This is a genomic window from Desulfobacter latus, from assembly GCF_013389365.1.
GTDB lineage: Bacteria > Desulfobacterota > Desulfobacteria > Desulfobacterales > Desulfobacteraceae > Desulfobacter > Desulfobacter latus.
In genome coordinates this window covers 1-52191 of the sequence record NZ_JACADJ010000024.1, presented here as the reverse complement: position 1 = coordinate 52191, position 52191 = coordinate 1, and the positions used below count along the sequence as shown (strand labels likewise).

Genomic DNA, 52191 nt, shown 5'->3' with positions numbered 1-52191 from the left:
GACAGCTTTCGGGAAGTGAATAAAATTATTTTTAATTTTACACTGTTGGTTAGTGAAAATAACTATCCCTAAGCCATCTTTTTTATCTTTATAGTTGGGCGGTTTTGGTCTGCCTGTGAAAACTTCAGGATTCTTTTTGAATTCTCGATTTGCGTTGAAAAAAGATTTCCAGTCCTTTTCAATTAATCTCAAAATCTGTTGAGTGGTCTGAGCAGGTAATGCCCTGTAAACATCTTCGTAATCTCTTTTGATAATTTTATCCATTTTGGGGTAGTTTATTATTTTACCATTGTGGATAAAGTTTTGCCGCATAATAAAAGTTGCACAGTTGTATAAGTTTTTAGATTTAAACGCTAAATCAGTTAAGTTAGAAGAATTGCGTATTATGAATCTTTCTACTCTATTCACAAATTAAATCCTTAGATTAGCTTTTTTTTCTACATAATCATATCTACCGGTTGGTAATTTAGTAGCTTTAATTTTTCCACTTTTAATATAATTTCTTAAAGTGGATTTCGACACTCTAAGTATTTTAAGTGCTTGATTTGACTTCATATTAATACTCATAAAGCTTTTTGAGATATAATTCTACTATTTTTTTAATTTTTTTGATATATTTTTCTTGACCATATTATTTCCGCTTTGCTGCAGGCCACCCACCCCACCTTGTCTTTGGCAAATCGAATTTTCATATAATTGTCTTTTTTTTCCAGCACCCGGACCCGTGTACCGGCATGCAGGTCAAACAGGAGAGTGGCATTATCCATGGTTCCGGAGCGTACACCGGCCTGTTCTGCAAGAATTACGGCGTTTATATCCGCGTTCATCCGGTTGTATTCAAGACCGGCAGCCAGGGTTGTACCGGTAAAAAGCAGAAAAAGAAAAATGCCGATGCCCGAAAAAATATGTCTGTTCCTGGCCTTTTGAACCGTTGCCCAGATAAAAAAACAAAAGGAGAGTGTAATCGAGGCATACTGAAGCCATTGCAAAGAAACCAGACCCTGCCAGAAATAAAGGATACCGGCAAAGGAAAATTTAGGTTCTTTTTTATCTTTTAAAAGGCTTTGGGCATAGGCCAAATTAAATTTTAAATCCGGATCTGACGGTGCAAGCTTTCTTGCCCGCTCATACCAGAGGATGGCCCGGCCTAAATCCTTGCTTTTTAAATAGGCATTACCGATATTGTAGAAAAGATCCGGATTATTCACGCGGGTTTTGACAATGGACTCAAACCGTGCCGCCGCCGCAGCGTAATCCCCGGCTTTATAGGCGCGCACCGCATCCACAAACACACCCGCCTTGTCTTTTACGGCGTGAATTTTTTGGGGAAGGCTGGGCTCAGCCGTATCCTGTGCCGCCATACCCGTACCCCGGAACATAAACAGGGATACTCCCACACAGGCCACAACCATAAGCGTACGGATCAGGGATGAAACCTGATCCAGGCAGCTTTGTGCAGTGTTTTTATCCATGGACTTTCCCCCGAAACGGGCCGCATCCATGGTATCCATCAACAGGGTGACCTTATCTACGGTCTCCTGATCCCGGCCGCTGTGGGACAGAATCTGCCGGGCCTCATCCCGGGTCAGGCTTTGGCCCCCCTTGCCGCCCCGGGCCAGGACGGCATAGGTAAGGGCTGAAGACAGACCCGGCAGAAATCCAGGGTCGTCAGGTGAGGTGTTACGCGCTTTTTTCAGATACGCCCATGCTTTCTGCCGGTATTGCTCTTTCAGGGATTTTTCCCTGGCGCCAAACCGCATGGCCGTGCTCACCGCCCCAAAGCCGAAAGCCGGCAGGAAAACCAGACAAGCAAACCAGAACATGGAAAGGCAGGGGCGTGAATGGATACTTGCAATATCTTCTTTAATATCCAGAATATCCCTGTTTTGCAGTTTAACCTCGAATTGTTTGATTTTGGATGCCGACGGCATTCCTGCTCCTGTATTGGCGGCCGGGGTGCCATCCACAACGGTCACAGGACCGCCCGGCTGTACCTCAAGGGTTAACGGCGTTGTGCGAATGGTTTTATACGTCTTGGCATCCGTATCAAAAAAAACCAGACAAAGGCCGGGAATAACAGCCTTTCCGGGTACCGAGGCGACCAGGGCCTGCTTGAACACTTTGTGTCCCTCAAATCCCTGCTCGGTAACCTGTACTTCCTGGGCCGGAGTGTCTTCATATACCTTGAATTTGGCCGTATCCAGGTTCAGGGCAGGCAGGGCCGCATCCATAATATTTCCCGTTCCTTTGATAATCACGGTCAATGTGGCGGATTCGCCTGCTTTCACCGTGTTTTTGTCCAGTGTGCTTGATATGGAAAATTTGCCCACAAGGCCTGAAAAGGGTTGATCGCCTTTATATTCCGGCAAGGCAGAGACCGTCAGATCCACCGCATTGGACACCACGCGCACCGGCTTTGCCGGTGTGGTATCAAAAAAAGAGTCCCGGAAAAACGAATCGTTAAATACGGAATTGAGCGGATCACGTTGTCTGGTCCGCTGCATCGGCACCTGGGCCACAAAAACAGCCGGTGAAATGGTAAACTGCCCGGGGACGTCCGCCTGGATCAGATATTTTGTCTCATTTACCATGAACGCCCGGCCGTTGATGGTCCGGGTGTACTTGGACCACTCCGTCAACTGCTTGGCTGTCAGGCCCTCAAACCGGGGGGAATCAAAGGTAGCGCCCTTGATCCGTTTTGCCGCGCACAGTTTCAGGGTATACACCGCCTGCTGTCCCGGTACGATACCGTCGCTGCTCAGGGATGCTTCGGCAAAAAAATCACCTTTGTCATCACCGGCCTGGGCTGAAGATTCTTTCACCAGGATTTTGATCTCCCGGGTTAATACGGATTCGCCGTCCCGGACGCAGGTGATGGGCGGAATCGTCAGCACCCCGCGCTTTAAAGGAATCAGCATGAACCGGTATATGACCTTATGGCGCCATGTGCCGTTGATATAGCTTCTGTTGGACTGGGTACCGGCGGAATTGACCTGGAACCCGGTGATGGAAGATGTATCCACGTCGGCCTCACCGCCGTCCACAATCACCTGCAATGACACAACATCCCGGGGTGTGATCCGGGTCTGGTCCACCTGGGCTGTTGCGGTAAAGGCCAGGGCTGTGCAGGGCAGACAAAAAAGCAGAACGGCCATTGCCCAGCCTGCCATATGTATTCGATTTATAATCGTAATATTACCAATCCTTATCATTGTTCCGTGCTCCGGTTTGGGGAATCAGGGCCATGCCGGGTTTATCTTCCAGGCGGTTGAGACGGTTTTCAAGCATTTTTGACTGTGCCTGCTGCATGTTATCCTCTCGTTTTTGTCCTTTCCCGGCATTTCCGGCCTGGGCAGTCTGGGCCTGTGACGCCTGTGGCAACATATCCTGATGCTGAGCCGTCCGGGCCTGGTCCGGCTGCCGGTTATTTTCTTCAGGTTTATTTTGCTGATTTTTATCCCCCTGGTTTTTCCGACCCTGTTTATGATCATCCTGCCCCTGCCCCTGCCCCTGCCCCTGGTCCTGGTTCTGCCTGTCCTGCCGGTTCTGATCTTTTTGCTTTTGATCCCCCTGATCCTTATTTGACTTGTCTTTATTTTGATTGTCCTGATCTTTATTCTGTTGATTCTGCTGATTTTGCTGCTGTTGATCTTGCTGCTGTTGATCTTGCTGTTCTTGTTTTTTCTCCTCAAGCTTTTTCTTTACAAACGCAAGGTTTTCTCTGGCCTGGGTATCATCGGGAAACTCCTTGAGCAGGTTCTGATAATCCTCAATGGCCTTGTCCAGATGGTTTTGACGATAGCGGGTGTTCGCCAGGTTGTACAGGGCATTATGTTTAAGCACCCTGTCCGTTGTATTCACAGCCTGGGCAAAATTGGATTCAGCCAGGTCATATTCACCGGCTGCATAGGCAGCCGCCCCAATATTATAATAAAGACGGGGATCATCCGGGTTTTCAAGCTGGGCATCAATAAAATGTTTTTTGGCCTGCTGGAACTGCTGGTTGTTCCAGGCCTGCATGCCTTGCTTAACCGGAGACGTCCAAAATTCTGCCCGGGCAGGCCCCGGTGCCATAAGCCCCATGACAATGGCCAGACCAATCAGGGAACCTCCCCTTTGAACACCGTGTCTCCGGCCGGGTCTCTCGGGTAAAAAAGTTTCAGCAAGCAGCAGCAGGACACAGGGCAGCAAGGCCCACTGAAACCGTTTTTCCCAGACCTTTTTACGGCCCTGGGTCAGCTCCTTTCGCTCCATGGTGCCCAGAATGTCCCCGGAATAGATCTGTTCAAGGTCCATGTCCCCGGCCACGGATCGCACATACCGGCCCTGGGTCATGGCCGTAATTTTTTTAAGCATGGTTTCGTCCACTTTTGACAAAATGATATTGCCTGCACTATCTTTTTTGAATCCTCCGCCCTTGTCCGGAATCGGGGCACCGGCCGGGTCCCCTACCCCGATGGCAAAAATACGGATTTTTTCCTTGGCAAATTTTTCCACCACGTTGGTCAAGGCCCTGTCATCACCGGCTGTATCCTCACCATCGGTGATGAGAATAATAGCTTTTTCCGCAGTGGATGACGCATCAAATCCGTTGTAACAGGTCTCCAGGGCTGTGGTCAAATCCGTGCCCCCCACAGGCAGATAATCCGGGTCCAGGGCATCAAGGAAAATCCCGAATGCGTTATAATCAAGGGTTAACGGGCATTGCAGCACGGCAGCCCCGGAAAAGGCCACAAGTCCGGCCCGGTCCGAGTGCATTAACCGGGTCAAGTCAATGATTTCACGCTTGGCCCGGGTCAGCCGTGTGGGGGAGACATCCTGGGCCAGCATGCTGCGCGAACAGTCCAGAGCAATCATGATATCCACCCCTTTCCGGGTGGTTTTCTCCCAGCGGTACCCGGCCAGAGGACCTGCCAGGGCCACCACGGCAAATCCCGTGGCAAGTACGGCCAAAACCGCTTTTACCCATTTGGGGCCATAGGAAAACCCCGGCAGAATATGATCAAACATGGACGCGGTTGCATACCGGGCAAGGATCTTTTTGTGTCGCAAAATGCCGTACGCCAGCAATCCTGCCAGGGGCACAAGGCCCCACAAAAAAAACAGAATATGTGGATGGTCAAATTTCATATTTACATCCTTTTACTCACTTAAGGCAACTCCATAAGCCTTGTGCTGCCAAGACCCAAACATGCAAGATAAAGCAGCAGTCCCGGGATCAGAAACAGGGTATAAAGCTCCTTGTAATCCACCCATTTGTCCACCTTGACCGTTGTCTTTTCCATTGAATCAATCATCTTATAAATGGATGCAAGGCTGTCAGTGTCCTTGGCTTTAAAAAAGGTACCGCCGGTCTGTTCGGCAATTGAATCCAGGGCATCCCAGTCCATATCCACCTGGCGATACACATACTGCTTACCAAAAAGCCCGTCCACAAGAAAAGGGGCCCTGCCCCTGGAACCCACGCCAATGGTGTAAATTTTAATCTTTCTTTGGGCGGCGATCTTGGCGGCTTCCTGCCAGGAGAGTTCTCCGGCATTGCTCTTACCGTCGGTGAGCAGAATAATGATATTTGATTTGGCCGGTATATCTTCCAGGCGCTTTAACGAAATACCCAGGGCATCGCCAATGGCGGTATTGGGTCCGGCCGCCCCGATCTTTAAATGATCCAGCATGAATGCAATGGTGTTGTAGTCCCGGGTCAACGGTACCTGGGTAAAGGCATGGGTACCGAACACCACAAGGCCGATGCGATCCCCTTCCCGCTTCATGATAAAATCGGAAACCACCCCCTTGACCGCGTCAAGGCGGGTGACAATTTTGTCGTCGCGCTTAAAGTCAAGGGCTTTCATGGACCCGGACAAATCAAGGGATAGAACAATATTCACCCCTTCGGTCTCCACATTGATCTTGCGCTCTCCGGCCTGGGGCCGGGCAAGGGCTATAATCATCAGGCTTAAGGCCAGCACTTTTACCAGGGGCATGAGGTGAGCCACGAAAACAGCGAGACTGAACGGTACCCGGGACGTACCGGTCAGACTTGACACCCGGATACTGTGACCCGAAAACGTGGGAAGCCATTTGACTGAAAAGCGTCTGCTATTTTTGGCCGTGTGAACCAGTAGCCACATCCAGGGCAGGATAAGCAGCAGCATAAACCAGGGGGAGGCAAATCGAAACATCAGGCATCCTCCGTATCTTCTTTGGCCGGCGCATCCGCAATCGTCTGTTCAATCCGGGCCACAAGGCTGCCGGCAAGGGCCAGATCCTGCTCCATACGCCCGGCATCCAGCTTCCCCTGGGTATCCAAAGGCATATAGCGGATGGGATCACACTGATCCTGGAACTGAACCAATTCCGTTTTAAGCCCGGTATCCAGAGAGTTAAGGTTTTTTACGGCCCTGGCCATCTCCTGGGAGGTCATCTCGGAACAATTGATTTGAAACCGACCTGAAATATAGGCTTTTACAATACGGCCCAGTTCAAAATAAAAAATTTTAGCATCATGGCCGAAATCAGCCATGCACTGTTCCAGATCCCGGGCTGCTGTCTCATATGGGGAGAGCTGCGGAAGGGCCTGGGCCTCATGGGTTTTATTCTTTCTTTTTTTAAGCCGATACCGGATGATCAGGGCCATCAGCGCACAAAGCACCAGTGCCCCTGCACCCCAAAGAAGCCCTTGGATCAGTCCCGGGTCCATGCCGGTCATCACCGGCGGCCTTATATCATGAATATCTTCAAGCATCAGCGTCTGCGCTCCCTGAGCATGAAATAGCGGGTCAACACGTCGGACACACTGTCAGCCGTGGTGACATCCACAAGATCCACCCGAGCTTTGCTGAACACCGATTCCGTCAGGGTATGGATTTTCTGCCGTTGATCCGTATACCATTGCCGCATTTTTTTGCTGCCCGCATCCATGCGCGTTTCTTCCCCGGTTTCAAAATCCGTTATCCGCACAATACCGGCAGAGGGCAGGTGAAAGGCCCCGTCATCAAACACACGCATACCCACCACCTCATGCCGCCGGTTTAAGAGGCGCAGGCTTTTTTCGTACGCAGGGGAGAGATAGTCGGAAATCACAAAGGCAAAACTGCGCTTTTTGCTGATTTTTGCCATGAAATCCAGCGCACAGGCGATATCCGTGCCTACGCCCTGGGGCGCAAAGGTAAAAATCTCCTTGATCACCCGCCAGATATGGGCAGAGCCCTTTTTGGGCGGGATATACTTTTCCACCTGGTCCGTAAAAAAAATCACCCCCACCTTATCATTATTTTTAATGGCGTTGAATGCCAGAACCGAGGCCAGTTCCGCCACCTTTTCAAGTTTGCTGCCCGCATGGGTCCCGAAATTTAAAGAGGCGCTCATGTCAATGAGCAGCATGACAATGGATTCGCGCTCTTCCCTGAACAGTTTGACAAACACCTTTCCGGTGCGCGCCGAAACATTCCAGTCAATGGCCTTGACATCGTCACCCGGCGCGTACTCGCGCACCTCTTCAAATTCAATGCCCGAGCCTTTGAACACAGACCGGTACTGTCCTGCCATCAGGGTGTTGACGGTTTTGCGGGACGTTATATGAATCTGCTTGATTTTTTTGATGATATGGGCAGGAATCATTTCAGGTCACCTGTAACTTGTTTTTATGGCACTTCCACGGAATCAAACAAGTCCGTCACCACTTGCTCGGTTGAAATCTCTTCAGCCTCGGCCTCAAAGGAGAGCAATATTCTGTGGCGCAGTACATCCGGTCCGGCAAGTTTTATGTCCTGGGGCGTAACATAGGCCCGGCCTGCAAGAAATGCAGTGACCCTTGCCGCCTTGGCCAGGAAAATGGTTGCCCTGGGTGATGCCCCGAATTCAATATAATGGCCGGTCTGCATTTTGCAGGATTCCGGATTCCGTGTGGCAAAAATCAGGCTGACGATATATTCTTTGAGTTTTTCATCCACATAGACCTGATCCACCAGGCGCTTTAATCCGGCAAGGTCCTCACATGAAATAACAGGCGAAATCTCTTCTACTGCGGCAAAGCTTGTCTTTTTAAGAATCTCAAGCTCCTGGGCCCGGCTGGGGTATGCCACCAGCACTTTAAGCATGAAGCGGTCCACCTGGGCCTCGGGCAAGGGATAGGTGCCCTCCTGCTCAATGGGGTTCTGGGTGGCCAGCACCAGAAAAGGGGAAGGCAACGTATAGGTGCTGTCGCCGATGGTCACCTGCGTTTCCTCCATGGCTTCCAGAAGTGCGGACTGCACCTTGGAAGGGGCCCGGTTGATTTCGTCGGCCAGAATAATATTGTTGAACAGCGGGCCTTTACGGGTGACAAAATCCATGGTTTTAGGCCGGTAAATCTCGGTACCGGTCAGATCCGCCGGCAAAAGGTCCGGGGTGAACTGAATGCGTTTGAAATCGGCCTGGACAGCAGCGGCCAACGCCTTGACCGCCGAGGTTTTTGCAAGGCCCGGCACCCCTTCAATGAGTACGTGCCCGCCGGTGAGAAGCCCTGTCAGCAGGCCGTCAACCAATTTTTCCTGACCCACCAGGGTTTTACCGACCTCACTGCGGATGCGGTTCACCAGAAGATGGGCTGTTTCAATCTGCTTTGTGATTTCTTCCATAAAAAAAACTTAACATTATGATATTATTATTAAATTCAAGCAAAAACAATTAATACACCATCAAAATAAGACATAATATACTGATATTAAAATAAAAATATTTTTCGAAAACTCAAGTAAATATAATGCGCACAAATGTGGTGTCAAATAAAACGACATGCCAAAAAGCTGTTTTTAAAGATTTAAAACAAATTGTCGATATGCCAAAATGTGTAAGCTGAGTTGCAAATCAATGTCAGCATAGCTGGAATTCCTTGATTCCAGGGGTTAAACACTGTCCGAACCATTGATCAATGTGGAAACTTTATTTTAACTCATTAAACATGTAAGGATAATTAGATGGAAATAAAACAAGTTCGGTGTTTGCAGGGCGTTATTGCCTGTTTGATGCTTATCTACTTTGCTGCTGGTCAGGCGTATGCACAAGGTTGTATTTATGGGTGTCCAGGCTATATTACGCCTTTACCGACAACGACATTGCGTGTTGTCGGAAAAGGCATTGAACCAGAAAGGGCAAAGACAAGGGCTCAAGCCATTCTAATGGCTGAAAGAGCAGCTGTAGCTGATGGCTACAGGTTGATGACTGAAAAAATTTACGGCGTTTATGTTGACAGCTTGGCATATATCAACAACGGAAGTGTTGCCTATTCGCTTTCGCACAATGAAACGCAAGCATGGGTAAGAGGTGCAGAAATTGTGCAAATCAACAGATTAAGCAACGGCATAACAGAGGCGGAAATGGTTTTGCGTCTGCCGATTCCTTGTTGCGGTAACCGTTGCTGCCCTGCCCCCTGTTTCAAATCTACTTTTACCAAACCAGGCTGTTATAATTTCGGCGGGTGTTGCAGAGACTCAAAAAAAACATACTATGAGGAAAAACATTCAATAAAATACAAGCGGTATTAAGGAGCCCCTAAAAACAACTGATACAAAAATTTGAACGAATGGAGGAAAAATGAAAGCCATTAAAATACTTACCGGAGTTGTTTTTTGCCTGGCTATATTTGCACTGATATCGCCGCCGAAAGCTTTTTGTGAGCCTATTTCATCTGATAACGGCAAAGTATTTCCTATTATCGAGCGAGATACAACCCATGATACTGTTAGAGCGTATGAAGCTGAACTTGATATGCTCAATGAAGATCTTTTGAGACTTAAAGCGGATAAGGAGTGGCTCTATCTTAAAATTTTTCGCATTCAAGATCAAAATCGAATTGTTCCACAAGATCTAAAAGAGTCACGGATTAATCTTACAAGAAAAATTGCTATTGTACTGAAAAAAAAAGAGAGGCTCATCCACCTTATCAGAAAACATAGAGGTGTTATCAGAGATCTGAATCGTAAAATTGATCCTAATGTCGGTTTTAACTCATTCTATTCAAAAGACTTAGCAGGATACTATCCGATAGGGAACCCCAATATGAATGGGGGTGAATTAAACGGTAAAATTGCTCAAGCCGGCTTACAAAACCATCTTGAAGTCGTTCAGAATGCATCAGGTGTATTTTTAAGAACCGCATCGCCTATACTTTTTGCATCAGGCAGTTCTAAAGTAACAGATCCATACAGATCATTTTTACGCAGACTTGCCACCTTTCTTGCACCTTATGAGGTTTTTATCAATGTGGATGGTTATACTGATGATGTAAAGTTTAAAAACAAAACAATGAGCAACATAGAGTTAAGTGCCAAAAGAGCCGGAGCCGTTATTCAAGTGCTTAAAAAGTATGGTATGAAACCATCTATTTTTAAGCTTAACGGCATGGGGCAATATCCGCTTTGCAGTGAAAATTCTGCGCACTGTAGAATGTTGAGCAGACGGGCTGATATCAGAGTCTACTTTAATCAAAATTAAAAAATACATTATTTTTGACAAGTTATAAATTTTATTCTGCTATATCATATTTTTTTTACTCCAGGCATTAAAAATGCATTATTGGGTTTTTAGATTAATTAATTATGTTGCGCACATAAAATTATGACCAATAAATAAAAAATAGACAAAGCCATACTCAAACTTATTCATCTTGCTTAATAAAGGGAGAAAAAAATGATGAAAAAAGCAATTGTGCTGTCATATCGTACTCTATCAATTTTTATCATGATCACTTTATGCGCTATGCTAACAGGTTGTGGTTGTTATTATCAGCGCACCAATCATTTGCCGGTAGTTGATGGAGAGCTAAACCCGTCAGGCATCAACAAGGTAGAAACATACCGTGTTATTGGAAGGGGCATTGAGCCTGAAAAGGCTAAAACCAGAGCTGAAGGCATTTTGATGGCAGAGCGTGCTGCTATTACTGATGGCTATAGACAACTTGTAGAAAAGTTACACGGCATTTATATTGATTCCCAGTCACAAATGAACAACGGTAGTGTAAACTACAGCCTTCTTTACAGCGAAACCCAGGCATGGCTCAGAGGTGCTGAAGTTATTGAAATTACACGTCTGAGCAATGGTATTACAGAGGCTGAGATAATTTTGCGTCTCAACTTTGTAAACAGGGCAAACGTATGGTGTCCCACAGGGCCGATCTCATGTGAGGGGTCTTACTCAACGCCTTCTGCCTCACCTGTCTGTACGCCTAAAAATGGTCCTCCTGTAACGCCTATGGCGGTAAGCTGTCCTCCTGAAACTCGATGATCAGGCGTTTGTTAATTTGCCCAACTTCGGCGTTGGAATCCGGTTAAAAATTGTTTCCGCCTTGAATTTGAACAAATATATCCTCATAAAAGTAGTTTACACTTTTTGGGGTGAAGCCCCTGGAAAACGGAGCTTGCGTCAGAAAGTGTAAAGTGCTTATGAAGGATACCGGAAACCTGATTGATTTTCATGTGTTGTTGTGCCTGGTCAAGCATTAATTTTATTTCCAAAGATGAAACTGAAGAAGATATTTGTCATCAAAAGGAGAGGTAATTTTCATGAATATTGTCAAAATATTGTTTTATACTGTTGGTTTCTTGACATCATCATTTTTTTTACCGCTGCATATAGTATATACAACCGAATTTTATAGCAACTCACAAGATGCTGCAAATCTCATTATTGAGCGTGACACCATACACGATACAATGAGAGAGCATGAAACACAGATAGAGGCTTTAAATCAAAGGCTTTTAAACCTTAAAATGGATCAGGAGTGGGTTCGTTTAAAAATAGAGGATATTAAAAGTCAGCATAGAATTATTCCCCAAGCGCTTATTGAATCGAGAAGCAACCTGCTTAATAAGCAAAAAGTTATTGAAGAGGAGAAAAAGCGCTTGATGGAACAGGTTCGGATACATAAAAACGCTATAAAAAAAAAGAATCTTATCATCAATAAGCGTATGCCCGGCATGAGTCGTCAGGGTGGAATTACGACTGATGATCTTTTTTCTGATGTCAACAAAAAAGAGCCTCATTTAATTTCCATGTCTGACAGTGGGGCGGAAGAGAGACTAAAAAAAGAGATTAAAGCATTGGGTCTTGAAGAGTGGGTCGAGTTAATTGATGATCCGTCAGGAGTGCGTCTTGATTTTTATATGCCTATTTTGTTTTCATCCGGCAAATCAAAGGTGAATGCTTCATATAATGATTTTCTATCAAAACTTGCAAAACTTACCAAGCCCTACGATGTAAAAGTTCATGTTAAGGGCTATACTGATAGCTTGAAATCAAAAAGTATATCCAATATTGAGCTTGGTGCTAAAAGGGCTGCCAAAATTGTTAATGAGTTGATCAAGTATGGAATGCATCCAAAAGTGTTTGAGGTCAGTAGCAGAGGTGAGTATCGCAAGGGATCGCATGTGAATAAAAAAAATCATGCCTTCAACAGAAATGTAGAATTAACTATATATTTTCAAAGATCGTAGTTTAAAAAAGATCAGGTTTAACCTGGAGATTGACCCCAGTGTAAATAAAATGCTATAAAGTTTTATGTCAACTTTGCAGCATATTTAAAAACTATGGACAAGCAAACAGTTAAAAGAGATTTATTTGATTTTGAAGTGGGCTATCTGACCCAAAGCCCATGCGTCGATTGTGAATTCAGGGGACATCTGCCCAACTGCCATAAGGACTGCATTATTTTAGATCAGATTCAAACCCGGCCGGCCCGGGCTGTATCTTCCCAATCCTCCCGCTATGACAGCTGAACCAGGACTGCCGTTTCACGTCACCTCTTGTTCCAAAATAAAACAATACCTGACCCTTAAACGTTATAACGACCTGAAAGAAATCCGTACCCCGTCGGGGTACAGTCTTGATCAGGCCATCAGGTCCGGCATTGAAAATCCCGATTCCAACATCGGCATTTATGCCGGGGATATGGAAAGCTATGACTGCTTTGCCCCGGTGTTGCTACCCATTATCGAAGACTACCATCACCTTGACCCAGGCTGGTCACATAAGCCTGGGTTGCAGGAAGTAGTTCTGCCGGACCTGGACCCGGAACAGCGATTCATACGATCCTCCCGGATACGGGTGGCAAGAAATCTGGGCAAATTTCCTTTTTCAGGCAACATGACCCCGGATCAGCGACTGGAACTGGAAAAGACGGTAAAACACGCGTTCAGAAACCTGCCCGAAAAATTATCCGGTACCTATACCGCTTTTACGGATTTGAATGAGAAACAATTCCATGCCCTACTCAAAAAAGGGTTGGCCTTTCGGAAAGGGGACCGGTTCATGGACGCGGCAGGCATAAACCGGGATTATCCGTTAGGACGCGGCATATTCACAAGCCGGGACAACATTATCCGGGTATGGGTCAATGAGGAAGATCATCTGCGCATTATAGCCCAGTCCCCGGGCGGGGATATTGCCAATGTTTTTAACCGGCTGATACAGATGATCAAGGCATTGGGCGATAAACTTGATTTTGCCTTTGACCCCAAAAAAGGCTTTCTTACAACCTGCCCCACCAATATCGGGACAGCCATGCGGGCAGGGGTGCATATCCATCTTGAAAAACTGGAACAAAACCTATCATTTCTTGAAACCATAACCAGGGATCACCACCTGCAGATCCGGGGTACCGGCGGGGAAAAAACCGCTGTTGAAAAGGCCGTGTTTGATATCTCCAATGCCCGCAGGTTAGGTATCAGCGCCAACACCATCTTAAAGGATCTTCACGGGGGATTGCAGGCCATTATCCAGGCTGAACAGAAATCCCGGTCCTTTTCGGGACCGGGATTGGGTTAACTCATATTTCAGACACTCGTCTATTCGCTATCTGCAGGTTCCAGCACTTCATCTTTGATGCTTTGTTTGTCACCCGCCAGGTGCCGCCGTTGCTTTTCTTTGAATTTGGTGATCTGGGTTTTAATTTTTTCAGTTACACCGTCAATGGCTGAATACATGTTATTGTCTTCAGCCTCGTCCTTAGCATTAATTTTCAGCTTATTACACGTCAGGTTGATTTCAGCAATACTACGTAATTTTTCCTCTGACAGGACAACCTGGGCCTCGGCCAGGGCATCCAGCATTTTATCCAATTTATTTAATTTTTTTTCGATATGGGATTTAACAGCATCAGATGAAGGAACGTTTTTGAAGGTGATTGAAATATTCATAGGCTCTCCTTTTTATTGGTGAGATGATAATTTAAAAATACCACAATCCCTGTTCTGACTCAATGCCGGATCGCTATATAATCAAATAATCATTCTGCCGTTACGGATCGGATTATATCGCGTTATCCATATTAAAATACCTTTATCATTAAGTTCCATTTGATTTTCTCCTTATTTTAAGGTATGCCTGCCATACTTTAATACGGTTCTCAAATTAAATTAACAACATGAGAGCCGAAAAACGTAAAAGGCGGCAGGTCCATAACGGACAGCATGGGCCGGACAAAATAATTTTTAAATTGAAGGAAAGACCTTCACAATATGTCATCCTCTTTTTCATTTTTTTCACTACCTGTAAAAAGCAACTGGAATCAAGGCCGGAAAAATTTACGAAAAACAACCAGACAGTTGATCGCAGACCGCAAATCCCTGGACCGGGTATTCATCCGTCCCGAAGATGAAAACAGCAAAGAGACCCTGGTTAAATACATGGAGCAGATCCTGTTCGGACTGCACGATTTTCTTAACCGGCATGTGGGCGTCACCGAAGAAATCAGCCTCAATGAACTGGCTAAAAACTACATGGACGTCGAGATCAGCGACCAGCCCCAGAAAAATCTGGGCCAGGTTATCGAAGACATCATTAAAGATGTTGCCCCTAGAGCGGTCAATGTGGCATCGCCTTACTTCATCGGTCACATGACTTCTGCCCTGCCCTTTTTCATGGTGCACCTTAAAACAATTACCGCAGCCTTGAACCAGAATCTCATTAAAATGGAAACGTCCAAGGTACTGGCTGTCATTGAAAGGCAGGTGCTGGCCAAAATCCATCGCCTGCTTTTCAAACAAAGCCGGGAGTTTTACCAGGCCCATGTCCAGAATACCCGCACGGCTTTGGGCGCATTTACATCCGGCGGCACCACAGCCAATATGACAGCCATGTGGGTGGCCAGAAATCGCCTGTTCCCGCCCAAAGATGATTTTTCAAGTATTGAAGAAGACGGCCTGTTCAAGGCCATGAGCGTCCACCAAACAGACCGCGTGGTGATCCTTGTCTCCCGGCGGGGGCACTACTCTTTGAGAAAAGCAAGCGGAATTCTGGGCCTGGGCAATAAAAACATCATTGCCGTTGATGTACAACCGGATCATACCATTGATATAAAGAAACTCAAACAGACGGTTCAGGACCTGAAGCAGGAGGGACGGACAAAAATCGCCGCAATCATAGGCATTGCCGGGGCCACGGAAACAGGGACCATTGATCCATTGCCAAAGATGGCGGATATTTGTGAACAGGAGCAGATTCATTTCCATGTGGATGCGGCATGGGGCGGCCCGATACTGTTATCCGACACCTATGCCCATCTGTTGTCAGGCATTGAACGGGCAGATTCGGTCACCATTGACGGCCACAAGCAGTTTTATATGCCCATGGGAACGGGCATGGTTTATTTTAAAAACCCTTTAGCCCTTGATGCCATTGCCTATCATGCCCGGTACGTCAACCGAAAAGGCTCTGTGGATTTAGGCATCAAAACCCTTGAAGGTTCCAGGGAAGCGGCCTGCCTGATCCTGGACGCATCCTTAAAAATCATGGGCGCCAAAGGGTATGCCCTGATGATTGATCACGGTATTGAAACGGCCAGGGCATTTGCCGAAAGAATAGAAGCGCGGCTGGAGTTTGAACTTGTGACCCCGCCGGTACTCAATATTCTGACCTACCGGCTGGTTCCCATGGCCTTCCGTCAAAAGATGGAAACAGCCCAAGGGCAGGCGCGTAAACGCCTGAACCAGGAACTCGACGAAATCAATATCCGCATCCAACGCGTCCAGCGGGAAGCAGGCAAAAGTTTTGTTTCCAGAACCCGGCTCAAACTTGCGCCGGAGGATGACTTCATGGTGGTGGTACTTCGAAGTGTGATCATGAATCCCTATACCACCGAAGCCATCCTGGATGACATCCTGGATGAACAGGAACAAATTTATCATAAGTTTTAGGCTCATCTTTATAACCACGGAATACACTGAAGGCACTGAAGGCACTGAAGGCACTGAAAAATAGAGCGCAAAGCGCTCTATTTATACTTTTGGGTGAGTGCCGAAGTTGATCGGTAATCCTAATTTCAAGTTCGCTGCTTTCAGGTGTTGCCCCCCCCCTTGTGTTTTATGTTCGGAAACAATATCCTTAGTCGCGTTCAACGCCACTCTCATTTCCGTATTCTTCCGTGCTTTCCGTGATTCAGCTGGAAAAAAACAACATTATATTCCGGAATCTTCTAATCAAATTCTAATAATAAAACCGCATTTTAGTATTATATTATTATGCGTCCAAACTTCATAAACCGCTAAAGGAGAAATCACGTGAAATCCCGTTGCATAAAAAAAACAACCTGGGCCTGGATTCTGGCATTAATTTTAGGCATCCTTCATATCACCCCCAAAGTACTTTACACTTTTTGGGGAATGATTGCTAAAAAATAGGGTGCTTGCTCCAAAAAGTGTAAACTGGTAAATGAAGGATGCCTAATTTTAGCCCTTGTATCAGGCTGCTCGGATAATGCCACGGAACAGAATCAGCAAACCGCCACATCCAAGTCCGGCAATATCCCGCCAAATTCATCCGAAAAATTTGTCCTGTATGCGGGTTCGGAAATGAGCGGCCTTGAACCCATGATCAAAAAATGGGCGGATAAAAAAGGATATCTCATCCAAATTCACTACAAAGGCTCCATTGACATGATGCGCATGATGAAAGACGGGGCCGGCACCGTGGCCGATGCATTCTGGCCGGCCCACACCATCTGGTTCATCCTGGGCGATACGCGCCATGCCGTAAAAAACAAGCGCAGCATTATGGTCTCCCCGATTGTGGCAGGCTTGAAAACAAGCGTTGTAAAAAAATTGGGCTGGGATAAGCAAAGCCCTAACATGGCAGCGTTTTTAACCGCTGCCCAAAAAAACAAATTTAAATATGGCAAAACCAGTTCCACGCAGTCCAACTCAGGGGCACTTTTCCATTTAGCTGCCTGGTGGGCCTTTGCCGGAAAACCCGACAGCTGGACCATGGATCTTGTGAAAGACCCGCAGATTCAGGCCCGGGTAAAAGAGATGGAATCCACAGTAGCAGCCACATCCGGCAGTTCCGGATGGCTTAAATCAAAAATCGTGAACGGTGCAGACAAGCTGGACGGCATGATCAATTACGAAGCCATGATCAGCGAGGCCAACATCGGATGGAACACAATTGACAAATCCACCGGCAAAAATGTTCACCACCCGGGTCTTCTGGAAAAGGATCAGGAACCGTTACATGTGGTCTACCTGTCCGATGCAACCATGATGGCGGATCATCCTTTGGGCTATGTGGACAAAGGCAACGGCCAAAAGGAAAAGATTTTTAATGCACTGCAAAATTATCTTCTCTCACCGGATGCCCAGAAAAAGATGATTTCCAAAGGCAGACGCAATAAGCTGCTGGCCATGGACCCCTCCCTGGCCGATAAAAAGGCGTTTAATCCCGAATACGGATTTGATGTTGAAAAGGTTATTGCCCCGATCCAACCGCCTCGGGAAGAGGTGCTGACGGCGATACTGGATCTGTACCAGGAAGCGGTCAGGAAGCCGTCAGCGACCTTCTGGGTCATAGACGATTCCGGATCTATGTACAACAACAATGGCAAAACCGCTGTGCAGCAGGCCATGTCCACCCTGCTCACCCCGGAAAAAGCAAGGGAGTACAAACTTCAACCGACGCCCAGGGACATTCATGTGGTCATCCCTTTCAGTGACACGCCCGGATCGCCCATCAGAGCCCAGGGCAACGATCCGGCGATTCTGTTAACGCTTATGGACAAAATCAACCGCATGCATCTTGGCTCCGGCACAGATATGTACGCAGGGGTTGTGGCGGCACTGACATATATTAAACAACACCAGGAAGATATCAAAGGGCATTTCCCGGCCATTGCCGTACTGTCCGACGGTCAATCCAAGGGAAGCATTAACGACGTCAGACAAGCCGTGAAACGCCTGGGCCTGGAAGATATCCCCATTTTCACCTTAAGTTTCGGTGCTGAGGCGGATGAGCGACAACTCAAGGAACTTGCCGCCTCTTTCGGGGGGCGTTACTTTTCAGGACACCATCGTGTGGCCGATGCGTTCAGGAAAATGAAGGGCTATAATTAGGAGATAATGTTTCATGCAGGTAAACTGGAAGGTCAACATGGTAATCAGTGCGCTGGTGACTGTGGGGGCGTATTTTGCAGCAGATATGATGCTTGAATTCAAATGGTGGGTGGATGTGATCATTTCGCTGTTTTTCGGCGGAATCGTTAATCAACTGATCCTGAGGGATAAAAAAGAGGATTCAGAAATCGAAGTGGTGCCGGGCCTTACCCGGCAGGAGCTTAAGGAGACCCTGGCCCTTGGCCGGGACTGGGTCAACAAATTGGAAAAACTGACAACCCAACTGGATCGTGCGCATCCGGATACCGCGGTAAAAATCCGGGACATTGCAGCAACCGTATCCACCTTGTTCACTAACTTTGAACACGATCCCAAGGACCTGACCACGAATAACGCCAAACGACTGATCAATGATCACCTGCCCCGGGCCCATAAATTTCTGATGGCATACTCAGGACTGGCTTGTGCAGGGCGGCTTACGGATAATGAACAGGCCAAGCTTGCGGACATGGAAAGGAAAATCACCACCATCCGGGAAAGCTTTTCCAAACACCTGGAAGCCTTCAGGAGCAATGATTTTACCCAGCTTCAGGTGGAGGGGCAGAGTATGGAAACCATTTATAATCTAGATATATAATAATCCGATTCAGGAGATAAACAAAAGAATGAATAAAAAAAGTATACTGGGTATTGTGCTGGCCCTGGCGGCCATTGCGGCCATCGGCGTATTCCGGTTTTTAGGCAGCAGCGACATGCTCAAGGAGGTCAAACTGCCTGATGCCGTTACGGTAAAAGGATATGTGGGCGGGGAAAAAATGGGATTTCTGGCCAATGACGCGGTCAAAAAAATTCTGGATAAAAAATACCGCATCACCATCGACGCCCATAAAAAAGGCAGTGTGGAAATGGTTAAAGATCCGGTATATCGCACGCCTGATACTGATTTTTTCTGGCCCTCCAATTTTGTGTGTGTGGAGTGGTTTAAAAAAACAGGCGGTATTTCCAAGGGGGCGGACGTTATTTTCAACTCGCCGATTGTGCTTTACTGCCCGTCCAAGGTGGCGGATGCCCTGATTAAAATCGGGGTGGTCAAAGTTCAGGAAGATGTACACTATATTGTTGATTTTCCTAAGCTTGTGGACTTAGCCATCAACAGGACCAAGTGGAAGGACATTGATCTTCCCATGATTCCGGGCAGTATCAAGGTTCTCTCCACGGACCCTGCCCAGAGCAACTCAGGAAATATCTTTTTCGGACTTTTAGCCAACGTACTTTATGGTGATGTGGTCGGTGCCGCCACCATTGGGGATATCCTGCCGAAAATCAAAGCATATTATGATCGCATGGGGTTCCAGCAGAAATCTTCAGGCGATATTTTTGATCTGTTTATTTCCAATCCCTATACCTATCCCTTGCTGGTGGGGTATGAAAACCAGCTCATTGAATACGCCATCCAGAACAGTAATGATTACAGCATTGATTTTTTAAAAAAGAATATCAGAACCCTTTACCCCCAGCCCACGGTCTGGTCTTCTCATCCGTTGATTGCAGTCAATGAAAAAGGACAGCGGCTTATGGAAGCGCTGAAAGATCCTGAAATTCAGCAGATCGCCTGGGAAAAGCACGGATTCAGGTCCTCGGTTAAGGGGATTAGAAACGATCCAAGCAAACATAAAGTATCCGGCCTGCCCGAGGTGATCACCTCCATCATCCAAATGCCGTCAGCAGAAACCATGGACATCATTTTAAATACAATCAAACAGTAAAATTTTTTTTATTTAAGGAGACGTGCTCGTGTCGGAAAACAATGAATTTAACCTGCTGGATGAAATCAATACCCGGAAAACGGCCCAGACAACAACAGCCGCCGCCCAGGCACAGACAGCGCCCGGCATTCCGTCCCAGGCAACGACAAACCTGCCGGCGGAAGTCAAGCTTTCCATGCTGGAGCCCCAGCCAAGCATTCTGACCTACGAACAGCTGGATCAGCCCCAGCAAACAATGGCCCATGAATACGCGAAATCTATTGACTTTATTGACCGTAACAGTGTCAGATTTTACGGATATAACGAAGAAAAGGCCATGTCCGACTTTCTTGATGAACTGCTGGACGGTATCAAGGCTAAGGATTCGGATCTGGCCGGCCAGATGCTCATTGCCCTGAATCGCAACATTGATGATTTAAAATTGCAGAAATTTCAGGATATCCTGGAAGGCAAGGAGAGCGGTGGTTTCTTTGGCATGTTCACCAGCAAGGCCAAGGAGCTGGCTAAAATGATCCAGTTCCTGGTGGACCGCCAGAAAGATGTGCGTACCCAGTTTGACAAAATGCAGATGCAGGCAGAAAACGAACGCAACACCCTGATTGAGGACAACACCAAATACCAGCTGCTGCTGGACCGTACCGTTGATCAGATCGCTGTCGTGATGCCCATCATCGTGGGCGGACAGCTGGCCCTGGAACGGGGATTAGCGGAATTCAATACGCTGAAACAACAGGCCGAAGATCAACCGGCCAACACGCTTCTGGCATCCCAGGTCCAGGATTTTGCCAACAGCCTGGAGGCGTTCAACCACCGACTGGTCAATCTGCAGATCTCCTTTACCAAGCGGGCTGCCACCACCATCCCTAAAATCCGGGCCATCCAGGATGCCATCAACATTGAGATGGACAACCTGGTGGACAAAATCATTTTTGTAATCCCCGCCCTGAAAGAGGCGGTTATCGACATTGTGACCACAGCCCGCCTGCGCAAGCTGCAGCTTGGCCGCAAAGATGAAGAAGCCATGATGAAGCGTGTGGAAGAACTTCGCAACCGCACCATGAAAGATGCCATCCTGGAAGCCAAAAAATCCGAAGGAGATTATGCCACCAAGATTGCCCTGTTGATCTCTATGAAAGATACCCTGGTACAGATTTGCGATGAAGGCAAAACCATCGTTGAAGAAAACCGTAAAAAACGGGTGGAAGCGATTGAAAGCCTTAAAACCGTCAAACAGGAGATGGAGACAGCCCTCCGGAATACTGACGGTTAAAAACCCTTATTTCATCTGTACTCCTTAGCGCCTGTTTAAAAATTGATGAATCGGCGGCAATCTCATGAAATTTTGCTTCGCCCCCCTAATTTTTAAACAGGCGCTATTTTAGACTTCTGTTAGACGCATCTATACAGGTTGACAAAAAAACCGGCCCCATCGTAAAATTTGGTCAAATAGGCATGGAGATGATCATATGAGCACAAAAAACGATGCGGGTGTCACCTGCGGCCATTTGAGTCACCGCAAAAGCCTTAAAGAACGAAGCCGCTGGCAAAGTGAGCAGATAGACGGGGTTATCAGGGAGTTAAGCCGGATCCGGTCCGAGATGCTCAAAAAAGAAGCCGCTTATGCTGAACATTTCGGGGATTTGCTGACCGTAACCAATACGGATATTCCCGGGCGTCCAGCCGGTTATAACAACCAGGGTAAACTTTTGACCGGCCCGAGCATTGGGTGTACGCTTCCTGAAATATTCAAAGACGTGCAGATGGGCCATCGTATTCTTTTTGATGATGGCAAGATTGCCGGGGTTGTCGTGAAAACAACCGAAACCCATCTGGTTGCCGAAATCACCAGGGCCCAGGAGCAGGGAGACCATTTAAGATCGGATAAGGGCATCAATCTGCCGGATACGGAACTGCATTTACCGGCTCTGACGGCAAAGGACATCGAAGACCTTGAATTTGTCGCCCGGCATGCGGACATTGTTAATTATTCCTTTGTCAGGCGCAAAGAGGATCTTGATCTTCTGGCGCAGGAACTGCGGCGATTGAATCGGACGGATATCGGTATTGTGCTGAAAATTGAGAATCGTCAAGCATTTGACAATCTTCCCATACTGTTGGCCATGGCGCTGCGCAGCCCTGCATCAGGCGTAATGATTGCCCGCGGCGATCTTGCTGTGGAATGCGGGTGGGAGCGGCTTGCCGAGGTGCAGGAAGAGATCCTGTGGATGTGTGAAGCGGCACACATGCCGGTCATATGGGCCACCCAGGTACTTGAAGGGTTGGCGAAAAGAGGACTGCCGTCCAGAGCGGAAATTTCCGATGCCGCCATGGGAGCCCGGGCCGAATGTGTCATGCTCAACAAGGGGCCTAATATTATCGGAACGGTTCGTTGTCTTCGGGATATCCTCAGTCGCATGCATGTGCATCAAATGAAAAAACGCGCCATGTTCCGGCGGCTGAAAATGGTTGACGGTCTTTTTCTTGATCAGCCTACTGAAAATTGACGCGCATAATACACTATTTAGAAGTCTCAATATGCCAGATATCCCGGGCATACTCCCTGACAGCTCTATCGCTGGAAAATTTACCCATATTTGCCGTATTCAAAATAGAACGTCTGGTCCATTGTTCCTGATCCAGATACAGCGCCCTGACCTTGTCCTGGGCCTGAATGAACGCACGGAAATCAGCAAGCACAAAATATTTATCTCCCTGGGCCATCAGAGAATCCCAGATAGGTCGGAAAAGATTGGGCTCGCCAGGAATAAAATGATTCAGCCTGACCATATCCAGTGTGGTTCTCAACTCTTTATCACTGTTATAATAATCCCATGGATCGTATCCTTGGGCTCTTTTCTTGTCCACCTCTTTGGCGGTCAGGCCGAAAATAAAAATATTGTCTTCACCCACCTCTTCCATCATCTCGATATTGGCCCCGTCAAGGGTGCCGATGGTAAGGGCCCCGTTTAAGGCAAATTTCATGTTTCCGGTACCTGACGCTTCAAGCCCTGCCGTTGAAATCTGCTCAGACAGATCTGTTGCAGGTATGATCTTCTCCGCCTGGGAAACACAATAATTCGGCAGAAAAACAACCTCAAGCTTATGATTTACGTCCGGATCATTATTCACAAAATCTGCAACCGAATTGATCAGCTTGATGATCAATTTTGCCTGAACATAGGAGGGTGCCGCCTTACCGCCAAAAATAACGGTTCTCGGCACAATCTCTTTGGCTGGATCCTTTTTTATGCGGTTATACAGGGCAATGACATGAAAAATGTTTAAAAGCTGGCGTTTGTATTCGTGAATCCGCTTCACATGAACATCAAACAGCGTATCAGGATTTACATCCATACCCACTTTGCGCTTGATATATTTTACCAAACGCGCTTTGTTTTTTAATTTTACCTGCCGCCATTTTTCACGAAATTCCGGGCTCTCTGCATGGGGAGTGAGTTTTTTGAGTTGGTCAAGATCGGTAATCCAGTCAGATCCAATGGTATCCGTAATAAGGGACGATAACGCCGGGTTTATCTGGAGTACCCAGCGTCGAGGGGTCACGCCGTTGGTGACATTGATAATTTTCCCGGGAAAAATAATGTCAAAATCATGGAATAATTTTTCTTTGATAATTCTGGAATGAAGGGCTGCCACGCCGTTGACCGCGTGGCTCCCCACAATGGCTAAATGGGCCATACGCACCTTTTGCTCCGGGCCGTCTTCAATAATAGAGACCCGGCGTAATAACTCAGGTTTTTTTGGATACCGTTTTTCCACCATGCTTAAAAATTGCCGATTTATCTCGTAGATGATCTCAATATGACGGGGCAGCAATCTTGAAATGAGGCGGACCGGCCAGGTTTCCAGGGCTTCGGGAAGCACCGTGTGGTTGGTATAAGCAAAAGTTTTTACTGAAATTTCCCAAGCCTGATGCCATTCAAGACCCTCCTCATCCAGCAACAGACGCATAAGTTCGGGAATGGCAATGGCAGGATGGGTGTCGTTGAGTTGAACCGCGACCCGTTCAGGCAGCAACTTAAAATCAGAATTGTGCTTTTTAAATCTGCGCATAATGTCCTGGAAGGTGGCCGCCACAAAAAAATACTGTTGTTTGAGGCGAAGTTCCTTGCCCACCTCTTCCTCATCACTGGGATAAAGCACCTTGGAGATATTTTCCGTGAGGATCTTGCTCTGCATGGCACCTATATAGTCGCCCTGATTAAACTCGCGCAAAGAGAATTCCTGGCTGGACATGGCCGCCCACAAGCGCATGTTGTTCACATTCTGGGTACCGTATCCCGGGATAAGAATATCACAGGCCATGGCATTAATGTCCAAGGTATCCACCCACCGGTAACAAGGTTTACCCGCATCGTTTTTATAGTGTTCGGATCTGCCGTAAAACTGAACATTGTATAAAAATCCCCGACGCTTGAATTCCCAGGGATTGCCCCAGCGCACCCAGTTATCGCATTGTTCCACCTGATACCCGTTGACGATGGTTTGATAAAATATGCCGTAATCATACATGATACCATAGCCATATCCCGGAATATTTAAAGAGGCCATGGAGTCCATGTAGCATGACGCAAGCCGACCCAGACCGCCGTTACCAAGGCCGGCATCCCACTCTTGTTCCTCAAGCTCCTCCAGGGTAAACCCGGTCTCTTCCAGGCTTTGTTCGCACGCTTTGTTCAATTGCATATTGGTAACATAGTTCATTAAAAACCGGCCGGGCAAAAACTCAAGGGAAAGATAATAGACCCGTTTGGCACTTCTATCGTAGAAAGAGCGCTGGGAATTCAGCCACCTTGTAACCAGCCGGTCACGGACACTGTAGGCAAGCCCATTGTAATAGGTGTCTTTTCGGGGCGGGTAAAAATCGTTCCCCATGGTTGTCATGATGTGATGCTTAATATCTTCGTTAAGATCTGTAGCGGACTGATCCATAGTTTCCGGTGCCTTGCCCGGATAACGTCTTTGATTCTTCATAATACACTTCCCCACTTATGATAAAATTAATTTTCCCGGGCTTTTTTGCAGCCGCCGCTTTTTTTACCGGTTCCCGGATCCAGTCCCAGGTACTCACGTACACGGCATATATCATTGCCTTCCACCACCCAGGAACCATCCTGGGCCACCACCAACGGCACAAAAAAGATATCAGCCTTTTTAAATAAATCAAAGGTGTTGTTTATACGTTGATTCGCCTTTTCACAGTCTGCTGTCCCCTCATTTTTCTTCAGGGTTTTATATGCACCATAGCTCAGGTGTTTGCAGATGACCTGGGCGGTCATGCTTTTGCTTTTTTCGCCAAGGATCGGATATATGATCAGTTTCAAGGCAAGGCCCGTTTCCGCAGCCACCTCTTCCAGGCCGTCAAGAAGGGACCTGCAGTGGCTGCAGGCCGGGTCTGAAATAACATAGATAAACTTATCAGACGACCCGCCCGGCGCAAAACTCAAAGAAACCAGATCGGCCAGGTCTGCGGCATGGCTTTTAAAAAAAACGTTACGCATCTCAGCAGCCCGCGCCTTTTTTTCCCTGGCTTTTTTTCGTTCAGCATCCGCAAGATCAGACAGGCTGGACATGGTCATCCGGGTAATGCATACACCGTTTTTATATAGTCGGCCGGCCACAATGAAATCCTTACCCGCGTAAACCGGCGCAAGACCGCCGTCAACGGAGAGTACGGCTTCACAAAGAGCGCCCTGTTCTTTTTTAAATACCAGTTTTGCATCTTTGGGCACAGGTACCTGGGTTTGTAGCCACGATAAGGTAACATGGTCGCATACCGATTCTGCACGGCTCAAAGACACACTGCCTGAAAAGATGAAAAATCCCAGCATAAAAGCAGCAAGATACCTGAAACGCGTTTTGGATGTCATCTTATTACATTTCCTTATCATTTTATTCGATCATCGCGTTTGAATGCCCCGGTATTGATGAAAGACGCGGACTGGGGGAATTAAACACCTCCATATTATCAATATACAAAAAAGAGCGCCGGATTCTTGCCGCCTTGCTTCTTGCCTTTTCCACATTCCGGGCTGGTATTTTATTCTTTTTATACCAGAGATTCGGATCTGATAAAAATTCAATCAAATGGGTTTCTGCCTGGGCTGCATTTTTACACGATTTCACAAGACGGGGGGTGAACGCGGGGCCGTATTGTTTATCTGCAATTTTCTGGGTCTGCTTTCTGGCATTTTCCCATAAATTATCCCGGTCCAAAAGGATAATGGGTGCCAGAGGATTTTCATGAATTTTCATGGATGTGATGGTAATGCTCAACTCTTCGGCACTGCCGTACCCACCGGTATTGATAACAGGCAGGTTGCTCAGTTTTTGCAGATGGTCCTGACGGGACAGGCGCTGGCCTTCATTATATTTAATCAATCCGTCACATGTGGTTAAAGAAGCCTGGTTTTCCCCTTCCAACTCAATGGCAATGCCCACGCTCATGATATTATGCCGGCGGGCCAGATCATTGGCTTCTTTCATTATGCCGGGGCCGCCACCGTGGACAATGCCCATTTCATCACCTAAACTCAGGGCCAGACGATTGATCAAGTCAATGGTCAGACGGTTATCCACAGCCTTTGTATGTGATCCGTAAAAGGCAAACCAGAACCGTACCCGGTCAAAACGCTCCCAGTCATCAGGCTCCATGAAGCACCCATGGTAAAATGAGTACAGCTTGCCGATCACGGGATCATATCGCATAAACTCACATCTGGCCTGACCGGCATGGGTCAAAGCGATCATGTGCCGTATATCGTCGTCATCGAAACACGGATTTTCCGCATTTATAAGAAACGTGCATAACCCGGTTCTTCGCAGCGCATCCACCACTTCCCGCTCCGGAAAGCGTCGCCCGATGAACACCCGGGAATTAACCCCGCCCAGAACGGACAGCTTGACAAGGGTTTCCTTGAACCTGTCGCCTATTGTATGTGGGATGGAGGGTTCATGGCGGCGCTGGGTACTTTTTGCCAGACAGTTTTTAATGATCTCCAGCTGAGCCTCCCCTTTGGTATCCTGGGCCCGGGGCACCTGGATGAAATTACCCTTGTTCAGGATCAGGCCCATGGCATTTTCATCCAGAATATGAAACAGATTGGATACTTCGGCATGGGTGAGCAGATCGCACAGCCGGTACCCTTCCTTTACCCTGGCCTTTTCCAGGGGAACGGTCAAGGGGTTGTGGCTTCTGAAAAAACGGATGCGAATACGGATATCACTCAAGGAAACCGGGGTTTTCCCGAGATGATATAATTCCACCTGCCGGTTTCTGAAGGTACGGAAAGGATCCAGCACCCTGGCAGGCAGATGCAAGATTTCATCTTTTTCCGGGCTGACCACGGCATCAATGATCCCGTAAATGTCACCTAAAGAGATCTTGATGGCCCCCACAAAAAGTTCACCCGGATTGAGAAGGGTATGATTTGGCTCCATGGGCACCCTGGACCGGATGGCATTCAAGGCGCTCCGCCCCTTTTTAATTACTGCGCCAATACTGGACCGGATCATGGCTGCGGGTTCAAAACAATATTGGAAAGGCGAGAGCGCCACCTCAATATAATCGCAATTTTTTCCGGTTAACGCATCGGTTTCCTGACAGATATCAAACCCTTCATAATAGCCTTTGCCTACCCGGTTACCCACAAAAAGCCGTTTATGAAGGTAATGACGGACATCCCGGATGCGCAGTTCCGGATCCATGACCACGAGCCGGCCGATCTCATCCCCGCTCTCAAAAGAATCCAGTGCATTAGTCAAAAGGGGGTTCAGATTCCGGATTATACCGGCGAGCAGAATCTTTGATCCGTCAATTTCCGGCGTCGGCGGGGTTTCACCGGGCATATGGGTGTCCGTAAGCAGGCCCATTTGGGCATTACCGCTTCTGCCGGAAAAAAACCATGGTTTGCCTTCTTTTAAAGAGGATAAAATATAATCCGACACTTTGGGGAACAAAAATCGAACATCCATCTGCGCATCCTGTGCGTTTCCGGGCGTACAAAGAGCAATGGTATCAATATAACCGTCCGGACTGACTATCTGGGGTATATCCATCAGCAACCTTATTTTCAAGTGAACTTGTATAAAAAACCTGAACCATAAAGTGGTAAGCATAAATCCGGGGGCATATATAGGTCAAGATAAAATAACATTCCGGTTCCTTGACTGAATATTCCGACAGTGGTAGCGTTGTCATGAAAAATTTCAAAATAGTTCACAACGATCTAAGCAGATGAGATCAGGAGGTCAGAACATGGAAATTATCGGCATAGATGTGGGGTTTGGTTTTACAAAAGCATATAACGGACAAAATTCGGTAATCTTCAAATCCCTGATCGGCGATGCGGCTGATATCCAGTTTATGTCATCCATGGGCGATACCGCTGCAACGGCCAACCTGCATATCACCCTGGACAATAAAACCTATTTTTTAGGATCCTATGCCGAACGTCAGTCTACCCTGACCGAATATACCCTGGACCAGGAAAAAATGGTGGAAGAATTCATCAAAATATTGGCCCTTGCGGCGGCAGGCACATGTTCTCAGGCCTATGGCCCGGTCAATGTGGTGACCGGCCTGCCTGTGGCATACTTAAAACGGGATACCAAACGGCTTAAACAGATTCTCCAGGGTGAACACGAAATCAGCTATCATCACCAGGACGCACCGGATGAACATAGAAAAATTTCAATTGACAAGGTACATGTCATACCCCAGCCCATTGGTTCCATATTCAACCTGATGTTTGATGATAACGGAAAAATATGCGACAAAAATCTTGCAGCCTCTAAACTCGGGGTGGTGGATATTGGTTTTAAAACAACGGATTTTTCCATTTTTGACCATCTTCAGTACATTGAAAGGGGCTCGTCAACCATGGACACCGGGGTGTCCAAATGCTTTTCCATGATCTCGGATAAGCTGTACCAGGAAAGTGGCATCCATATTGAACCTTACAAAATTTTTAAATTCATTGAATCAGGCGTGATTAAAATTCGGGGAAAGACGTACAATGTGAATAATCTTAAAAAACGGGTGTATACACATGCCGCCGCGACCATTGCGTCTGATTTGAACCGGTTGTGGAAAAATGACTGGGATATTGATTCCATTATCGTATCCGGGGGTGGGTCTATCCCTTTGGCCGAATTTCTGATACCATCTGTTGAAGGCAATGTGATCCCCATTCCCAAAAGCATTGATGCCCGGTTCAATAATGTTCAGGGATATTATAAATTCGGCCATTACAAGTGGGGAAAGGACAAGACCATACTTTCCCGGCAGGCATCGCCCCCTGAAGAAGCGCCTTCAGCCCCGGAAGAGGCACCTGATTCGGAAGAAACAAATAAAGAAAAGAAAGGATTTGCCTGGTTGAAAAGGCAAAACGCTTAAACGCTAATGAACATTGATGCATTAACAAAAATTCTCTCCATGGTGGCCGACGGCGCACTGCCCGTTGGACAGGCGGCGGATCAATTAAAACATCTCTCGTTTGAAGATATCGGTTGCGCCCATGTAGATCATCACAGAGCCCTTCGCAAAGGATTTCCAGAGGTCATTTTCGGACAGGGCAAAACATCGGCACAAATTATTGCCATTCTTGAAAAACTGGAAAAATCAGAGGATATCGTGCTGGTAACCCGTATTGATCAGCAAAAGGCCGGCGAGGTTCTTTCACGGTTTCCCGATGCACAATATTTTGATAACGCCCATCTATTAAAAATAGAAAAAAAGCCCCCTGCCATTACCGGCCGGGGTACGATCCTCATTATCAGTGCAGGGACGTCGGATATTCCAGTGGCAATGGAAGCCTGTTTAACGGCAAAGGCCATGGGGAATCAGGTAAAAACACTTTTTGATGTCGGGGTTGCAGGCATCCATAGACTATTCGCCCACCAGGCAGAGATTGAACAAGCATCCGTCATTATTGTTGCCGCAGGCATGGAAGGCGCCCTGCCCTCAGTGGTGGGCGGCCTTGTCAAATCGCCTGTAATTGCAGTTCCCACAAGCATTGGTTACGGTACCAGCTTTAACGGGATGACTGCCCTTCTGGGCATGCTTAACTCCTGCAGTTCAAATATTGCTGTGGTCAATATTGATAATGGATTCGGGGCAGGTTACATGGCTGCTACCATCAATCACGTGGGCGTTGAAATTTAGGCTAGTGTCTGTCCGGAAATAAGAATTTCCGGATGGGCACTATATTTGCCGGCGCATTTCCAGGGCCTCTTTATTTGATGGATCAATTCTCAAAATGCGGTTCAAATAGTCGTCGGCCAGGATAATGCGTTTATTTTTGATATGAATCCGGGCAATCTGAAATTTGGTGTTGATATCTCCACGTCTTTTGTTATCAACCTTGACAAAGCATTCCATTGCTTTTTCCTGATCACCGGTTTCAAGGTAAACAGTGCCGGCTTTATATAAAAGATCCAGATTGGAAGGATTCTCTTTGATCGCATCAGTAACGATCTCGGCCACAAATTCATATTCCTGGTTGTCCAGACAGATATCGATGATTCTTTCCCGGAGTATCCTGTTGAACCGGCTTTTGGACAGGATACGCAAAAAAAGCGTTCTTGCCTCATTTCTAAACTCGTTAATCAGAAGCATTTCACCAAGTTGAACAGCTGAATCAAAATACCTGGTGCTGAAAGAGAGAATCTCCATGTAAACCCGGGCGGCCTGTTTAAAGGCGCGTCTGTTAATATAGAGCTTGGCCAGATGGTTTCGTGAAATTGTATCCTGGCGGTTTACAGCAACGGCCTTTTGAAGACATTTTTCACCCATTTCCGCGTTTTGGGTCTGAAGATATAAAAGCCCCAGTTTTCTTAAAATCCGTGATGCATTGGGTTTAAGACGTAAAGCGCTTTTCGTTTCATCTATGGCGCCTTGAATATTGCCGGCCTCTTCACACGCCCTTGCTTCAAGCAGATGAAGCTTTGCCTTTTCCGGGTGGTTGACAGCCTCAACAACACTTTTTATCTTTGAATCCAGGGCAGCCAGGGTCAGTGGTTTAAGAAGGTATCCCTCCACTTCGTATTCTGCAACATCAGCCACAATATCGCGTTCGTTTTCGGCCGTAACCATAATAACAGGAATGTCTCTCATATCCTTGTCACGACGCACGTTGGCCAGCATCCGACTGCCGTTCATTCCCGGCATACTCCAGTCAACAATGAGTAAATCGCAGGAATAATTTTTCATCACATTCAAGCCTGATTTCCCATTATCCGCAAACAAGAGCTCTTTGCCGATCTCAAGATTACGCAACATTTTGCGCAGGGTCAGGCGCATACTTTTCATGTCATCCACAATCAGTATGGTCATGGTTTTAATATCAATCATAAACGGGCTTTCCTGTTAAAACGATTCAAACATGCCTTAAGCATGTCGGGGTCGACCAATGTATCCAACTGCATATCATTACCAGTCCGGGTTTCTATGTCAAGGGCAGCACGTCTTAACTGTTCTGCATTTACATTGGCGGCCGCGCCCTTTAACGCATGGGCACAGTCCTTGGTATATTCAGGATCAAAGGGCTCTTTTTTAACAGCGGATACAAGGTTTTCAACAAGCCCCTCCACTTCCTGAAGAAATGAGTCAAGGATTTCCCCGGCCAATTCCTCGTCATTGCCAAAGCGTTCAAGAAATCCGGTTTTATCAAATACAGGCACAGGCGCATCGTTTTCTTCCAAAGCTGCGCAGACCTGTTCTTGCGTTTCAAGATCATGAATTTCACGCTCAGGCATATCAAAATCCGGGGATTCAAATGCCTCTGAAGCCAAGGTTTCCGACTTATATGCATTAATAAGTTCAATTAACGCCTGGGGATTAACCGGCTTTGAAATAAAATCATCCATACCGGCCTCTTTACATGTCTGCCGGTCCCTTTCAAAGGCGTTTCCGGTCATGGCAATGATGGGGGTTGTGCGATGCTTTTCCAAGGCTTCATATGCCCGGATCTGACGGCAGGCTTCATATCCGTCCATTTCCGGCATCCGGCAATCCATGAAGATCAAATCGTATTTATTTCTCTTTACCTTTTCAACCGCTTGGATGCCGTTGGATGCCGCATCGGTCTGATATCCATGTTTACTTATAATGGCTTTTGCCGTCAAAACATTGGCTTCAATGTCATCAACGATTAAAATTTTAAAGGCCCTTTTCCGGCGTTCTGCAAGGGCATACCGGGTAATAATGGCTTGGCCGCTTTTTTGATAAACCGGTGAAAGCACTGTGTGAATGGCATCCTGGAGAATAGTTCTGTCCAAAGGAAAACTCAAAAAGGCTGAGAAGCCCAGACCCTCAAATTCCTTTGCATCGCCCTGCTTACCCACAGCAGTAACGAGAATGCATACAAGGCTATTCAAATCCGGATGTTGGCTGATTTTTCGGCCGATGGCCCTTGCATATTGATCGGATTCATTAACCTCCATAACAACCACATGAAAGGGCGTTGAACTTGTGTTTGCAACGGTAACAAGTTCAATAACGCGATCGTGTTCACAAGTCTCATAATCAACCCCGCTCCGGTCAAGTATTTTAGTCAGTCGTGTACTGGGTTCCGGCTTGTCAGATACGGCAACCACCCGGATTTCGTCTACGGGAACGGCAGACAGGTCCTGGGCAATCTCTTCGGGCAGCTGTTTTTCAAAGGGGACTTCAAACCAGAACGTGGAACCTATCATTTCGATGCTGTCCACCCCCACCTGGCCGCCCATTAATTCAATGAACAGTTTTGATATGAATAAACCCAGGCCGGTACCGCCATATTTCTTTGTTATGGATGCATCGGCCTGGACAAAGGGGGAAAAAAGCCCTTTACATACCTCCTCGTTCATACCGATACCTGTATCATCTACACTGAAATAAATCAGCGCGTGTTCTTCTGTGTCCTCTTTGAGTGTGACATTCAGGGTCACAGACCCGGTCTCAGTGAATTTAACGGCATTATTTGTAAAATTTAAAATGACCTGGCGTATTCTGCCGATATCGCCTTTGAGCAGTCTTGGTACATCCGTGTCTATATTATAGATAAACTCAAGGCCTTTTTGCCTGGCCTGAAGTTCGGGTAAAGAGATAATGTCCTTGATGGCGATTTCAAGATCAAAGGGCCGGATATCAAGTTCAACTTTTTCTGCCTCAATTTTGGACAGATCCAGAATATCATTAACAATGGTTAAAAGAGCCCGGGCACTGTTATAGGCAATGTCTGCGTAGCGTCTTTGCTCGGCATCAAGCTTGGAGTCAAGAAGAACGTGAAGCATACCTAAAACCCCGTTCATGGGATTTCTTATTTCATGGCTCATGTTGGCTAAAAATCTATCCTTAACCTCAATGGCGTTTTTGGCATCTTCCTGAACGGTTTCGGAAAATTTAACAGCAGCCTGCCGTTCCGCGATAAGTGCCTGCTCTCTTTTAAGCACTAAAAACAAGACGGTCCCAATACCGGAAAACAGAATAATAAAAAACACTAGGCGAAATTTATTGAGATTCAATGCCCCCGGTCCCCAGGAAGGACCAAAATAAAAAAAGGCCACTAATGCTGAACAAAGACCGAAAATAAACAAGAAACCGGGCAGATCAGTAAATAGAACAGTGCCGGTCAAGACAATAATTAAAAAAAAAAGACCAGGACTAAAAATACCGCCGGTAAGACAGGCAAACCAGGTGATATAGGCTGTAAAAATCAGTAAAATACTGCGCCCCCGGATTACGGATCGCGCATTAAAAAAATGATATGCGGCCCATATCAGGCAGATCGTCGCAATTGATGGTGCAATCAGGGCAAGGGTCTTTGCATACAGCCCAATTCCTGTCAGGCAGAATACAATTGCCGTCAAAATAAATGACAGCCGGATTGATGGGTTTTTATCAGTGTTCATGTAGCGTTCTATCAATTAAGATTTAAATGTAAAAATAATATAACTGTCTGCCTGTTTGAATGTCAAATCCTTATTTTTGAACAGACACAGGCTCTAAGCCATGGGAATTTAATTTGATAAAGATCTTATTTTCTCTTGACATTAAAGTTCTTTATATATAATTAATATTTTTAATTAAGAGTAAAATATTATGATAAAGACAAATATTATTAACAGCCTAGTGGTCCTTATTATCGTGGAGGTGATTATTGTCACCTCCTGGCGAAGGGGCGATTAGTGGCTTAAATAAGATTAATGAGAAAAAGCCGTTACCAGCCCCGAAGGGGGGCGGTAACGGCTTTTTTGTTTTTTAGGAGACTTGTTAAAAAATGAAAAGAAGCCGCATTGCAACACAGGGCGTGGCAAGGGCTCCCCACCGGGGCCTGCTGAAAGCCCTGGGATACACCGATATAGAGCTTAACCGCCCCTTGATCGGGATTGCCAATTCCGCCAATGAACTGATTCCGGGACACATGCATTTAGACGCCATTGTCAAAGCCGTCAAGGCCGGTATCTCCATGGCCGGCGGCACCCCCATGGAATTTTCCACCATCGGCGTATGTGACGGTGTTGCCATGAATCATATCGGCATGCACTATTCATTGGCATCAAGGGAACTGATTGCCGACAGCATTGAAGTGACGGCCACGGCCCATCCCTTTGACGGTATTGTCATGGTGCCCAATTGCGATAAAATTGTTCCCGGCATGCTCATGGCCGCGGCACGGCTCAATATTCCGTCCATTTTTGTCAGCGGCGGCCCCATGCTGGCCGGACGTCACCCCCATGACCGGTCAAAGAAAATTGATCTGGTCACCATATTCGAAGCCGTGGGGGCAGTACAAAGCGGCAAAATGACCGAAGAAGAACTGTTGGAAATGGAAAATGCCGGCTGCCCCACCTGCGGCTCCTGTGCCGGCATGTTCACAGCCAATTCCATGAACTGCCTCACCGAAGCCATCGGCATGGGACTGCCCGGCAACGGCACTATTCCAGCGCCCATGTCCAGCCGGCTGCGCCTGGCCAAGCAGGCCGGTATGCAGATCATGAATCTGGTGGTACACGATATTACCCCGGACAAAATCATGACCCGACAGGCGTTTATGAATGCCCTGGCCGTGGATATGGCACTGGGCTGTTCCACCAACACGGTGCTTCATCTTAAAGCCGTGGCTGCCGAAGCCGGTGTGGATATCCCCCTGGCGTTGATTAATGAAGTCAGCAAAAAAACCCCCCATTTATGCTCCCTGAGCCCCGGCGGAAAGGACCATATCGAAGATCTTGACGTCGCCGGCGGTATCCAGGCCGTGATGAAGGAACTGAGTGACAACAACATGATCGATACAAGTCTTGTAACGGTCACAGGCAAATCCATTAAAGACAACCTTGAAAAAATCCAGGTAAAATACCCGGATGTCATCCGGCCGGTGAATGATCCCTACCATAAAGAAGGCGGGCTAGCCGTATTGTTCGGCAACCTTGCACCCGAAGGCTGCGTGGTTAAGCAGTCTGCGGTTCTGCCGGAAATGATGACCCACCAGGGGCCTGCAAGGGTCTTTGATTGCGAAGAAGATGCAAGCGCCGCAATTATGGCGCGGCAGATCAATCCGGGTGATGTTGTCGTAATCCGGTACGAAGGACCTGCCGGAGGGCCGGGCATGCGCGAAATGCTTACCCCCACATCCGCCATTGCAGGCATGGGGCTTGATGACCGGTGTGCCCTGATCACGGACGGCCGGTTTTCCGGTGGCACCAAAGGCGCCAGCATCGGCCATATATCTCCGGAAGCTGCCCAGGGGGGGCTGATTGCCCTTGTCCAGGAAGGTGATCAAATCCGCATTGATATTCCAAACAAAACCATTGAACTGCTGGTGCCCGAAGATGAACTGGCCCAGCGGAAAGCAGACTGGAAAAAACCCGAGCCCAAAATCAAAAAAGGCTATATGGCCCGTTATGCCAGGATGGTTACATCTGCCGGCAATGGTGCCGTATTTAAATAATAAAGGAGCGGATAATGAAACTGACAGGGGCCCAAATCCTCATTAAGATGATAAAGGCACAGGGTGTTAACACTATTTTCGGATATCCCGGTGGTGCCACCATTGATATCCATGATGAAATCCTTAAACACGATGACCTGCGCCACGTTCTGGTACGCCACGAGCAGGGGGCCGTTCACATGGCCGATGCCTATGCACGGGTGCGCCAAACCACGGGCGTGGCACTTGTCACCTCGGGGCCCGGTGCAACCAATGCCGTAACAGGACTTGCATCCGCCCATTGCGATTCCATACCCATCGTGGTTTTTACAGGCCAGGTACCCACAGGTCTTATCGGTAACGATGCGTTCCAGGAAGTAGACATTGTCGGCATCACCCGTCCCTGCACCAAACACAACTACCTGGTCAAGGACCCAAGCAAGCTTGCGGAAATTATCCAGGAAGCCTTTTTCATTGCCGGGTCCGGCCGGCCCGGTCCGGTGCTGGTGGATTTGCCCAAGGATATTGTCCAGGCCATGATTGATTTTCAGATGCCGGGACCCGTGAAAATGCACACCTACAAACCCAATTACAAGCCGAATAAGAAGCAGATGACAAGGGCTGTAAAACTGATCAAAGCGGCCCGTCGCCCTGTAATGTTTGCCGGCGGCGGCGTTATTTTATCCGGGGCAAGCAAAGAATTTACCCGGATTGCCAAATTGACCAATATTCCTGTAACCGCATCCCTGATGGGGCTTGGGGCCTTTCCCGGGTCTGATCCGAATTGGCTGGGCATGCTGGGCATGCACGGCACCTACCGGGCCAACATGAGCATTGGCCACAGCGACCTGATTTTTGCAGCCGGGGTCCGGTTTGATGACCGGGTAACCGGCAACCTTGAAAAATTTGCCCCGGACGCCAAAGTTATCCAGATCGATATTGACCCCACATCCATCCACAAAAACGTTGAAGTTGACTGCCCCATTGTAGGGGACTGTAAAATGGCTCTGGCGGATATTGCCGCGCTTATGGAAAAAGAAGCGCGCGAAAATCTTATGACAGACCGGGATGCATGGTTGAACCGCATCAACGAGTGGAAGCAGCTGACCCCCTTAAAATACGAACAGTCCTTTGACACCATCAAACCGCAATATGTCGTTAAAAAACTGCATGACATCACCCAAGGCAAGGCCATTGTTACCACAGAAGTGGGACAAAACCAGATGTGGACGGCCCAGTATTATCATTTTGAAGCCCCCAATCATTTTATAACATCCGGTGGTCTTGGTGTGATGGGGTTTGGCCTTCCCGCAGCCATAGGTGCCAAGGCCGCAGCACCGGACAAAACCGTTGTCTGTGTGGCCGGCGACGGGTCGATCCAGATGAACTCCCAGGAATTGATGACAGCTGTTGCTGAACGACTGGATGTAAAAATCGTTATTTTAAACAACCGGTATCTGGGCATGGTGCGCCAGTGGCAGGAACTTTTCTACGATAAAGTTTATGCCGACACCAATATGGAGGCCCAGCCCGATTTTGTAAAACTTGCCGACGCTTACGGGGCAAAGGGGTTCAGGTGCGATGATCCGGCCAAGGTGACCGAGACCCTTGAAACGGGCTTGAATACGCCGGGTACGGTGATCATGGAATTTATTGTAGAACGTGAAGAATCGGTCTATCCCATGGTTCCGGCCGGCGGGGCCATTACTGACATGCTTCTGGTTTAAAAAGGATAATTGATATGGAAACCAACAGATATATTTTATCAATTCTTGTGGACAATGAGCCGGGGGTGCTGTCCCGGATTTCAGGGCTGTTCTCCGGCCGCGGGTTTAACATTGATTCCTTAAGTGTGGCCAAAACAGCCGATCCCCACGTCTCCGTGGTCACCATGGTCACCTTCTGCGACGCACACGTCATTGAGCAGATCAAAAAGCAGTTGCATAAGCTGATCAACGTCATCACAGTGAATGATTTAACCCAAAAAGCATATGTGGAACGTGAGCTGGCCCTGGTCAAGGTCCATGCCAAAACCGACAAACGGGCTGAAATTATGCGTATCGTTGATATTTTCAGATCCAGGATCGTTGATGTCGGCAGTTCACACTTTATTGTGGAAGTGTCGGGGGATTCGGGCAAACTCAATGCCTTTGTTGAGCTGATGAAGCCCATGGGTATTATTGAAATTGCCTCCACCGGCACCATTGCCCTGGGCAGGGAGACCGGAAAATGACTACAGTAAACGCAAAGAAAAAAGCCTTGCTTTACGACACAACCTTACGTGACGGCATGCAGGGCGAGAATATTTTTTTTTCCCCTGAGGATAAGCTTAAAATCGCCACGCGGCTGGATGATGCCGGGATTCACTACATTGAAGGGGGCTGGCCCGGCTCCAATCCGGGGGCCCAGGCGTTTTTTGATCTGGTCCGGGACAAACAGTTCAAACAGGCCAGAATCTGCGCATTCGGATCCACAAGAAGGCAAAATTCGACATGCGAGCAAGACGGCAACATCAAAGCCCTGATTGATTCAGGTGCGCCTGTGGTTACGATTTTCGGCAAATCCTGGGATCTGCATGTAATGGACATTATGAATAATACCCGGGAAGAAAACCTGGCCATGATTACCGAAAGTATATCCTACCTCAAGGCCCGGGGCCGTGAAGTGCTGTATGATGCTGAACATTATTACGACGGATATAAAGCCAATGCCGATTTTGCTTTGGAAACCCTGGAAGCGGCTGTGAAAGGGGGGAGCCGATGCCTGGTGCTTTGTGATACCAACGGCGGCTCTCTGCCCTGTGATATTGACACCATCACCCGGGCAACTATTGCCCATTTCAAGGATTATGATGATGTCATTTTCGGCGTGCATACGCACAATGACTGTGCCATGGCTGTGGCCAACACCATCAATGCGGTGCATGCCGGTGCGACCATGGTGCAGGGGACAATAAACGGATATGGCGAACGCTGCGGAAATGCGGACCTCACAGCGATTATCCCCATCCTGGCCCTCAAGATGCACAGGGCGTGTATCAGTGAAGAGAACCTGGCCAAGTTACAAAATTTATCCAGATTTGTATCTGAGACAGCCAATATGCAGCCCATCGCCGCCAGACCGTTTGTGGGCCACTCTGCGTTTACGCATAAAGGCGGGGTTCATGTGTCGGCCATCATGAAAAATCCCAGAGCCTATGAACACATGGCGCCGGAACTTGTGGGCAACCGCCGCCGGGTTCTGGTATCCGAACAGTCCGGCAAAAGCAATATTGCGTATAAGGCCAGGGAGCTTGGGGTTGATCTGGGCAATGACGACACCAAAAAATCGCTGATTGTTAACAACATCAAGGAGATGGAAAATTACGGATATGAGTTTGATACGGCAGAAGGGTCCCTGAAGCTGCTCATGGAAAAACTCACCGAACAGTACCAGTCCCATTTTGATCTGGAATCATTCAGGGTGGTGGTTGAAAAGGACAAGGAACGCCCCTGTTATTCCCATGCCATGATCAAAATCCGGGTTGGGGACGAAACCGAAATCACCTCAGCCGAAGGCGACGGTCCGGTATCCGCCCTTGATAATGCCCTGAGAAAAGCATTGACGACCATGTATCCGGGTGTCAAGGATCTCCATCTGGTGGATTTCAAGGTCCGCGTCATTGACGGATCCGACGGGACCGATTCAAGGGTCAGGGTGTTGATCGAGTCACGGGATACGGACAATATCTTTTCAACCGTTGGTGTTTCCGCAGATATCATTGAGGCATCCTGGCAGGCTCTGGCGGACAGTTTTCAGTATAAACTGGCGCTGGATCATAATAATAAATAATGAGGTTGTGGTAATATTGACGGACAAGAACAACAAACAGGTGCTGGCAGTATCGGTGATGCCGGATCAGACACTGAGCCTTGAGTGGGAAGATACACAACGTAAAATCCCGCCGGAACAATCCAGGGTGTGGAAAGAGATTTATGATGATTTTTCCTCCCGGGCAAAATCATGGCTGTATCATGCGGGGTTCAAGGAGATCCCGACGCAACTTTCTCCGTCCCTGGATTATTTTATCCGCTTTTCCCGGTGCTTTGTTGAGACACTTTTAAAAATGCCGGAACTTGAAACCCTCCGGCATGGCGCCGTGGTGGCGAGCCCTTTTGGCACCATTGCCGAATTCATGTCGGCTCGCCCCATGATGGCCGGTGCCGAATATGTCACCCGGGAGATGCTCCAGGGGCTCTGGCAGGGATTCAATGCATCTTTTGCCGGCGAAATCACCGCCTTTGAGGGGCGCGTCAGTGAGTATCTGCGCACGCAAAATCCGGATCTCCATCCGGCTGGCAGGGTTTTTTTTCATTTGGTTGAAAATAAAAACCAGGCCCAGCCCTTTGCCTTCATGGCCACCTATTCCACCGGGATAGGGGCCAACGGTAAACCCAAGCATCTGCCCCTGAAACATGCCATTAAGACCCACGACGATAATGCCCTTCTCACCCTGTTGTCCACGGTGCATAAGGCCGGGGAAAGCAGCGCGCTGGTGGCGGATCTCATTGAATCCGGAGAGTTGTTCCATCCCCTGGCCTGGGATGAGGATGACGCGTTTCAGTTTTTAAAGGAAATTCCCGATTATGAGGCCTCTGGAGTGATCTGCCGGATTCCGGACTGGTGGAAACAAAGTGCCGCCCAAACCCGGGTGAATATTTCCCTGGGGGACCAGAAACCCTCCCTGACCGGATTGGATGCTATCCTGGATTTCAAACCGGGCATCGCCATCGGAGATCTGGAATTTACCCCGGAGGAGATCAAAACAATCCTGGAAGAAAGCCGGGGCCTTGCCTTTATTAAAAACAAATGGGTCGCCGTGGACCCTGAAAAATTAAAAAAAGCCCTGGACACCTGTCACCGCATTGAAGACCTGGCCGGCCATGACATGACCCTGGGCGATGCAATGCGGGCCCGGCTGAACCCGGACAGGTTACTGGACGGCATTGATCCCGGTGTCGAGGTCAGCGTCTCCAACGGCGCCTGGCTTGCCTCTGTCCTGAAAAAAATGCAGGCACCGGAAAAGGTGGAACCCGTTCTGCCGGCCCCGGGCTTTAAAGCAGAATTAAGAACGTACCAGTCAACGGGGCTGAACTGGCTGAATTTTTTAAATACCCACCGGCTTGGGGCCTGCCTGGCCGACGATATGGGGCTTGGCAAGACCATACAGATCCTTGCCCTGCTTTCCACCTTTCCCAAAAAGAACAAGCCCCCGGCCAGTCTCCTGGTGGTGCCGGCATCCCTGATCTCCAACTGGGAAAGTGAAATCAATACCTTTTTCCCTGCACTGAAAACCTATGTGGCCCACCCGGGGTTTAACGGGTCAAGCGCCTCTGGGGAGGGCAGGAAAAAGGCAAAGGCCAAAGATCTCAAACTGCCCAAATCCCAACTGGACCGGCTGGACCTGGTCATCACCAGCTACACCCTGGTCAAGAAATACCCGTGGCTGGAAAAATATCAGTGGCATTGCCTGATCCTGGACGAAGCCCAGGCCATTAAAAATCCCGGCACCCAGCAGACCCGGGCCGTAAAGGCACTGCCCTGTACTCACCGGATCGCCATGACAGGAACCCCGGTGGAAAACCGTCTGTCGGATCTGTGGTCTTTATTTGATTTTTTAAATCCCGGACTCCTGGGCAATAAAAAAGAATTTTCAAATTTTGCCAAGGGCCTCAAAGATAATCCCAAAGGCTATGCCGGGCTCCGGCAGCTGGTTTCTCCTTATATCTTGCGCCGCCTGAAAACCGACAAATCCGTGATCTCGGATCTGCCGGACAAGGTGGAAATGAAAGTCTTTTCAGACTTGAGTCCCAAACAGATCCTGCTGTATAAAAAAGCGGTTAAAGATCTGGCGGACAACATAGAAAACACAGAAGGGATACAGCGAAAAGGGCTGGTCCTGTCGTCACTCATGCGGTTCAAGCAATTGTGCAACCACCCGGACCAGCTCACGGGGTCCGGGGATTTCAAAGCCGTCCACAGCGGCAAATTCCAGCAGTTGGGCCGAATATGCGAAACCATTTATGAAAAAAGGGAGCGGGTCCTGGTCTTCACCCAGTTCAAGGAAATGACAGGGCCTTTACAGAGATTTCTTGAAACTATTTTCAACCATCCCGGCATCGTGCTGCACGGCAGTGTTTCCGTGGCCAAAAGAAAAAAACTGATCCAGACATTTCAGGATGAAATCTATTGCCCGTTTATGGTATTGTCCCTTAAGGCGGGCGGCGTGGGGTTGAATCTGACCCGGGCCAATCATGTGGTCCATTTTGACCGGTGGTGGAACCCGGCTGTGGAGAACCAGGCCACGGACAGGGCCTTCCGCATCGGCCAGACCAGGAAGGTTCTGGTTCACAAATTTGTGACCCGGGGCACCATTGAGGAAAAAATTGATACAATGATCAGTGAAAAGCAGGACCTGGCGGACCAGGTGGTGGCCCCGTCCGGTGAGGCCCTGGTGACGGAAATGGATGACAAAAAACTCATGGATCTGTTCCGGCTCTCCTTGCCGGACTAAGATTCCTGACGGGAAAGTAACTATATGTCTGGATACGGATATCCAAAATATGTAAGTGTGGCAGCGAAACGGGCAAAGGCGGAAAAAAAGCTCAAGGCCCTGAGAAAAAAAGACCCGAATATTCAGCCCATTATCATTGAAGGCAAAAGCCTTGCCAAAACCTGGTGGGGTAAAGCGTGGAACCAAAATCTTGAACAGTACGCGGATTACGCCAACCGCATCGGCAGAGGACGAAGTTACGTCCGGCACATGGCTGTGCTGGATCTTAAGATTCATCCGGGAAAAGTCACGGGTCTGGTGTCGGGCAGCGGTTCACGCCCCTACAAGGTCACCATCGAGATTGATCCCATTCCCAAAACCCATTGGGAAAAAATTAAAACCCGGTGTAAAGGCAACATGGACAGTCTTAAAAAGCTAATGACCGGAAAATTCCCCAAAGACCTTGAAACGGTGTTCACCGAGAAAGGCAAAGGCCTGTTCCCATCACCCAAAGAGATCCATCTGGACTGTTCCTGCCCGGACTGGGCCGTCATGTGCAAGCATGTGGCGGCGGTGCTGTACGGGGTAGGCGCCAGGCTGGACCAGAACCCCTCGTTATTTTTTGTCCTGAGAAAAGCAGATGTGAACGACCTCATCTCTGAAACCGTCAGGGAAAGTAAAAAAGAGCTGCTGAGTCGCTCTAAAAAGAAATCTTCCCGGATCATTGAAGATGATGACGGCTTATCCCAATTGTTCGGCATTGATCTGGGTGATGAAGACCAGCTTGATTCGTCCGGCGGGAAAAAATTGCCACCGGCATTGAAACAGCCGGCCCGGAAACCTGGACGGAAAAAAAAGACCACCCCGGAAACCACTGCTGCAACCGGGCCGCCTCCTAAGAACGTGTCCGGAAAATCATCAAGGAAAATCACGGATGCCGCCGGCATTGAAACCCTGTTCAAACGCCGGACAAAAACCCCCACATCAGTGGCCGAAGTCATTGAAAAATCAGACATGGATCCCCAGAAGGTCAGAAATACCCTGTTCCGCCTGGTGAATCAGGGCAAACTGGAACGGGTTTCCCGTGGCATTTACCGGTGGGTCAGGAACGGATGACACTATCGACTATTTAAAAAGATCCAGCAGTCCGAACATCCAGAGAGGAATTCTTTTCTTGTCCGTTGTGTAATTGGTATCAATGACAAGCCGGGTTGTGATCCGTTTTCCAGCAGATCATCAAGTGAAAAGCTTTCCAACTGCTTGTCAGCAACTCAGAGTGTCGCACCCGCACCGTAGTAGCTGATGATGTTATCTTCAATTAATGATAATTCATCGGAATCAATGACGCCACATATTAAGAAAGACATCATGCATTTCCATAAGTGCTGGATGCCTTTTTTGTTGGTAGCTATCTATATTCAAAAAATTAACACTCAATTCAACCAGTTGATTAAGCAAATGGGCTATCTGCAGACATTTATTGTTTTCGGTAATCCTTTGTAATACCTCAACTTCTTCCCATACCGAAGGTAAATTTCCCTAAAATATTCAGGTGGATCTGATAAAAACTTTCTTCATGGCGTGTTGTGGGCAGGCTGACGGACTTTCAAGGCGACCGATGGCCGTTAATCAGTTTTTAATACTGACAGGAAAGCAGACTGAGGGATCTCCACAGACCCCACCATTTTCATTCTTTTTTTGCCTTTTCGCTGTTTTTCCAAAAGTTTACGCTTTCTTGAGATATCGCCGCCATAACATTTGGCGGTAACATCTTTGCGATAGGCAGAAATGGTTTCTCTCGCAATAATCTTGCCGCCAATGGCGCCCTGGATGGGTATTTTAAACTGCTGTCTTGGAATTTCTTCACGCAATTTTTTGCAGGCTGCTCTTGCTTTGATCTCTGCCTTGTCCCGGTGAATCAGCATGGAAAGCGCGTCAACCCGTTCCGCATTGATCAGAAAATCCAATTTTACAAGATTTGTCTCCTGGTAGCCTGCAATTTCATAATCAAAGGAACCATAGCCCTGGGTCACACTTTTAAGGCGGTCATAAAATTCATAAACCACCTCGGCCAGAGGCAGGATAAATTTCATTTCCATGCGGTTTGAGGTCAAATACTGATAATTGGTGCTGACGCCGCGAAATTCATGGCAAACCTGCATGACATTGCCCATATACTTATCCGGTACAATGATGGACGCTTTGATAATGGGTTCTCTGACACATTTTATTTCTGTGGGATCAGGATATTCCGTCGGATTATCAATAATCTTAACTTCGCCTGACACATAGGTGACTTCATACTGAACCGAAGGTGAGGTTAAGATCAATGAAATATCATATTCCCGTTCAAGGCGTTCCTGAACCACTTCAAGGTGTAACAGTCCCAGAAAGCCACAGCGATACCCGAACCCCAGTGCGGCAGATGAATCCTTTTCATAAATCAGGGCCGCATCATTCAATTTGAGTTTTTCCAACGCCTCGGTCAGTTCCACATAATCGTCGGAAGCCACCGGATACACGGAAGAAAACACCACGGGCGTAGGTTCCCTGAAACCACCTAATGCTTTATCACATCTTTTATCCGGCATGGTCACGGTATCACCGATTTTAACATCGGATATAAGCTTTATCCCTGCAATAAAATACCCGACCTGACCGGCCTCAAGACTGGGCATAGGATTACGTTTAATCTGGAACAGTCCCAGCTCTTCAACCTTGTAGGTCGCATCATTGGACATGAACTGTATCCGGTCCCCTTTTTTGATACTTCCCTCAAAAATTCTGAAATGAATGATAACACCCCGGAAGGGATCATAGTGGGAATCAAAGACCAGGGCCTTGAATGCGCCTGTATCTTCAACGGTGGGTCCGGGTATTCTATCAACAATAGCCTGAAAAATTTTATCAACACCGGTTCCCGTCTTTGCGGACACAAGAAGCGCCTGGTCACTGTCAAGGCCTAAGTCTTCATCAATCTGACTTTTGACCCATTCGATCTCAGCCGAAGGCAGGTCAATTTTATTGATGATTGGAAGGATCTCAAGTTCATGTTCCATGGCCAGGTACAGGTTGGCCAAGGTCTGGGCCTCCACCCCCTGGGATGCGTCAGCCAGTATCAAAGCCCCTTCACAGGAAGCAAGGGCCCTTGACACTTCATAGGAAAAATCCACATGCCCCGGTGTATCAATGAGGTTCAACAAAAAATGTCTACCGTCCGGATCCGTATAGGGAAGGGAAACCGTCTGGGATTTTATGGTGATGCCCCTTTCCCGCTCAATATCCATGGAATCCAGGATCTGCTCTTTCATATCTCGATCCTCTATAATTCCGGATAGTTGTATTAATCGGTCTGACAAAGTGGATTTGCCGTGGTCAATATGCGCAATAATAGAAAAGTTTCTAATATTATGTTGATGATATTTCAATGAGACTCCAAACTAAGCGTTGACAAAAAAGGCATATCTATCATAATTAGGGCTATACATTTACCAATTGTATTTTACACTGTCAAGAAAAGCCGCTTGTTCAAGACGTTCTATTGCATCGGATTTTTATCGGAGAAGCCAATGGCGCATGCCATCCTCATTGTTGATGATGATATAGCAATTAAGGAATCAGTGGAAGAATTTTTAGCACTAATGACCTATGATGTCAAAAGTGCTGAAAATGCATTCCAGGCCGTTAACATGCTAAAAACGTTTCAGCCCGATATTGTTTTAACGGATATCATGATGCAGGGGATGGACGGACTTGAACTCACCCGATTGATCAGGGAGCAGTACGCTATTGATGTCATGGTTATGACCGGTTATTCTGCTGAGTACTCCTACGAAGAGGCCATCAATGCCGGGGCCAGTGATTTCATTTTCAAGCCCTTTCGCTTTGAAGAGCTGGACTTAAGAATCAAACGCATGCTCAGAGAAGCTGCATTTAAAAAGGAAAGGGATAAGCTCCTAGAGGAGATGAAACAGTTGGCCATAACCGACGGGTTAACAAACCTGTTCAATTCCCGGCAGTTTTTTCATCAAATCAAGCAGGAAGTCGAACGTTTTCAGCGCTATTCCCGAAATTTATCCCTTCTTATCCTAGATCTCGATTTTTTTAAGAAATACAATGATACCTGGGGGCATCTGGAAGGAGATAAAGTGCTGATGCGCATAGGCATGATCATCTCCTCCTGCCTGCGCCGCATGGATTCCGCCTACCGCTATGGTGGTGAGGAATTTGCCGTTCTTTTACCGGAGACAGAGTTGAGAGAAGCTTGCCTGGTGGGGAATCGTATCAGGGAAAATGTCCAAAAAGCAGTATTCACACCGGAAAACGGTGTGCAGACATCTGTAACTGTAAGCCTTGGAGCGGCACAAATTGTGCAAGGAGAAGACTTTACCTCATTTATCAAACGTGCAGATAAGGCATTGTACCTTTCCAAGGAAAACGGTCGCAACCGCTTAACCGTAGCACCTTAATCCGGGGTAATGCGCATGCTTAAATCAACGGATACCGCATGATGGGTGAGCGCGCCGCAGGAAATTATATCCACGCCGGTGCCGGCAATGGCGTTTAATGTCTGCAAACAGACATTACCCGATGCTTCCACCACGGCCCGCTTTCCGATCAACGTCACGGCTTTGGCCATTTCATCAATATCCATGTTATCCAGCATGATCACATCCGCCTGGGCATCAAGGGCCTGCTGCACCTGGGACATATCCGAGACCTCCACTTCCACCTTCATCAGATGGGATGCCCTGTCCCGGACAAGGGATACGGCCGCGGCAATGGAACCGGCGGCCGTGATATGATTGTCCTTGATCAGAACACCGTCATAAAGGGCAAATCTGTGATTAAAGCCCCCCCCGGCCCTGACCGCATCTTTTTCAATTTTTCGCCAGCCGGGTGTTGTTTTTCTTGTATCTACCAGCCTGACTTTGGGATTATCCAGTGTATTGACAAATTTTCGTGTCAGGGTTGCAATACCGGAAAGCCGCTGCAAAAAATTTAACGCCACACGTTCGGCGGTTAAAAGCGAGCGGATATCGCCGATGATGGTAAAGATCACATCATCTTTTTGAATGGTGTCCGAATCATTAAAATGAAGCTTACATACCGTTGACGAATCTACAGCATGGAACACCTTTTTGGCTACATCCGTTCCTGCCAGGATAAACTCTTGTTTTGCAACAATGCCGGCGGTTTTTTTCTGGGGATGAAGAAAAATACTTTCCGTGGTCACATCCCCAAGACAGGTATCTTCAAAAAGCGCCAGCCGGATGATCTGTTCTGTCGTATTCATAATATAAGTTTAATCTTGTTTCAGATTCTTAACCCGATCCAGGTTCACCGTAATTTTATCCTGCTTTTCTTTAAGTTCTTCATGCTGTGTCCGGACCTTATCAATAACATCTTCCGGGGCTTTCTCAAGGAAACTGTCATTGTTCAACCGTTTCTGGATACCATTCAACTCTTTGGTGTTTTTCTCCAGCTCCTTTTCAAGACGACTGATTTCTTTGTCAAAATCAATTACACCGTCAAGGCAGACATAACAGGTGGTGGCACCTGAAACTGTGGTGGCTGAGGATTCAGGCGGATTGTCTGGATTACAAAAAGAGAGGTTCTCAAGTGTTGCAAGATTAATAATGACGGATTTATTTTCGGCAATCAGCAGTTTTTCTGCATTATCTGCCGTGGTGGCCAGGACTTTAACCCGGGTGGAGGGCTGGATGTTCATTTCGGATCTGATATTGCGGATACCGGAAATCAAAGAGAACATGAATTCCATCTCTTTTTCACAGGCTGAATTTTTGAACTTTTTGAAATCATTATCATTATAGGGAAACGCTGCCTTCATGACAGAGCCGCTTGTGCCCGGAAGAATATTATAAATTTCTTCGGTAACAAAGGGCATAAAGGGATGCAGCATGATAATAATATCTTCAAGCACTTTTGCCAGAACACCACGGGCAGTGTCGCGCTGGTCAGCCCCTAATTTCTCATACAGGGCGGGTTTGGCAGCTTCAAGATACCAGTCGCAGAATTCATGCCATACAAACTGATAAACCGCGGAAGCAGCTTCATTGAACCGGTATTCCTCAATGCCTTGTTTCACGGCCAAAGCGGTTTCAGCACACCTGGACAAAATCCAACGGTCCGTCAGGGTCAGATCAAGATTATCCGTCAATGCGTCTTTTTCCGTAATGTGCATCAAGGTGAACCGGGCGGCATTCCACAGCTTGTTAACAAAATTTCTGTACCCTTCCACCCTTGATTCGGACATCTTAACATCCCGGCCCTGGGCAGCAAAAGCAGCCAGCGTAAACCTGAACGCATCTGCGCCGTATTCATCGATCACCTTGAGCGGATCAATCACATTGCCCTTGGACTTGGACATTTTTTTGCCGTGTTCATCCCGGACCAGGGCATGGATATACACATCTTTGAACGGAATTTCATCGTCCATAAAATGAATACCCATCATCATCATTCTGGCAACCCAGAAAAACAGAATATCAAACCCTGTAACCAGGACATTGGTGGGATAAAAGGTCTTCAAAAGATCCGTATTTTCAGGCCAGCCCATGGTGGAAAAGGGCCAGAGCGCCGAAGAGAACCAGGTATCAAGCACATCGGTTTCCTGGACAATATTTTTTGATCCACACTTGGGGCAGGCATCAGGATCAGTCTCTTCAACAATAACTTCCTTGCATTCCGGACATTTCCATACAGGGATGCGATGCCCCCACCAGATTTGACGGGATATGCACCAGTCCCTGATATTGTCCATCCATTCAAAATAGGTTTTTGACCAGTTGTCAGGAATAATCCGGGTTCTACCGTCCCGTACGGCCTGGGCTGCCTTTGCAGCCAACGGTTCTACCTTGACAAACCATTGTTTGGAAATAGAAGGCTCAACATCGGTGTGGCAGCGGTAGCAATTGCCCACGCTGTGCTTTAAGGGTTCTTTTTTCTCAAGCAATCCCAGCTCTTCAAGCGCTTCAACCGCTTTTTTGCGGCATTCAAACCGGTCAAGGCCTGCAAAACGCCCTGCCCCTTCAAGCATTACACCTTCATCATCAATGACCTTTAATTTTTTCAAGTCGTGTTTTTCACCCAGATGAAAATCATTGGGATCATGCGCCGGCGTGACTTTCAGGGCACCTGTACCAAACTGGGTGTCCACATAGTCATCTCGGATAATGGGAATTACCCGGTCTGTCAAGGGTAATTGAACTTCTGTTTCCCCAAGGTCTTTAAACCGTTCGTCTTCGGGGTTAACAGCCACGGCCATATCCCCAAACAGGGTTTCAGGCCGGGTGGTGGCAACGGTCAGCCCTGTTTTCCGGTTGCCTTTGAACGGGTATCGGATATAATAAAGGTAACCGTCCTTTTCTTCATATTCGACCTCAAGATCTGCGAGTGCGGTTTTGCATCTGGGACACCAGTTAATGATATACTGGTCTTCATAGATTAGACCCTCTTTGTATAGACGGACAAATACCTTGCGCACGGCTTCGGAGAGTCCTTCGTCCATGGTAAAGCGTTCCCGGTCCCAGTCACAGGATGCACCAAGACGCTTGAGCTGGTTGATGATAGCCCCACCTGATTTTTCCCGCCATTTCCATACTTCTTCAATAAAGGCTTCCCGTCCGACCTGATCACGGTTTTTGCCTTCAGCGGCCAGTTTGCGTTCAACCACATTCTGGGTGGCGATTCCAGCGTGATCAGTTCCCGGCATCCATAGAACATTCTGTCCCAAAAGCCTTCTGTATCTGCACATGATATCCTGGATCACGTTGTTCAGTGCATGACCCATATGGAGCACGCCAGTGACGTTGGGTGGTGGAATCACAATTGAAAAAGGGATTCTGTCACTTTTGTCTTCAGCTTTGAAAAAACCGTTTTCAAGCCAGAATGAATACCATTTCTCTTCAATTTCTTTTGGCGAATATCCTTTGTCCAGGGAATCCGAACACATAATTCAACTCCTCAAACCCTTTTAATATGACATCCCCTTATTATCAGGGAATTGTGTCATGTTTTGTCGTAAACCACCATGCGTGTAAAAAAGTCACGGCAGTCCAAGGCTGTTTAATGAAAAAAGGGGATTGAATCAATCCCCGGCACGTCAGCCTATCAATCAAAATAAAACCATCCATAATATGACTTGGCTTTTAAGCCGTCTTGCGCATTGCGCCATTAGGAACATATTTCGAATATGCACCCAGTAACGCACCTTAAATACAACTTAAAATCATAAGTCATATTTAGAGAGTTTTTAATCTGATCCCAAGCCTTAATAAATATTTTTAAAAATTAAGTCAATCGTTTAATGAGGTCTAAGGCCCATGGGCCTAACCGATATCATCAAGATCTTTTTTAAGTCCTGCTTTAATATCTTCTATTTCACGCTTGATCACCTTTTCCATTACTTCAAAAAGAATTTTTTCAATAATTCCGGAAAACTTTTTCTCTATAACTTTTTCAAGGACAGCTTCTAATTCGCCTCGGTCCAGTGACGGCATAATATCCTCACCGTCTTTTCGGGCTAAAGAAATATCTTCGGAAAGCAACGCTTCCGAATCAGGGGGTTCCTGGGTCAGTTCAATTAAATCCTGATCTTTGGGGGATGATTCTTCGGTGAACACTTCGGTCAACTCAATAATATCATCATCATAATCTTGAACCATAAAATCCTCATTTTGTCCTGATTTTAAAACGTTTGATAATTTTTATAAGACGTAAAAATTATCAAAGCAGATAAAAAGTGTCAACAATTTCCTGCTTTCCCCAGCAATTCAGAGCATCGAAGCAGCTTCATAGTTATAGTTAACGTAATCAGATTGTTCCTAATATTCGTTGGCGTAAAGCCGAAGGCGGCTTAAAAGACAAACAGATGGACGATTCTATTTTGACCATGGGCCTAAAAGGTTGGAGGAAATAGTTTTTAAGGAATCACTGTAAAAAAACTTCGGAAAATGCTAGAAAAAAAAAGGCTTTCAACCAAAAAGCCGAAAACCCTTATCGTTTGTGGCGCGCCCGGCGCGATTCGAACACGCGACCCCTTGATTCGTAGTCAGTTGACTAAGCACTCCCAGCACCTCCATGAAATCAATTTATACTATAATAACAATTAATTAAGAAATCGACTTTTCCCTGTAGTGCCCTAAGCAACCTCAAAAAGGTGGGACAGGAGTGGGACAAATTTTTCTTGACGAGACCACTTGATCTGGTAGACTAAAAAAAATGTAGTTTAGAAAAGATGGTTTTAGAATATTGAGGAGGAGGGCTTATGGGATATAAATGGACAAAAACGCAATTTCCAGGAGTACGTTATCGAGAACATCCAGATCGAAAACATAATGGAAAACCTGACCGATACTTTGCCATAAGATACAAAATTTTTGGCAAACCAAAAGAGGAAGCTCTCGGATGGTCATCACAAGGATGGAATGCCCAGAAAGCCTCCTTACAGAGGAGTGAATTATAGTGGTTTGCAAATGAATTGATAAACTTATAAAACTTATGTGGTATAATAGAAGGTTGTCAAAAAAATTGGAGGATGCATGTATCATAATCTATAAGCAAGTTCCTAAGTCATAGGGAAAGCA

The 52191-nt window shown here is 47.3% G+C and carries 39 protein-coding genes; 21 read left to right on the top strand and 18 right to left on the bottom strand.

The features are described 5' to 3' along the window. The 8 genes from HXW94_RS08975 to HXW94_RS08940 all read right to left on the bottom strand — a co-directional run. Positions 1-408, bottom strand: a 408-nt coding sequence (locus HXW94_RS08975; protein ID WP_218576639.1) for a hypothetical protein, incomplete at its 3' end; no start/stop codon positions are given. Positions 409-411: 3 nt separating this feature from the next. Continuing rightward, entirely contained in the window at positions 412-555 is a 144-nt protein-coding gene (locus HXW94_RS20335) for a helix-turn-helix domain-containing protein (protein ID WP_218576638.1), read from the bottom strand. Positions 556-599: 44 nt separating this feature from the next. After that, positions 600-3155, bottom strand: coding sequence for a BatD family protein (locus HXW94_RS08965; RefSeq protein WP_246293810.1), 2556 nt, complete (start codon positions 3153-3155; stop codon positions 600-602). A 40-nt stretch (positions 3156-3195) separates the two neighbouring features. Further along, complete coding sequence (locus HXW94_RS08960) at positions 3196-5130, bottom strand: VWA domain-containing protein (RefSeq protein ID WP_178366557.1); 1935 nt, start codon at positions 5128-5130, stop codon at positions 3196-3198. A 20-nt stretch (positions 5131-5150) separates the two neighbouring features. Further along, positions 5151-6182: a vWA domain-containing protein gene (locus tag HXW94_RS08955; protein ID WP_178366556.1), complete on the bottom strand. Its 1032-nt coding sequence runs from the start codon at positions 6180-6182 to the stop codon at positions 5151-5153. Then, positions 6182-6745 (bottom strand): hypothetical protein, encoded by a 564-nt coding sequence (locus HXW94_RS08950; RefSeq protein WP_178366555.1) that lies wholly within the window; start codon positions 6743-6745, stop codon positions 6182-6184. The genes HXW94_RS08955 and HXW94_RS08950 overlap by 1 nt, the downstream gene beginning before the upstream one ends. Further along, positions 6745-7620 (bottom strand): DUF58 domain-containing protein, encoded by an 876-nt coding sequence (locus HXW94_RS08945; RefSeq protein WP_178366554.1) that lies wholly within the window; start codon positions 7618-7620, stop codon positions 6745-6747. Before HXW94_RS08945 ends, HXW94_RS08950 begins: the two co-directional genes overlap by 1 nt. A 23-nt stretch (positions 7621-7643) precedes the next feature. Further along, positions 7644-8618, bottom strand: coding sequence for an AAA family ATPase (locus tag HXW94_RS08940; protein ID WP_178366553.1), 975 nt, complete (start codon positions 8616-8618; stop codon positions 7644-7646). 339 nt (positions 8619-8957) lie between these two features. Here HXW94_RS08940 and HXW94_RS08935 point away from each other — a divergent pair, with 339 nt between their 5' ends. The 6 genes from HXW94_RS08935 (at position 8958) to HXW94_RS08910 (ending at position 13800) form a co-directional block, all read left to right on the top strand. Continuing rightward, a complete protein-coding gene (locus tag HXW94_RS08935) occupies positions 8958-9524 on the top strand; it encodes an LPP20 family lipoprotein (protein ID WP_178366552.1) in 567 nt (188 codons plus the stop codon). A gap of 49 nt (positions 9525-9573) precedes the next feature. Beyond that, on the top strand, positions 9574-10473 hold the full coding sequence (locus tag HXW94_RS08930) for an OmpA/MotB family protein (protein WP_178366551.1): 900 nt from the start codon (positions 9574-9576) through the stop codon (positions 10471-10473). Positions 10474-10668: 195 nt separating this feature from the next. Then, a complete protein-coding gene (locus tag HXW94_RS08925; protein ID WP_178366550.1) occupies positions 10669-11262 on the top strand; it encodes an LPP20 family lipoprotein in 594 nt (197 codons plus the stop codon). A gap of 278 nt (positions 11263-11540) precedes the next feature. Continuing rightward, complete coding sequence (locus tag HXW94_RS08920) at positions 11541-12470, top strand: OmpA/MotB family protein (protein WP_178366549.1); 930 nt, start codon at positions 11541-11543, stop codon at positions 12468-12470. Positions 12471-12563: 93 nt separating this feature from the next. After that, entirely contained in the window at positions 12564-12752 is a 189-nt protein-coding gene (locus HXW94_RS08915) for a hypothetical protein (protein WP_178366548.1), read from the top strand. Further along, a complete protein-coding gene (locus HXW94_RS08910) occupies positions 12742-13800 on the top strand; it encodes a phosphagen kinase (protein ID WP_178366547.1) in 1059 nt (352 codons plus the stop codon). Before HXW94_RS08915 ends, HXW94_RS08910 begins: the two co-directional genes overlap by 11 nt. Positions 13801-13820: 20 nt before the next feature. On the opposite strand, the gene hpf is transcribed toward HXW94_RS08910, so the two are convergent. Further along, positions 13821-14171 carry a ribosome hibernation-promoting factor, HPF/YfiA family gene (gene hpf, locus HXW94_RS08905; RefSeq protein WP_178366546.1) on the bottom strand — a complete coding sequence of 117 codons (351 nt, stop codon included), beginning with the start codon at positions 14169-14171 and terminating at the stop codon, positions 13821-13823. A gap of 321 nt (positions 14172-14492) precedes the next feature. On the opposite strand from hpf, the gene panP reads away from it, so the two are divergent. The 6 genes from panP to HXW94_RS08875 all read left to right on the top strand — a co-directional run bounded on the left by panP (position 14493) and on the right by HXW94_RS08875 (position 22626). Continuing rightward, positions 14493-16169 carry a pyridoxal-dependent aspartate 1-decarboxylase PanP gene (panP, locus tag HXW94_RS08900; protein WP_178366545.1) on the top strand — a complete coding sequence of 559 codons (1677 nt, stop codon included), beginning with the start codon at positions 14493-14495 and terminating at the stop codon, positions 16167-16169. A 507-nt stretch (positions 16170-16676) separates the two neighbouring features. Continuing rightward, positions 16677-18356 carry a vWA domain-containing protein gene (locus tag HXW94_RS08895; protein ID WP_343054564.1) on the top strand — a complete coding sequence of 560 codons (1680 nt, stop codon included), beginning with the start codon at positions 16677-16679 and terminating at the stop codon, positions 18354-18356. 13 nt (positions 18357-18369) lie between these two features. After that, the gene (locus HXW94_RS08890; RefSeq protein ID WP_178366543.1) at positions 18370-18993 is read left to right on the top strand and encodes a 5-bromo-4-chloroindolyl phosphate hydrolysis family protein; all 624 of its coding nucleotides are present in this window, start codon (positions 18370-18372) and stop codon (positions 18991-18993) included. 28 nt (positions 18994-19021) lie between these two features. After that, the gene (locus HXW94_RS08885) at positions 19022-20122 is read left to right on the top strand and encodes a hypothetical protein (RefSeq protein WP_178366542.1); all 1101 of its coding nucleotides are present in this window, start codon (positions 19022-19024) and stop codon (positions 20120-20122) included. A gap of 28 nt (positions 20123-20150) precedes the next feature. Further along, positions 20151-21392: a toxic anion resistance protein gene (locus HXW94_RS08880; RefSeq protein WP_178366541.1), complete on the top strand. Its 1242-nt coding sequence runs from the start codon at positions 20151-20153 to the stop codon at positions 21390-21392. A 196-nt stretch (positions 21393-21588) separates the two neighbouring features. Beyond that, positions 21589-22626: a pyruvate kinase gene (locus tag HXW94_RS08875; RefSeq protein WP_178366540.1), complete on the top strand. Its 1038-nt coding sequence runs from the start codon at positions 21589-21591 to the stop codon at positions 22624-22626. 13 nt (positions 22627-22639) lie between these two features. Here the strand turns inward: HXW94_RS08875 and HXW94_RS08870 are convergent, their stop codons facing one another. The 3 genes from HXW94_RS08870 to HXW94_RS08860 are packed head-to-tail and all read right to left on the bottom strand — an operon-like array spanning position 22640 to position 28198. Beyond that, complete coding sequence (locus HXW94_RS08870) at positions 22640-25114, bottom strand: glycogen/starch/alpha-glucan phosphorylase (protein ID WP_218576637.1); 2475 nt, start codon at positions 25112-25114, stop codon at positions 22640-22642. 26 nt (positions 25115-25140) lie between these two features. Then, a complete protein-coding gene (locus HXW94_RS08865) occupies positions 25141-26010 on the bottom strand; it encodes a thioredoxin domain-containing protein (protein WP_178366539.1) in 870 nt (289 codons plus the stop codon). 22 nt (positions 26011-26032) lie between these two features. Beyond that, positions 26033-28198 (bottom strand): LOG family protein, encoded by a 2166-nt coding sequence (locus HXW94_RS08860; RefSeq protein WP_178366538.1) that lies wholly within the window; start codon positions 28196-28198, stop codon positions 26033-26035. A gap of 199 nt (positions 28199-28397) precedes the next feature. On the opposite strand from HXW94_RS08860, the gene HXW94_RS08855 reads away from it, so the two are divergent. Both HXW94_RS08855 and larB read left to right on the top strand, forming a co-directional pair. Beyond that, positions 28398-29537, top strand: a complete 1140-nt coding sequence (locus HXW94_RS08855) for a ParM/StbA family protein (protein WP_178366537.1) — start codon at positions 28398-28400, stop codon at positions 29535-29537. Positions 29538-29543: 6 nt separating this feature from the next. Then, on the top strand, positions 29544-30305 hold the full coding sequence (larB, locus tag HXW94_RS08850; RefSeq protein ID WP_178366536.1) for a nickel pincer cofactor biosynthesis protein LarB: 762 nt from the start codon (positions 29544-29546) through the stop codon (positions 30303-30305). 39 nt (positions 30306-30344) lie between these two features. On the opposite strand, the gene HXW94_RS08845 is transcribed toward larB, so the two are convergent. Together HXW94_RS08845 and HXW94_RS08840 are read right to left on the bottom strand one after the other, a co-directional pair. Further along, a complete protein-coding gene (locus tag HXW94_RS08845) occupies positions 30345-31493 on the bottom strand; it encodes a response regulator (protein WP_178366535.1) in 1149 nt (382 codons plus the stop codon). Beyond that, entirely contained in the window at positions 31490-34033 is a 2544-nt protein-coding gene (locus HXW94_RS08840) for a response regulator (protein ID WP_178366534.1), read from the bottom strand. Before HXW94_RS08840 ends, HXW94_RS08845 begins: the two co-directional genes overlap by 4 nt. A 368-nt stretch (positions 34034-34401) precedes the next feature. On the opposite strand from HXW94_RS08840, the gene ilvD reads away from it, so the two are divergent. The 6 genes from ilvD to HXW94_RS08810 are packed head-to-tail and all read left to right on the top strand — an operon-like array spanning position 34402 to position 43699. Continuing rightward, positions 34402-36072: a dihydroxy-acid dehydratase gene (ilvD, locus tag HXW94_RS08835; protein ID WP_178366533.1), complete on the top strand. Its 1671-nt coding sequence runs from the start codon at positions 34402-34404 to the stop codon at positions 36070-36072. A 14-nt stretch (positions 36073-36086) separates the two neighbouring features. Further along, a complete protein-coding gene (ilvB, locus tag HXW94_RS08830; protein WP_178366532.1) occupies positions 36087-37778 on the top strand; it encodes a biosynthetic-type acetolactate synthase large subunit in 1692 nt (563 codons plus the stop codon). A gap of 14 nt (positions 37779-37792) precedes the next feature. After that, positions 37793-38284 (top strand): acetolactate synthase small subunit, encoded by a 492-nt coding sequence (gene ilvN, locus HXW94_RS08825; RefSeq protein ID WP_178366531.1) that lies wholly within the window; start codon positions 37793-37795, stop codon positions 38282-38284. Continuing rightward, positions 38281-39882: a citramalate synthase gene (gene cimA / locus HXW94_RS08820; protein ID WP_178366530.1), complete on the top strand. Its 1602-nt coding sequence runs from the start codon at positions 38281-38283 to the stop codon at positions 39880-39882. Before ilvN ends, cimA begins: the two co-directional genes overlap by 4 nt. Before the next feature lie 16 nt (positions 39883-39898). Continuing rightward, positions 39899-42604 (top strand): DEAD/DEAH box helicase, encoded by a 2706-nt coding sequence (locus tag HXW94_RS08815; protein ID WP_178366529.1) that lies wholly within the window; start codon positions 39899-39901, stop codon positions 42602-42604. A gap of 24 nt (positions 42605-42628) precedes the next feature. Next, positions 42629-43699 carry an SWIM zinc finger family protein gene (locus HXW94_RS08810; protein ID WP_178366528.1) on the top strand — a complete coding sequence of 357 codons (1071 nt, stop codon included), beginning with the start codon at positions 42629-42631 and terminating at the stop codon, positions 43697-43699. Between the two features lie 509 nt (positions 43700-44208). On the opposite strand, the gene lepA is transcribed toward HXW94_RS08810, so the two are convergent. After that, the gene (gene lepA, locus HXW94_RS08805; protein ID WP_178366527.1) at positions 44209-46011 is read right to left on the bottom strand and encodes a translation elongation factor 4; all 1803 of its coding nucleotides are present in this window, start codon (positions 46009-46011) and stop codon (positions 44209-44211) included. Between the two features lie 141 nt (positions 46012-46152). Between lepA and HXW94_RS08800 the strand changes: the two genes are divergently transcribed. Next, positions 46153-47052, top strand: a complete 900-nt coding sequence (locus HXW94_RS08800) for a GGDEF domain-containing response regulator (protein ID WP_178366526.1) — start codon at positions 46153-46155, stop codon at positions 47050-47052. Here the strand turns inward: HXW94_RS08800 and nadC are convergent. From nadC to HXW94_RS08785, 3 genes are all read right to left on the bottom strand, one after another. Then, positions 47049-47879: a carboxylating nicotinate-nucleotide diphosphorylase gene (nadC, locus tag HXW94_RS08795; protein ID WP_178366525.1), complete on the bottom strand. Its 831-nt coding sequence runs from the start codon at positions 47877-47879 to the stop codon at positions 47049-47051. The genes HXW94_RS08800 and nadC overlap by 4 nt on opposite strands. Before the next feature lie 9 nt (positions 47880-47888). After that, positions 47889-50558: a valine--tRNA ligase gene (locus HXW94_RS08790; RefSeq protein ID WP_178366524.1), complete on the bottom strand. Its 2670-nt coding sequence runs from the start codon at positions 50556-50558 to the stop codon at positions 47889-47891. A gap of 376 nt (positions 50559-50934) precedes the next feature. Continuing rightward, positions 50935-51270 carry a hypothetical protein gene (locus tag HXW94_RS08785; RefSeq protein ID WP_178366523.1) on the bottom strand — a complete coding sequence of 112 codons (336 nt, stop codon included), beginning with the start codon at positions 51268-51270 and terminating at the stop codon, positions 50935-50937. Between the last annotated feature and the right edge of the window lie 921 nt (positions 51271-52191).

Coding starts and splice junctions, on each gene's coding strand:
- HXW94_RS20335 (WP_218576638.1), bottom strand. CDS start 555: ATGAAGTCAAATCAAGCACTTAAAATACTTAGAGTGTCGAAATCCACT.
- HXW94_RS08965 (WP_246293810.1), bottom strand. CDS start 3,155: ATGGCCGTTCTGCTTTTTTGTCTGCCCTGCACAGCCCTGGCCTTTACC.
- HXW94_RS08960 (WP_178366557.1), bottom strand. CDS start 5,130: ATGAAATTTGACCATCCACATATTCTGTTTTTTTTGTGGGGCCTTGTG.
- HXW94_RS08955 (WP_178366556.1), bottom strand. CDS start 6,182: ATGTTTCGATTTGCCTCCCCCTGGTTTATGCTGCTGCTTATCCTGCCC.
- HXW94_RS08950 (WP_178366555.1), bottom strand. CDS start 6,745: ATGCTTGAAGATATTCATGATATAAGGCCGCCGGTGATGACCGGCATG.
- HXW94_RS08945 (WP_178366554.1), bottom strand. CDS start 7,620: ATGATTCCTGCCCATATCATCAAAAAAATCAAGCAGATTCATATAACG.
- HXW94_RS08940 (WP_178366553.1), bottom strand. CDS start 8,618: ATGGAAGAAATCACAAAGCAGATTGAAACAGCCCATCTTCTGGTGAAC.
- HXW94_RS08935 (WP_178366552.1), top strand. CDS start 8,958: ATGGAAATAAAACAAGTTCGGTGTTTGCAGGGCGTTATTGCCTGTTTG.
- HXW94_RS08930 (WP_178366551.1), top strand. CDS start 9,574: ATGAAAGCCATTAAAATACTTACCGGAGTTGTTTTTTGCCTGGCTATA.
- HXW94_RS08925 (WP_178366550.1), top strand. CDS start 10,669: ATGATGAAAAAAGCAATTGTGCTGTCATATCGTACTCTATCAATTTTT.
- HXW94_RS08920 (WP_178366549.1), top strand. CDS start 11,541: ATGAATATTGTCAAAATATTGTTTTATACTGTTGGTTTCTTGACATCA.
- HXW94_RS08915 (WP_178366548.1), top strand. CDS start 12,564: ATGGACAAGCAAACAGTTAAAAGAGATTTATTTGATTTTGAAGTGGGC.
- HXW94_RS08910 (WP_178366547.1), top strand. CDS start 12,742: ATGACAGCTGAACCAGGACTGCCGTTTCACGTCACCTCTTGTTCCAAA.
- hpf (WP_178366546.1), bottom strand. CDS start 14,171: ATGAATATTTCAATCACCTTCAAAAACGTTCCTTCATCTGATGCTGTT.
- panP (WP_178366545.1), top strand. CDS start 14,493: ATGTCATCCTCTTTTTCATTTTTTTCACTACCTGTAAAAAGCAACTGG.
- HXW94_RS08890 (WP_178366543.1), top strand. CDS start 18,370: ATGCAGGTAAACTGGAAGGTCAACATGGTAATCAGTGCGCTGGTGACT.
- HXW94_RS08885 (WP_178366542.1), top strand. CDS start 19,022: ATGAATAAAAAAAGTATACTGGGTATTGTGCTGGCCCTGGCGGCCATT.
- HXW94_RS08875 (WP_178366540.1), top strand. CDS start 21,589: ATGAGCACAAAAAACGATGCGGGTGTCACCTGCGGCCATTTGAGTCAC.
- HXW94_RS08870 (WP_218576637.1), bottom strand. CDS start 25,114: ATGAAGAATCAAAGACGTTATCCGGGCAAGGCACCGGAAACTATGGAT.
- HXW94_RS08865 (WP_178366539.1), bottom strand. CDS start 26,010: ATGACATCCAAAACGCGTTTCAGGTATCTTGCTGCTTTTATGCTGGGA.
- HXW94_RS08860 (WP_178366538.1), bottom strand. CDS start 28,198: ATGGATATACCCCAGATAGTCAGTCCGGACGGTTATATTGATACCATT.
- HXW94_RS08855 (WP_178366537.1), top strand. CDS start 28,398: ATGGAAATTATCGGCATAGATGTGGGGTTTGGTTTTACAAAAGCATAT.
- larB (WP_178366536.1), top strand. CDS start 29,544: ATGAACATTGATGCATTAACAAAAATTCTCTCCATGGTGGCCGACGGC.
- HXW94_RS08845 (WP_178366535.1), bottom strand. CDS start 31,493: ATGATTGATATTAAAACCATGACCATACTGATTGTGGATGACATGAAA.
- HXW94_RS08840 (WP_178366534.1), bottom strand. CDS start 34,033: ATGAACACTGATAAAAACCCATCAATCCGGCTGTCATTTATTTTGACG.
- ilvD (WP_178366533.1), top strand. CDS start 34,402: ATGAAAAGAAGCCGCATTGCAACACAGGGCGTGGCAAGGGCTCCCCAC.
- ilvB (WP_178366532.1), top strand. CDS start 36,087: ATGAAACTGACAGGGGCCCAAATCCTCATTAAGATGATAAAGGCACAG.
- ilvN (WP_178366531.1), top strand. CDS start 37,793: ATGGAAACCAACAGATATATTTTATCAATTCTTGTGGACAATGAGCCG.
- cimA (WP_178366530.1), top strand. CDS start 38,281: ATGACTACAGTAAACGCAAAGAAAAAAGCCTTGCTTTACGACACAACC.
- HXW94_RS08810 (WP_178366528.1), top strand. CDS start 42,629: ATGTCTGGATACGGATATCCAAAATATGTAAGTGTGGCAGCGAAACGG.
- HXW94_RS08800 (WP_178366526.1), top strand. CDS start 46,153: ATGGCGCATGCCATCCTCATTGTTGATGATGATATAGCAATTAAGGAA.
- nadC (WP_178366525.1), bottom strand. CDS start 47,879: ATGAATACGACAGAACAGATCATCCGGCTGGCGCTTTTTGAAGATACC.
- HXW94_RS08790 (WP_178366524.1), bottom strand. CDS start 50,558: ATGTGTTCGGATTCCCTGGACAAAGGATATTCGCCAAAAGAAATTGAA.
- HXW94_RS08785 (WP_178366523.1), bottom strand. CDS start 51,270: ATGGTTCAAGATTATGATGATGATATTATTGAGTTGACCGAAGTGTTC.